Source organism: Burkholderia sp. AU30280 (assembly GCF_020420125.1).
Classification (GTDB): Bacteria; Pseudomonadota; Gammaproteobacteria; order Burkholderiales; family Burkholderiaceae; genus Burkholderia.
In genome coordinates this window covers 114,035-169,525 of the sequence record NZ_JAIZRY010000012.1, presented here as the reverse complement: position 1 = coordinate 169,525, position 55,491 = coordinate 114,035, and the positions used below count along the sequence as shown (strand labels likewise).

The window sequence follows — 55,491 nt, the reverse complement described above, 5'->3', positions numbered from 1 at the left end:
CAGCGCGGCCGTGCCGAACAGCGCGGCAGTCCACAGCAACGGGTCCGGATCGCCGCGTTCGCGAGCCTGGGCATGTTGCGGTGCCTGCGTATCGGGCGTGGGTTGCGGGTTTCGCCCGGCCCGCTGCTCGTGCGAGATCCGGCGCGCGAGCAGCGCGGCCCGCGCGGCAGCCGTCGCGCCGCCCCGCCCGAAGCCGGTCAGCCGCCGCGCGACGATCCGGTACGCGACCGCGAACACCACCATGCAGACGGCGAGCAGCAGCACGGGCCGCCCGCGGCTCAGGCCAACCGCGAGTTTCGCGGCACCGGTGCCCAGCACGAGCAGCACGATTGCACGTGCCGCCGTGCGCGACGCGCGCATCTCGCCGGGCGCCCAGAGCCAGCCCTGCGCGCGCATCCCGTCGACGACTTCCTGCGCATACCCGGCGAGCCGCTCGTGAAACACGTCGTAGCGCACGGTGCCGGAAGGCTGTTCCTTGAGCCACGCGCAGTGGTCGTCATGCCGGCCCGCACGATCCGGATCGGCGATCTGCACGTAGCCGCCCTGTCCCGGAACCGTCCACAGGTCGACCGCGCCCGCATGCGCGAGCGACATCGTCACGACTTGTGCGACCCGTGCCTCACCGCCGGTGAGATAGGCCACTTCGTCGGTGCTCAGGTCGTCCGACGCCTTGCGCGTGTGCGCCCCCCAGCGGCGGCGGCGGAACTCGATCGCCTGCAGCGCGACGATCAGCAACAACGCGACCACGCACGCCGGTACGTAGAACGCGAGAAACTGCGGCCCCGCGTAGTTCAGCACGTTGAAGTCCTGCGCCGACGCGCAGGTCGCGGCGACGCTCGCGGCGGCGGCCGGCCATGCGAGTTTCGGCAGCCGGTCGCGCCAGGTCCTGCCGGCAGGCGGGGTGGCCGGCGACGCCGCGCGCGTTACCCCGTTCACGGCCAACGGTTCCGGCGGCGGCGATCCGGTTGCGTCGCGCAGTCCGGGCGGCGGCGGCCAGATCGACTCGGGCGGCTCGCAGCCGAACCACCGGCGATAGCTGTCCAGGGTCTCGCGATAGCGCTGCGCGTACACGGCAGCTTCATCCGGCGCGCCCGTGCCGGGCATGTGATGCAGCCGCGCACGCAGCACGCCGGCGCAGAAAACGTCCCAGTATTCGAGCGTGTATTGCAGATGGAAATGCCATGCGGCATCGACCGCGACCGATGGCGTGACCGGGTGTCCGGCCGCCTGCGCGAGAAACGCGAAGCGCTTGTATTCGTCGATCACCGCCAGCGCATGCGCATGCGACCAGCCTTCGGCATCGGCCAGGCGCCGGCTGTACGGCAGCCGCGCATTCGGATCGTCGGGGGAATAGGCGTGCAGGCGCGCGAGCAGCGCCTGCTGCGCATCGGTCAGCGCGCGGGCATCGACTGCGATCGAGGTAGACGGAATGGCAGCCATCGGGAGTCGGCGCGATGCGCGGACGGCCGCCGCGATCGTCGCTTGGAGTTGTCGTTGCGGGCGATTCTCGCACAACGGCGACGGCACCGGCACGTCCGGTCCGCGCCGCCACGCGGCAGGGGCCGCTCCGGCTGGGATCGAACCAGCAACCCCTGCCTTCGGAGTTTTACCTACGTTCGCCCCGCCCTTGCCCGGCAAGGCCCGGCACGCGTTGCACAGCGCAAAACCAAGGCTGCACAAGGTCAATCAAGGCTGCCCCGGCTCGCGCCAGCTGCAATCCGGCTGCACGGCTCACGCCGCGCCCGCCCATGACGTGCCCATCGAGCGCCCACCAGGCACCACCACGGACAGCGTAAGGCCCGATGCGCAGCGCGACACGCGCCGCGCTGCGTCTCCACGCAGGCCACGCATGCATGTCGTTGAACGCCGCCCGGCGAAGCTCGACCATGGGAACCAACTTCACTGCCTCACCGCCCGGGACTTCGCCATGGCAAGCAGCACGACCTCGACACGCCTCCACCACGCGCCGGCCGGCGACTGCGGCGCGTTCCCGCATCCGGAGCGCCGGCCATGATCGTGCGCACCTTGCAGGGCGACACCGTCGACGCGCTGTGCTGGCGCCATTACGGCCGCACGGACGGCACCGTCGAAACCGTGCTCGAAGCCAACACCGGGCTCGCCAGCCTCGGTGTCGTGCTGCCGGCAGACACGCCCGTCTATCTGCCGCCGCTCGACACCGCCACGCGCGCACGGCCGTTGCTGCAACTGTTTGACTGACCCTGGAATCGCCTGCATGGCCGAACCGAACCTCACCACCGCCGCGATGCTGTCCGCCGCGATCGGCGTCGCCGGGCTCGCGCCCGGCATCGACGGCAACGCGCTGATCGGCGCGTTCACGGGCGCCGCGCTCGTGGTCGTCACCTCGAAGGAGATCGGCGTCGCACGGCGCGCCGCCTACCTGCTGATCTCGCTCGTGATGGGCTATCTCGCCGCACCGGAAATCGTCGGGGCCACCCCGATCCATTCGACGGGCGTCGCCGCGTTCTTCGCGGCCGCGCTCGTCATCGCCGTCACGCTGCAACTCATCGAACGGGTCAAGACGCTGGACCTGCTCGCGCTGTTCCGCAAGGGGGGATGACATGCCGCTCCCGCTCATGCTGATCGCGCTCTGCGCCCACGTCGCCGTGCTGGTGCGCGTGCTCACCTACCGGCGCAACGGCGCCCGGCACCGGCATCGCGCGTCCTGGTTCGCCTGGATCGTCGTGGCGGTCGCCGGCGGCGCATCGATCGAATTGCTGCTGCATGCCGGCTCGGTCGGCTTCTTCGAGGCGGCTACCGCCGTCCTGCTGGCGATGTCCGTCTGCGGCACGCGCGGCAACGTCGCCCGCCTGCTCAGGAGGGAATGAATCATGAAGACCCGCCGCCTCGGCGACCACGGCGACGACGTCGGCCTGCTGCAACGCCGGCTGATCCGCGCCGGCTATCCGGTGCAGGTCACGCACCTCTATGACGCGGCGACCGAAGCCGCCGTGATCGCGCTGCAACGGAGCACCGGCCTCGTCGACGACGGCATCGCCGGCCCGAAGACCTGCGCCGCGCTGGCCACCGGCCGGCGCGACCCGACACACCTCGCGCTCGCCGATCTCGAACGCGCCGCACGCACGCTCGACGTTCCGCTCGCGTGCATTCGCGCGGTCAACGAAGTCGAGTCGCGCGGCGCCGGTTTCCTGCCCGACGGCCGGCCCGTGATCCTGTTCGAACGCCACGTGTTCTGGAAGCGGCTGCAGGCACGCGGCATCGATCCCGCACCGTTCGCGGCGCGGCAGCCGGACATCGTGTCGCGCACACGCGGCGGCTATCGCGGCGGCGCCGCGGAATACACGCGCCTCGCGACGGCCGAGTCGATCGATGCCGGCGCCGCATGGGAATCCGCGAGCTGGGGCGCGTTCCAGGTCATGGGCTATCACTGGGAACGCCTCGGCTATGCCGGCATCGACGAATTCGTCGCGTGCATGGAAAGCGGCGAAGCCCAGCACCTCGACGCATTCGTCCGCTACATCGCGGCCGACAACACGCTGCGCCGCGCGCTCGGCGACCGCCAGTGGGCCGCATTCGCACGCGCGTACAACGGCGCCGACTATGCGGCGAACCTCTACGACGTGAAGCTCGCACGCGCCTATGACCGCTATGCGTCGCAACCGGCCGCGCCAACGCCGAGCGGATCCGCATCAGCCGGCGCCACGTCCGCCGCATGAACGGGCTCGCCGCGAAATTCGCCGCCTGCGTCGCCGCGCTTGCCGCGTGCGCCGCTGCGGCGCAGTACATGCATGCACTGCGCACCGACCTCGGCGCCGCACGGCAGCAACTCGTCGATGCACGACAGGCGCTTGCCGGACGCGACGACGTCATCTCGCGCATGCGGCAGGACAGTGCCGAGCGCGCACGACAGCAGGCCCGGCTCGACCGCTCGCAGGCCGCGATCGCGTCGAAGCTCGACGCCACTCGACTTGAAAACCGGAGATTGACCGATGAAAACGCCGCGCTTCGCGCCTGGGCTGGCACTCGTCTGCCTGACGACGTTGTCCGCCTGCAAGCCAATCCCGCTCTCACCGGCGCCGACGCTTACGTCGAATACGTGCCAGGTGGTGAGCCCCTGCACGCTGCCGATGCTCGCGCCCCGCACCAACGGTGAGCTCGATGCCGCGCTCACGCTCGCGAAGGCGGCCTGGGCAACCTGCGCGGCGCAAGTCGACATGATCGCGGCGTGCCAGGCCGGCACGCCCGCAACCGGCCACGGAGCGCATCCGCATGATTAAGCCAGACAACCTGCGACGGGCGCTCGTCGCCGCGATCCCGTCGTTCGGGACCGAACCGGGCGCGCTGACCGTCCTCGTCGAGCAAGGGTCGATCGCGACGACCGGCACGCTGACGCCGTCGTTCGAATACCGGTACACGGCCCACGTGCTCGCGACGAATTTCTCCGGCGACACGGATCCCGTGTTCGTCGCACTCGTCGAATGGGTCCGCAAGAACCAGCCGGATCTCGTGACAAACCCTGCCGCGCGCGCGGGCGGCATCACCTTCGAGGTCGGCGTTCGCGACCAGGCGGCAGTCGACCTGTCAATCCGGCTGGCGCTGACGGAAAGCGTCAACGTCGCAACCGGGCCGGACGGCCGGCACGTGATCACCCACGTCGACGACACGCAGGTCGATCCGGCCGACACGCTGACCTGGGTCGCGCTGCCGCAGATCAGGTAGGCCCGGCGGGCGCCGGCCCGCCTTCCCGCATACGGCATCGGCGCCGCATGCGGTCGAACGAACGCCGTGCGCCGCGAGCGCGCGGTTTTCCGCCGCGTTCATTCGCCCCTGCAACGGCTGCGTGTCGCAGCCGGCCATCTCGTTTCGCCTGCCTCGTTTCGCCTGCCTCGTTTCGCCTGCCTCGTTTCGCCTGCCTCGTTTCACCTGCCTCGTTTCACCTGCCTCTTCTCGCGCGGCGGATCTGCAGGTCGCGATCGCAACGCCAATCGCCGGCTTGCGCCTTGCCGTCGAATCAGCCGGCATCGGCGATGCGCGCCGCGTCGACGGCATCCCCGTGGCAACACCTTCATGCGCCGCCATCCCGGCTCCCCGCCGCACGACACCCATCTGCGTTTCACCGCCACGCAACCCGTCGCACCACCACCCTGCCGCCCTCCCTTCCGGCGTCGATCCGCTCACGCCTTCCAGTCCCTCGACCCCATCGCCCAGGCGCACGACGCCATCCTCACGTCGACCGGTCTTGCGATTCTCGACGCGCACCGTCGCGCCGGCATCCGGTGCGCGCTGTCCTCGTTGCGACGACACAGGCGATCGCTCGCGCCCCGGCCGCGTGGCCGTCACCATGGCTGCATGGACGCAAATGAAATTCAACGGCAGGCACGCAACGCGGTGCGCAAGGGAACGATCCTCGCGGTCGACCATGCAGCCGCGTTGTGCCGCGTCTCGGTCGGCGACGCCGACTCCGACGGCAACGGCCTGCAGACCAACTGGATTCCGTGGGTCGCCGGCACGGCCGGCGGCACGCGCGACTGGCTGCCGCCGACGCCGGGCGAACAGGTCGTGCTGCTCTGCCCGATGGGCGATCCGGCGCAGGGCGTCGCGCTGCGCGGCGTCTATTCGAATGCCGCACCGGCGCCGGCGTCGAGCCCGGACACCCACGCACGTGTCTACCCCGACGGCGCGAGCGTCACGTACGACCACGCCGCGCATGCGCTCACGGCCGAGCTGCCCGCCGGCGCGACCGTGCGCGTCGTCGCGCCGGGATCGGTCGTCGTGCAGACCCGCGACGCGACCGTGAAGGCCGAGCGCATCACGTTCGATGCGCCGCAGACGACCTGCACCGGCGCGATGACGGTCAAGGGCCCGTTCGCATTCGAATCCGGCATGACCGGCACCGGCGGCGCCGGCGGCGCCACGATGCAGATCGACGGCGCGGCCACCTTCACCCGCGAAGTGAAATCCCAGGGCATCAGCCTCCCGCATCACACGCATCGCGAACAGGGCGATGGACAACTCGTGAGCGCACCGCAATGAAAGGCATGAACGCGAACACCGGCCGCTCGATCTCGGGCCTGGACCACTTCTACCAGTCGATCGGCAGGATCGTGACGACGCCGCTCGCGTCGTGCGTGAAACGCCGCACGTTCGGCTCCGAGCTGCCCGACCTGATCGACGCGCCCGGCAACGGCACCGTGCGCACCCGGCTGTACGCGGCCGTCGCGACGGCGCTCATGCGCTGGGAGCCGCGCCTGACGCTCACCCGCGTCGTGCTCGCCGCGGACGACGCGAATGCGGCGGCCGGGTCGGTCTATCTCGACATCGAAGGCTGGACCGGCGAGACCGGCACGGCCGTGTCGACCCGCGTACCGATGACGACCGGGAGCCCGGCATGAGCGTGACGCCGATCGACCTCTCGCAGCTGCCGTCACCCGACGTCGTCGAAACGATCGACTACGAAACCCTGCTTGCCGCGCGCAAGGCACGGTTCGTGTCGCTCTACCCGGCGGACGAACAGGCCGAGATCGCCGCGACGCTCGCGCTCGAATCGGAGCCGGTCGTGAAGCTGCTGCAGGAAAACGCGTACCGCGAGATCGTGCTGCGGCAGCGCGTGAACGACGCCGCGCGCGCCGTGATGCTCGCCTACGCGGTCGGCACGGACCTCGATCACCTCGCGGCGCTGTTCGGTATCCGGCGCCTGACGATCACGCCCGCCGATCCGGAGCACAACCTCGCGGCGGTCATGGAAAGCGATACCGACCTGCGTGCCCGCACGCAGCTCGCGCCGCAGAGCCTGTCCGTCGCCGGCCCCGAAGGCGCGTACGTTTCGCATGCACGCAACGCGGACGGCCGCGTGCTCGATGCGTCGGCAGTCAGCCCGGCTCCGTGCGAAGTCCTCGTCTCGGTGCTGGCGCGCGATGGCGACGGTACGGCGGACCCGGCGCTGATCGCCGCGGTGGCGGCCGCGCTGCAGGCCGACGACGTGCGGCCGCTCACCGACAAGGTCACGGTGCGCGGCGCGGAAATCCTGCGCTACCAGGTGCGCGCGCGGCTCGTGTTCTTTGCCGGCCCGGATCGCGCGGTGGCGCTCGCGGAAGCCAACCGCGCGATGAAGAAATACACCGAATCCATGCACCGCCTCGGGATGGAAGTCACGCTCGACGGGATCTACGCGGCCGCCCGCGCGGCCGGGGTGCAGAAGGTGATCCTCGAGAGCCCGCTCGCCGGCCTGCCGGCGACGAAGCAGCAGGCGCCGTACTGCACGGGGATCGAGCTGATCGACGGCGGGGTGTACAGCAATGAATGACGTCCTCCCGCCGAACGCGACGCGGCTCGAACGCCGGCTCGCCGCGACCAACGCGCGCATCGACGACGTGCCGACGCCGCTCGCGACGCTGATGAATCCGGACGCGATCCGCTCCGACCTGCTGCCCTGGCTCGCGTGGCACCTCGGCGTCGATGCATGGAAGGACTACTGGCCCGAGTACGTGAAGCGCGCCAGGGTCGGCCAGGCGATCCCGATCGCCCGCCGCAAGGGCACCGCCGCCGCGGTGCGCGAAGTCGTCGCGGCCTTCGGCGGAAACATCGTCCTGCGTGAATGGTTCGAGCAGCGCCCGCCGGGCCGGCCTGGCACCTTCGACATCGTGATGACGGTCAGCGGCCAGGAGGGAGAACCGCCGACCGCCAATTACGTCGCCGACATCCTCGCGGAAATCGACCGCACCAAGCCCGTCCGGGCGCACTACTCGTTCACGCAGGGCTTCGCGATGCGAGGCCGGCAACGAATCGGCGCCGCCGCGCGCGTGGCGGTCTACCGCCGTCTGAACCTCACCGACAACTGATCGCACATGGCAACCCAGATCCTCATCACCGACGCCGGCCGCGCAGCGCTCGTCGCCCCCGGCAACGGCGGCACCAGCGGCCACCTGGTCACGACAATCGGTCTCGCGAATGCGCCCTTCGTCGCCGACAAGGGCCTCACGAAGCTGCCGAACGAGCTCAAGCGCATCACGACGTTCGGCGGCGCCAACATCGCGCCGGACACGATTCACGCGACGCTGAAAGACGACACCGCGGACCAGTACTCGCTGTACGGGTTCGGCCTCTACCTCGAGAATGGCGTACTGCTGGCGGCCTATGGCCAGGCGACACCGATCATGGAGAAGTCGCCAGCCGCGCTGTTGCTGCTGTCGACCGACCTGCAGTTCGCGACGATCGACGCGACCCAGCTCGTGTTCGGCGACGCATCGTTCCTTAACCCCCCGGCGACCACGGAGCGGCAGGGCGTGGTCGAGCTGGCGACGCAGGCGGAAGTAAACGACGGGGCGGACGATACGCGCGCCGTGACGCCGAAAACCGCCGCGTCGCGATACGCGGCACTGACCGGCGCGAAGTTCACCGGCCCAGTCGTCACCGAATTTGATGCCGGCCCGAATACCGCACACGTCACGGTTCGTCCGCCGACCGGCAAGAACGGCCGGGAAAGCCGGGTACGCCTGCACGGCACGTTCGGCGGCAACAACGCCGATACCGGGACGCGCCTGATCGCGACGGTACGGGCGGGCTTCGACAATGGGGCGTGGGGACGCGAGTACGTCGATCTGTGGCTCAACAAGACCGCCAACGACGCCGAGATCGACGCGTACCAGGCGCGTGCCGTGCGCATCACGTACGGCGGCCGCGTGCTGGTAGGCGATGTGCGCAACGACGACGGAAATTCGCGCCTGCGTGTCGGCGGCGATACCGTTGCCGAGGGTACGAGCTATTCGAAGGCTGCATCGATCGACGGCGGCGCCGGCAACTTCTCGACACTGTACTTCACCGACGGCGGCAAGATCCGCTGGTCGATGTTCAAGCGAGACGGCGCGGCGACCGGGGGCAACGGCGGCAACGACTTCGGACTGAACGCGTTCGCGGACGACGGCATAACGCAATTCCCTGCGTTTCGTGTCGATCGCGGTTCGCAAGTTTTCTCGATTCAGAAGCGCATGCTCGTCGGCGACGTTGCAGACGACGGACGCACCGCCATTCGAGCCAAAGGGGCGGTTACGGCCGACTGCATCACGCTCGACAATCCGACCTCAGCCGGTGTCACAGTCAAAGGGAAAGCCGGGTTTTCTGCCGGGATCATTTTCGAGAACACGACCGGCGCGACTGGCCGGAAGTTCAGCCTGTACGTCGCGCCCGATGGCAAGCTGGTGATCGGCGACGAAACCGCTGGCGCGGGTCGATTCATCATCACGCCAGAAGGCCGCGTCTTGATGGGAACGGCCGACGACAACACCGCACGCTTGCAGGTCATCGACAGCATTTCCGTCAACCGCCTCAATGGCGAAGGAAAGCTACTGCTCGGCCAAAACGACGGCTATTTCTTTGCGAATACCGGGCGGGCAGGATGGTATTCACCAAGTGCCGGATCGTTTCAATATCATTTCGCTGAACGTACGCTCAAGATTAATGATCGGGTTGTATGGCACGAGGGAAACGTAACGCCACTCGACCGCTTGAAGGGCGGAACGATGGCCGCGGATATGTGGTTCGATCCCGGCAAACGCATTTTTCTCTCGGAAGGCAGTGCCGGGTCGCCATCGCTCACGTTCAACAACGACGGTGCGCCGGACACCGGCCTGTACCACATCAACGACGGCTCGTTCGGCGTCACCTGCAACTCAGTTCCGCAGATTTCGTTCACGCCTGGCGGAACCACCTTCCAGACACCCGCGAAAGGGCCGACGCCCGCAGCAGGTGACCGATCGACCGCGCTGGCCACGACCGAATGGGTGCTGGCGGCCCTCTCAACGGCGACGGTCGGCCAGATCGTATTCGAGCCGCGCACGCTGCCGCGCGCAGGTTTTCTGAAAGCGAACGGCGTGCTCGTCAATCGTGCCGACTACCCCGCGCTTTGGGCCTATGCGCAGGCCAGCGGCACACTCGTCTCGGACGATGAATGGCGCAACGAGCGATGGGGTTGTTTCTCGCACGGCGACGGCTCGACGACGTTCCGCCTGCCGGAGTTGCGCGGCGAATTCATCCGGTGCTGGGCTGACGGTCGCGACGACATCGACGCGAAACGCGCCATCGGTTCGTATCAAGGCGACCAGAACCGATCGCACGCGCACGGCGCGAGCGCGGCCGCAGTCGGTGACCACGCGCACTCTGCGTGGACCGATGCGCAGGGCTGGCACGGTCACCACGGCTGGACCGCTGGCGTAGGCGATCACCAGCACGTATCGCCGTGGGGCGAGAACCCGAGCTATCGCCCGCCATGGGGGACATGGGGCGCAGCCAACAACCCCGGCTCATCAAGCACCGATAGCGACAACGTGTGGGGGATGACGAGTCCGGCCGGCGGTCACAGCCACGAATTCAACACCGAAGGCGCCGGCACTCACGGCCACAACGTCGGCATCGGCGGCGCCGGCAATCACAGCCACGCCATCACCGTCAACGCGGACGGCGGGAACGAAACACGGCCGCGCAATATCGCGCTGCTCGCGATGATCCGCGCTTACTAACTCTCGGACTCCAACCTATGTTGATTCACCATTACAGCTCGCAGACCGGCGAATACCTGAGCAGCGGCCAGCCCGACGCCGATCCGCGCAACCCCGAACGCTGGCTCGTGCCGTCATGGGCGACGTTCGACGCGCCGCCGGCGCGCACGCCGACGACCTGGCCGTTCTACCGCGACGGCGCATGGACGCTGTTGCCCGACTTCCGCGGCCGCCTCTGCTATCGCACCGATACAGGCGAAGCCGTCGAAATCGCGACCGCCGGCAAGACGCCCGACGAACTCGGCCTGACGACCGAACCGCGACCGTCGCCGCGCCACGCGTGGATCAACGGCGCGTGGGCGATCCCGGCCGCGCTGCTCGAGCGCGAAAAACACGACGCCGCGATGGCCGAGTTCGAGCGCCGGCTGGAAGCCGCCCGCAAGGCCAACGCCGGCAAGGCCGACGCCTATGCAGCGGGCCTGCTCGACGACGAAGGCATCTACTACTTCAAGGCCTGGTCGGCCTACCAGATGGCACTCGTTTCGGTCGTCCAGTCCGACACGTTCCCCGATTCGGTGACGTGGCCGACTACGCCGGCGCCGTACGTACCGCCTCCGCCTCGGCAGCCGGAGCCAGAGCCGCAGCCGGAACCGGATCCCCAACCCCAGCCCGAAGAGCCAAGCGCACCTGCAGCTCCGGTCGCGGACCCCGCGGCCTGATCCGCACGGGATTTCTCCCGTTCTCTTTCATCTGATCTGCACACACAGGAGCCACACACCATGCCGCAGGATTATCACCACGGCGTACGCGTCATCGAAATCAACGAGGGCTCGCGCCCGATCCGCACCGTGTCGACGGCCGTCGTCGGCATCGTCTGCACCGCGTCCGACGCCGACGCCACCGCCTTCCCGCTCGACACGCCCGTCCTGCTGACCAACGTCGTTGCCGCGCTCGGCAAGGCCGGCACCAAGGGCACGCTGCGCCGCACGCTCGATGCGATCGGCCGGCAGACCAAGCCCGTCACGATCGTCGTGCGCGTCGCCGAAGGCAAGGACGCCGCCGAGACGGCGACCAACGTGATCGGCACCGTCACGGCCGACGGCAAGTACACCGGCATGAAGGCGCTGCTCGGCGCGCAAGCGCGCTTCGGCGTAAAGCCGCGCATCCTCGCGACGCCGGGCCTCGACACGCAACCCGTCGCCGCGGCGCTCGCGTCGATCGCGCAGTCGCTGCGCGCATTCGCGTACGTGTCGGCCAACGGCTGCAAGACGAAAGAAGAGGCCGTCGCCTATCGCAAGCAGTTCAGCCAGCGCGAACTGATGGTCGTCTGGCCGGACTTCCTCGCGTGGGACGACACGACCAACAAGACCGTCGTCGTGCCGGCCACCGCGTATGCAGCCGGCCTGCGCGCGAAGATCGACAACGACACCGGCTGGCACAAGACGCTGTCGAACGTCGGCGTGAACGGTGTCACCGGCATCAGCGCCGACGTGTCGTGGGACCTGCAGGATCCGGCGACGGACGCGGGCTTCCTCAACGAGCAGGACGTGACGACGCTCGTGAACCGCAACGGCTTCCGCTTCTGGGGTTCGCGCACGTGCTCGGACGATCCGCTGTTCGCGTTCGAGAACTACACGCGCACCGCGCAGGTCATCGCCGATTCGATCGCCGAAGCGCAGATGGCCATCATCGACGGCCCGCTCAACCCGTCGCTGCCGCGCGACATCATCGAAACGATCAACGCCAAGTTCCGCGAATGGATCTCGCAGGGCTACCTGATCGGCGGCTCGGCGTGGTACGACCCGGAGCCGAACACGACCGACGTGCTGAAGTCCGGCAAGGCGTATCTCGACTACGAATACACGCCGGTGCCGCCGCTCGAAAACCTGATGCTGCGCCAGCGCATCACCGACCGTTACCTCGCCGATTTCGCCGCGCGCGTCAGCGCGTAACGACCGGCCTCACCAGGAGTCAAACACGATGGGTATGCCTCGCAAACTCAAGGGATTCAACCTGTTCCAGAACGGCGAGAACTTCGTCGGCCAGGTTGTCGAAGTCACGCTGCCGAAGCTCACGCGCAAGATGGAGGACTACCAGGGCGGCGGCATGAGCGGCCCGATCAAGGTCGACTTCGGGCAGGAAGGGATCCAGCTCGAATGGACCTGCGGCGGCTTCATGCGCTCCGTGCTCGGGCAATACGCGATCACGAAGCACGACGGCGTGCTGCTGCGCTTCGCCGGCGGCTACCAGTCCGAGGATTCGACCAACGTCGACGCGATCGAGATCGTCATCCGCGGCCGCCACAGCGAAATCGACCCGGGCACCGCGAAGTCGAAGGAAGACACCGCGTTCAAGGTCACGACCGTCGCCAGCTACTACAAGCTGTCCGTGAACGGCCAGGACGTGATCGAGATCGACTTCGTCAACATGATCGAGAAGGTCAACGGCAACGACCTGTTCGCCGCGCTGCGCAACGCGATCGGCCTGTAATCCGCTGCCCGGCCGGTTACGCCGGCCGGGCCTGCCCTGCGCACTTCCCCCCGATTGATCACCGACAGGACCACCATGAATCCGATGCAACCCGACCTGGCCGCGAACGACTCGCAGGCCGATGCGCCCACCGTCACCGCGATCGCCGCGCCCGACCAGGACGATCCGGCCACCCACACGCTCGACACGCCGCTCGTGCGCGGCAACCAGACGATCACGTCGATCACGCTGCGCAAGCCGAAATCGGGCGAACTGCGTGGCGTATCGCTGTCCGACCTCGTCAGCCTCGACGTCGTCGCGCTGTCGAAAGTGCTGCCGCGCATCAGCACGCCGATGCTGACCGAAGCCGACGTCGCCGGCATCGACCCCGCCGACCTCGTGCAGCTGGGAGGCATCTTCGCCGGTTTTTTGATGCCGAAGGCCGTGAAATCCCGACTGGCCTCCCAGACCGCGTAGAAGACCCGATGGCAGACATCGCGACGGTGTTCGGCTGGACGCCGCCCGTGATGGATGCCTTCAGCTTGGCCGAGCTGATGGACTGGCGCGAACGCGCACGAGTACGCGCCGGCGCCCAATGAGCGAAACGATCGACGATGGACAACACCACGAAACTGCGCGTCATGTTCGACATGGTCGACAACATGACGAAGCCCCTGCAAATGATGCTGACCGGCAACCGAGGGCTCGCCGCAGCGCTGAAGGACACGCGCCGCGAGCTGGCTGAACTCGGGACGACGCAGAAGCGCATCGGCGAGTTTCGCGAGATGCGCGGGGGGCTCGCGAAGACCGAATCGGAGCTCGATGCGGCGCGCGGGCGGGTTGCCGCGATGGGCGTTTCGCTGCGCGGGTTCGGGCCGCCGTCGCGCCAGATGATCAGGGACTTCGACAACGCGAAGCGCGCCGTGTCGAGCCTCGCGACTACGTATGACCAGCAGGCCGCACGCGTCGCGAAACTGCGCACCCAGCTGACCGGCGCGGGTATCGACACGCGCAACCTGTCCCGTGACGAGCGCAAGCTGCGCGCGGACATCGCGTCCCGCACCTCGATGATGAACGCCGGCGTGAGCGGGTTCGATGCGCAGCGGCGCAAGCGCATCGACGCGGTGCGCAACGCCGCGCCCAAACTGGTTGCGCGCGGCCAGGCGCTGAAAAACGCCGGCACGAAGGTGCTCGAGGCAGCACGCGGGCCGGTCGACGAAGCAAAGCATGCCGAGAGCGCGGCCCTGCGGCTCCGCATCGCGGGCGCATCGACCGATACGGTGCAATATGCACGCACGCTGAACGTGCGAGGCCGATCGACCACCGACAACCTGGATCTCATGTATGAGGTAAAGAAGGAGTTGCACGACGAGCAACTCGCGAAAGTCGCACTGCCGACCTTGTCGAAGATCAGCTTCTCGAACGCGGCGCTGTACAGCGAGGAAGACGCTAAAGCGAACGACGAGAAGCTGAGAAACATGCTGAAGGTGATCAACCTGCGCGACGGCATGAAAAGCGAAGCGGCCTTCCTTGATGAAGTGGATGCAATCCAGAAGATGCAGACTGGAACCGACAGCAAGGTCAGCGGCGACGAGTGGAACGACTTCGCCGAAGCGGGCGGCAACGCGGCGAAGCAACTGCGCAAGAACGCCTTCTACTTCCAGATGGAGCCGGTCATTCAGACGCTCGGTGGTAAGGACGCCGGCAAGGGGCTCGCTTCGCTGTACGACAGTGTCCTGCAAGGCAAGCTGAGCAGCGGCACGGTACGGCAAATGAAAGCGCTCGGGCTGATCGATCCGAAGCAGGCCGGCAAAGGAAACGCCCTGCTGGGCAGTGACCTGCTGAAGAGTTCTCCCGTCGATTGGCTCGAAAAAGTGTTGCTGCCGAAGCTCACCGCGAGAGGGATCACGCGTCCCGACGACGTGAAAGCGGTGATTGCCAGGGCCTTCCCCAATCAGGACGCGGGAAAGTTTCTGACGACGATATTCGATCAACGCGAACAGATTCACACTGCCGAACGGAACAGTATCGCCGCCCCCGGCATCGATGCCACCCAGTCGATGGCGTTGCAGACGACGCAGGGGCGCGAACTCGCCGCGCAGGCGCGACTACGTGACCTGAAGCGCGAAATCGGCGAGAAGATCACGCCCACGTACAACACCGCGCTGGATTACACCGCCACCGCGACCGAAAAAGTCGTCGGTCTCTTGCAGGAGCACGGCACGGCCGCCGGCATCGTCGCCGCGGCCTATGTGGGGCTCAAGGGCCTGCTCCCGGTTGCGGGAGCCCTTGCGAACAGCATGGGCACCGCGCTCGAATCGACCATCGTGCCCCGCATCGCGTCGATGGGCGCCGGCGCGCTTGAATCCGTGGGCACCACGCTGTCGCGATTCATCCCGCTCGCACTGTCGAGACTCGCTCCCGTCGTGCTCGGGAATCCGTGGACAGCCGCGGCCCTCGGTGTGGGAACGGTCGTCGCCGGAGCAGGAACGTACCTGTGGAAAAACCCTGACGCGTTCGGCGGTGCTGGCGGCTGGATGAAGGAGAAACTCGGTACGCGCGATCCGGCGCCTTCCGCCACCGGCGCCCCGCCAAGCATGGCCCGCACCGCCGCCGCGCTCACGACCACCGCCGCGCTGGTCGGCCCGCCCGCGTTCGCCGCAAGCCCGGCGATCGCCGCGGCCGCCCCGCTCGAGCGCTACAACATGTCGCTCGACTACCGCGCGCCGCTCACGGCGCCGGCCGCCGCTGCCGCCAGCGCCGCGCCCGCGGCCGGCCCCGTCACCATCAACATCGCACCGCCGCCCGGCGCCGATGCGGCCGAGATCGCGCGCATGGTGCGCGCCGAGCTCGAACGCGCCGAACGCGCGAAGGCGTCGCGCGCCGGCTCGCGCCTGTCCGATTGATCGTTCGCTGAAGGAAACCCGCCCATGATGATGTCGCTCGACCAGTTCGTTTTCAGCCTGGCGACCACGCCCTACCAGGAGCTCCAGCGCCAGCGCAACTGGAAGCACCGCACCAGCTCGCGCATCGGCGTGCGCGATGCGAGCCAGTTCACCGGTGCCGGCGACGACACGATCACCCTGTCCGGCATCGTCGCCCCCGACAACGGCATCGGCGAGATCGCGTCGATCGAGGCGCTCGCCCGGATGGGCGACGCCGGCGACGCCTACGTGCTCGTCGACGGGAACGGCAACGTGTACGGCGCGTACGTCATCGACAGCCTCAACGAGACGGCCACGTATCACACGAAGGAAGGCATCGCACGCAAGATCGCGTTCACGCTGACGCTCAAGCGCGTCGACGACGGCGTGCTTGCCGAGCCGCAGCAGGACGACGAAAGCGGAGCGGACGAGCAATGAGCACGCAGGAACGCAAGCCGGGCGACGCGCCGGCCCGCGCGGGTCGCGTGCAGCCGCAGGCCGACTACCGGATCACGCTCGACGGCCGCGACCTGTCGCGCCTGATCGCGCCCAACCTCATCAGCCTGTCGCTGTCGGAATCGCGCGCGGACGAGGCCGACATGCTCGACCTGGTGCTCGACGACGCGCGCGGCACGTTCGCGATTCCGAAGCGTGGCGCGAGCATCAAGCTGTCGATCGGCTGGGTCGGCGAGCCGCTCGTCGACAAGGGCGCGTTCACGGTCGATGAAGTCGAGCACAGCGGCGCACCGGACGTCATCACGATCCGCGCGCGCTCGGCATCGATGACGAACGACATGCACGAGCGCCGCGAGAAAAGCTGGCACCGGCAAACGATCGGCGCGATCGTGCGCACCATCGCGACCCGCTACGGGCTCACGGCCGCCGTCGACGCCACGCTCGCCGCGACGCGGATCGACCATGTCGACCAGACGCAGGAATCCGACATGTCGTTCCTGACGCGCCTCGCCAGGCGCTACGACGCGGTGATGACCGTGAAGGACAAGCGTCTGCTGTTCATGCCGATCGGCAGCGGCAAGACCGTCAGCGGCAAGCCGCTCGACGTGCTGGCCATCACGCGCGCAAGCGGCGACCAGCATCGCTACCACATCGCTCAACGCGACGACTACACGTCGGTGCGCGCGCACTATCACTCGAACGGCAGCGCGCGGCGGCTGTCGGTGGTCGTCGGCGACGCGCAAGGCAAGAACGTCAAGGTGCTGCCGGAGGATTACGCGACGCAAGCCGAGGCCCGGGCGGCCGCGCAAGCCGACTATGCGCGCACGCAGCGTGGCCAGTCGACACTGAGCTACACGCTCGCACTGGGCCGGCCCGAACTGTTTCCGGAGATGCCCGTCACCGTGACGGGGTTCAAGCCGGAAATCGACGACACGCCGTGGCTCGTGAAAAAGGCGACGCATACGATCGGCGAGGGTGGGTTCACGACCGCGCTCGAGCTCGAGGTACGCGATGCGCCAAAGCAGTCGGGTCGAGCCGGCAAGCGCTGACGGGTGAAGGAGCGGCCCGTGCCGGCGATCGCGGTGGCGAATTCAGGATCTCGGGGGGCGGAGCGAGGCAACGCGCGGGATGCGCGGCTCGGGTTCGGTGCAGCGGCCGGAGCGAATGCCGGCCGGCGGGGATCGGTCGCGGCGGTTCAGCTCGATTGCTGACGCCCGCCGAGCGTCATGCGCGTGTCCCGCGCGTCGCCGCATTGCTGCAACGTGGCGCGCGCATCGCGCAAATTGGCCATCGCCTGCAGCGCGGCCTCGAGCACCTGCCCGACCGACAGCATCGCGCTGTCGATCGCGGCGTGCGCGTCGGCCCGCTCGTCGTCGCTCAGGTCCGGACGATATCGCGGCGGGCCCATCGTCAATCCGCGCGTGTCCGCGCGGTGGTCGGCGTGCGCCGACGCGCCGATCGTCCCGATGTCGTGCTTCCTGTTGGTGTCCATTTTCCGGTCTCCGCAAACTCAGTCATCCACCGGGGGCCGCCCGACACGACGGGTCGCCTCGGAACGCCCCGCCGCCAGCTCACCGGCTTTCAGAATGCTAAACCAATACTGTATGGATATACAGTGATTCGTCCGATTTTATCCGATGACCTTGCGCGGCGCGCTCAGTGCACCGCCGTGGCATCGGGAAACGGGTAGGAGAAGGGCTGCCCGCGCCGCCGCACGCGCTGCGGCCCGGATCGGGCAGCGTGCGACCGCGTGCAGCGCGGCTGCCGGCATGCGCGGCAGAGGGTGTGTCGGGCCGCGCGGCCGCTTATTTCTTCGATTGCTTAGCCGCGCGCTCGGACTTCAGCCGTTCGACCTCGGCCATGGCCCGCTCGACGTTTTCCGCCGTGCGCTGATCGAGCGCCGCCCGGCGATTCTCCGGCAGGCGCTTCGCGCGCCGCGGCGCCGCCGCCTGCACCATCGCGCCCGTGCTGATGCAGCTGGCGAGAAACGCGTGCAGCGACGCCTTGCCGGCGTCGTTGAGCTGCCGGTACATCGCCAGCACGTCGGCTTCGTCCGCGTCGCGGCTGCCGGCCGCAGGCGCCGGTTCGCCTGCGGCGGATCGCTCACCGGTCAGCACGTAGCCGATATCGACACCGATCTCGCGAACGGCCAGCAGATAGGCCGCGTCGGGAGAGCGCTCATCCGACTCGTATGCCGACTGCGAGCGCCTCGCGACACCGCCCACGGTCGCGAACTCGTCCTGGCTGAGCCCGATCCGCAGGCGCTCGTCCCGCAAGCGACTCCCGATTTGTGTCATAAATTACCCATTAACAATTGACGCGCTGTTTTTTGCTCATTACACTGGCCTTACCGTAACGCAAGACTATCTCGACAAAGTATACCGACCATGACTACTCCCAAAGGCCCGCGCCGTTCGCCGCGCGGCACGATGTCGGACAAACCCGTCTACGTGGGGCTGACGCCTGTCGAACGCGGCGAGCTCGAGCAGCTCGCCGCGCAGCGCAACCGCTCGATCTCCAGCATGGCGCGCGAGCTGATCCGCATCGGCGCGAGCCACCTGCGCGCGATCGCGACGCCGCGCTCGCGCACCGTCGGCCGTTGAACCGGGCGCCGTCATGTTCCGCACCTTCGAACGCGCCCGACCGTCCGTGCCCGCAGCGTCGATTGTGAGCCGCGCGCACGCCCGCACCAATCCGCCGATCGGCCAGCGATGCAGCCGGATCGCCCGCGCAGCCCACTGCCCGCCCGGCCATGCGCAGACTCTCGCCCGGAGCACGCCCCCATGCGAATCCTGAACCGTTGCCCGCACTGCCGCACCCGCGCCACCGCACGCAGCAGCCGCGAAATGTCGCTGACGTTCCGCGAAATCACCTTCCAGTGCGCGAATCCGGAGTGCGGCCACACGTACGTCGTCAACATGGAATTCGCCCGCACGCTGTCGCCGTCCGCCGTCCCGAACCTCTCGTTGCAGTTGCCGCTCTCGCCGCACGTGCGCGAACGCCTGGCCGCGCAACTCGAGCTGCCGGTCTGACGCACTGGGGCCTGTTCACGCTAATAACGCACGTTTCCCCTGTTTGGAAAAAATCGTTCGTGGGGCCAGCGCAAGCCCGTTATTAGCGTGAACAGGCCCTAACCCTCGTTCCCGCGTTTCCCTCGCATCGTGCCTGAACGGCGCGAGGGATCGTCTTTGCCATTGAAAAGGACACCTCATGATCCCGATCCAAGCGGGCCGCGCCATCCAATGCCCCGCCAGCCCGGCGATTGCCCGCCGCCCTGCGCACGGCGTGCGGGTCGACGGCCCGGAGGCGCGCACATGAACCGCTACGCCACCGAACCCGCGCCGCACGACGCCGCGCTGCGCGCCGCCATCGCGGCGGCGGCCGACACGCTGAACTTCGACGCCCCGCCGGACAGCCCCGAGCGGCAACGCACGCTCGGCCGTTTCGTGTCGGCGCTCGCCGATCGCCTCGCGCTCGGTTTCCCGCAATCCGCCGCTGCACTGCGCGCGCTCGCCGGCTCACCGGCCACACCGCCCGCACCACCGCAACCCGCACGACAGCAATGACCAAGACATGGCCTCGATCGACGAACTGAAACGACACATCGACCTGCATGACCTTGCCGGCCGTCTCGACCTGAAACGCGGCCGCGGCGGCGACCGCGCACTCTATCACTCGCCGCAGCACGCGGACCGGAGCCCGTCGCTGTCGATCTATGCGAATCACCCGAAGTACGGCACCGGCTGGCGCGATCACAGCGCCGACGCCGGCGGCTCGTGCATCGACCTCGTGATCCACGCACGCGGCGGCACGGTCGCCGACGCCGTCCGCTATCTCCACGACGCGTACGGTCTGCCGTCCGAGCGCCAGCCCCCCGTCGAGCGCCGCGAGAAATCCACCGTCGAATACATCGCCGACCGCTGCACGGCCGAGCGCGACCGCGTGCGCGACTACCTCGGCGGCCGCGGCATTTCCGGCGCGGCGCTCGACGCGGCGTTCGCGGCGCGCACGCTCGGCTTCAATACATGGACGAGCCCGAAGATCGCCGCCGGCGATGTCGGCCACGGCGGCCCCGCCGCCGCGTTCGTGGTGCGCGCGCCGGGCGACGCGCGCGTCGTCGCGGTCGACATGCGCTACGTCGACCCCGCGCTCAACGGCGGCGTCAAGACCCAGACCCAGGGCGACAAGGCCGGCTACGGCTGGACCGCCGACGCGCGCCGGCTCGACCGCGCGAAACGCGTGATCGTCGTCGAAAGCGCGATCAATGCGCTGTCGATCGACACGTGCGCCCTCCCCGGCACGGCCGCGCTTGCGCTGCGCGGCCTCGCGAACGTCGAACGCATCGACTTCGCGTTCCTGCGCGGCAAGCAGGTCACGATCTGCCTGGACAACGACGAGCCATTCGCGGAAGGCCACCCGCGCGCCGGGCAGCGCCCCGGCCCCGAGGCCGCGTGGGTGCTCCACGAACGGCTGACCGCGCTGGATATCAGCGCCATGCTGGTCGACCAGTCGGACTGGCTGGCGGATCTGGCGGACGGCGACGCCGCGCGCACGCCGATCAACGACGTGAACGACTACCTGCAGCTGCGCGGCCCGGCCGAACTGGCACGCGCGCTCGACCAGCTCGAACCGTGGCTCGTCGCCGGCCTGCCCGGCGACGCATCGCGCCGCGGCCGGCCGCGCATCTTCCTGCCGTCGCACGATTTCGCGCAGTACTGGCGCTTCCGCGTCCGGCCGGACTTCACCAGCTACATCACGAAGATGGACCGCAACGAGGAATCCGGCGTCGACACGCCCGTGATGACCGACCTGTGCGGCTTCCGCATCGCCGGCATCAGCCGCGTGGCCGTCGCGAGCGCGACGTCGACGATGACCGGCGACGCCGACCAGGCGCCCACCGTCTACTTTGCCGTGTCGGTGCAGGCGCCGCGGCACGGTGCGCAGCTGATCCGCCGCGTGATGCTCGACGACCAGCTGCACAACGTCGACCAGTGGAGCAAGTTCGGCCCGATCTGGGCGCCGGCGCCGTTCAAGCGGATGGTGAACATCCTCGAGCGCGGCGCCGACCTGGGCGCGCGCCGCGCCGCGAACTTCGTCGGGCTCGCGTGGCGCGACGGGCGGCTGATCGTCAACGAAGGCCCCGACTGCTACTTCACCGAAGCGGACAAGCAGTGCCCGTATCACAACCTGACGTTCCCGGGCGGCCCGGTGAGCGACGCGCGCCGCGTGATCGCGGCCTACCAGACGACGTTCCGGCAGAACGCCGCGACGATCCCGCTCGTGTGGGCGCTCGGCGGCCACCTGAAGGCGCTGCTCGGCTTCTGGCCGCATCTGACGATCCAGGCGAACAAGGGCGCGGGCAAGTCGACGCTCATCAAGCGGCTCGAACGCTCGCTCGCGTTCACGATGTTCTCGGGGCAATCGCTGCAGACCGAATTCCGCCTGCTGACCAGCATCAGCCACACGAGCCACCCGGTTGGCTGGGAAGAACTGTCGGCACGGCGGCAGGACGTGATCGACAAGGCGGTCGGGCTGCTGCAGGAGAACTACCAGTACACGGTGACGCGGCGCGGCACCGACATGACCGAATACCTGCTGTGCGCGCCGGTGATGCTCGCCGGCGAAGACGTGCCGGTGCGCAGCCTGCTCGGCAAGCTCGTGCGCACGACGCTGACCGGCAAGCGCGGGCCGCTGCTGCCCGACGACCTGCCGCGCTTCCCGGTCCGGCAATGGCTCGAGTTCCTGACCGGGCTGGACCGCCGCACCGCGCTCGAGCAGTACGCGACGCTGCGCGACAAGGCGCTCGCCGGCTGCCGCGCGAGCGGCGAGGACGACGGCGCGCGGCGCATGGCCGGCAACTACGCGGCCATCGGGCTCGCCTGGCGCTACCTGTGCGAATTCGCCGGCATGGACCCGAGCGAAGGCGATTTCCCGCGCGACCTGATCGCCGAGATGAACGGGCACGTCGCCGAAACCAGCGCCGACCGCGAGCCGTGGGTCTGGATCATGGAAACGGTGCTGTCGGAAATCGACGGCGGCAACTACAAGCATCCGTACACCTTCGACACCGTCGACGGCGAATTCTGCCTGCTGCTGCGCACCGGGCACGTGATGGATCACCTCGCGCACACGAGCGCGCTGCGCGACAAGTGGAACGGCCTGCCGGTGAAGTCCGATCGCGTGTTCAAGGCGCAGCTCAAGCACGCCGGCGTCGTGGTCGGCGAGAAGGAGGTCGAGCGCCGCATCTACATGCGCCGCGTGCCGTACCTGACGCCCGTGTCGCTCGAACGCCTGGCCGCATTCGGCCTGCACGTGTCGGTGCGCGAGGACCTGGCGACCGACGCGCTGCACGGAGGCCGCCCATGAGCCGCGCCCAGTCCGGCCCGCCACCGCACGGCGGATACCGCCGGGAGCGGACAGGCAGCGCGCGCGAGTCGTGGCTGTCGCGGGTGCCGGCTCGCAAGTCCTTGATTCCTGAAGGAACTGCCGCCTTGCATCGCGCCGGTTTCGCCATGTGTGTCGCCGCTTTTGCCATGAGTCCGGTTGGCGCGGCGACTGCGGCCCCTTCTTCTTTCTCTCTCTTCAACTCATTGAAGAAAAAGAAGAAAGAGACCCGGGAAGCCATAGCGACCCGCCGCCATCGCGCACCACGAGTCAGGGGCGCACCGCCATCGGTCGCCGGCGATGCCGCCGTTTCGCGCCACGGGTCCTGCACGGGCGCCACGCATGAATGATGGCAACCGATGGCCAACAAAACGCTTGAACATCAACGTGTTATGCACTCTTCACACGCGATCCACCATTCCACGAGTTGCGCTGCGTGCCCGCCTGGCGCGCGGCCTGCCGACAGCGCGCATCCGGCCACCGTCGACCTGGCCGGCGCCGCGGCCCTGCTCGGCGCCCATCCCGAAACGGTGCGCCTGAAGGCCCGGGCCGGCGCGCTGCCCGGCCGCAAGGTCGGCAAGCGCTGGATCTTTTCGATCGCCGCCCTGCAGCGCTACCTCGCCGGCGAATGGCTCCCGCCAGCCGCCCAAAACGATCAGCAAGAGGAAACCCGCCCATGTCGCTCTACAAACGCAAAACCAGCCCGAACTGGCAATACAAGCTGTACCCCCCTGGCGGCGGAACGCCGATACAGGGAAGCACTGGCACCCGCGACAAAGCGCAGGCCCAGGAATTCCACGACCGGCTGAAGGTCGACCTGTGGAACCAGGCGCGGCTCGGCACGAAGCCGCGCCATTCGTGGAACGACGCGGTCGTGCGCTACGTCGGCGAACGCGCGGGCCTCGCCAGCCTGGAAACGTCGAAGATTCACCTGCGCTGGCTCGACCGGCACCTGTCCGGCGTCGCGCTCGCCGATATCGACCGGAACCGCGTCGACGCGATCGCGCTCGCCAAGCGCCAGGAGCCGCGCACGGTGCGCACCCGGCACGGCATCGTCGAGACCGACCGGGCCGTCAGCGACGGCACCGTGCGTCGCGTGATCGGCGTGCTGAAGTCGGTGTTGAATGCGGCGGTCGAATGGGAATGGCTGGAGCGCGCGCCGGTCACGAAACGCGCGAAGATCGTCTCGAAACGCATCCGCTGGCTGACCCCGGAGGAAGCGGAGCGGCTGCTCGCCGAACTGCCCGCGCATCTCGCCGATATGGCGCGCTTCAGCCTCGAGACGGGCCTGCGCCGCGCCAACGTGACGGGGCTGCGGTGGTCGCAAGTCGACCTTGCGCGGCGCGTCGCGTGGATCCACCCGGACCAGGCGAAGGCGCGCAAGGCCATCACGGTGCCGCTCTCGGATACCGCGATCGCCGTGCTGCGCCGCCAGCACGCGAACCCGCGGGCGCCGGAATGCGCGGACAGCGTGTTCACCTATCGCGGCAGGCCGGTCTACCAGACGGCAACGGCCGCATGGGCCAAGGCGCTGCAGCGTGCCGGCCTGAGCGATTTCCGCTGGCACGACCTGCGTCACACCTGGGCGAGCTGGCACGTGCAGCGCGGCACGCCGCTGCAGGTGCTCAAGGAACTGGGCGGATGGGAGACGATGGAAATGGTGCAGCGGTACGCGCACCTGTCGGCCGACCACCTCGCGCAGTGGGTCACGCCGCTGACGGCCGAGCCCGTGCCCGTGCCAGCTGCAATTCAGCTGCAACGAGACAGTGCGACGAACGGGGAAAACCGCTGAGAGCCTGACTAGGCTTGGCGCGCCCGGCTGGGATCGAACCAGCAACCCCTGCCTTCGGAGGGCAGTACTCTATCCATTGAGCTACGGGCGCGTGAGACAGTGAAGCGACCCCATATACAGGCCGCCCACGATTGGCAAGACGGCAAGGATACCCGGTTTCCCATGACGCGTCCACCGTGCCCGACGAATCCCTGCCGGGCCGCGCTGCGTGCGGGTAAACACGCGCCATCGCACCGCTCGCCGTGATGTAAACGTTCCGTCTATAATCGACCGGGCTTCATTGGACTGCCATTTGCCGTTGCACCGCGCTCACAATTCCTATTCACGGAGACGAGGCAAGCATGAGCGAAGCACCCCACGAATCTCCCGTCAAAACCCCCGGGCAACTGATTGCCGTCATCATCGCGTCGTTCGCGATCCCGATCATCCTGATCGTCCTGTTCGCCAACTATGCGAACCATGCGTTCCGTTACGGCGCCGGCACGGACGCGCTGTCCGACGAGCAGGTCGCCGCGCGCATCGCCCCGCTTGCGCAGGTCGACGTGAAGGACGCCAGCGCGCCCCGCACGTACAAGACCGGCGAGGAAGTCTACAAGGCCGTCTGCGTGACCTGCCACGGCACGGGCGCCGCCGGCGCACCGAAGTTCGGCAACAAGGACGACTGGGCGCCGCGCATCTCGCAAGGCTTCGACACGCTGCTGAAGACGGCCCTCGCCGGCAAGGGCGCGATGCCGCCGCGCGGCGGCACGAGCCCCGACGACGTCAGCGACTATGAAATCGCCCGCGCGATCGTCTACATGGCGAACAACGACGGCGCGAACTTCCCCGAACCGGCCGCACCGGCCGCCAATGCGGCACCGGCTGCCAGCGGTGCCGCAGGCGTCGCGGCGGGCGCCGCAGGCGCATCGGACGCGGCCGACGCCGCGAGCGCGCAGATCGCCGCCGCGCAGGCCGCGATCGCCGCAATCCCGAAGGCCGGCGCAGCACCGGCGGCCGCGCCGACCAGCGCCGACGCCGCATCCGCCGGCAAGGCGCTGTATACGCAGGTCTGCCAGGCCTGCCACGCCGCCGGCGTGCTCGGCGCGCCGAAGTTCGGCAGCAAGGAAGACTGGGCGCCGCGCCTGAAAGACTCGATGGATACGGTCTACAACTACGCGCTGCACGGCAAGGGCGCGATGCCGCCGAAGGGCGGGTCGAACGCGTCGGATGCCGACGTGAAGGCCGCCGTCGACTACATGGTCAACGCGTCGAAGTAAGCCCACCCGGCAGTCAGTAAAAAACCCCCGCGACGCATACGCATCGCGGGGGTTCTGTTTTTTCGGCAGGCCACTTGAGCGCCGGAACGCCCGGGCCCACGCGTCACTTCTGCAGCAACGCCTTCAGGCTCGCGAGCCGGTCCTTCGGCGACATCGGCGCCTCTTCCGGCGTCGGCGGCGGCGCCTCGTCGAGCCCCATCTCCGGGATGAAGCGCGACGGTTCGCACACGACCGTCTCGCGCGCCCGCTTGCGCTTCTTGCACCAGTTCAGGTGCAGGCTGCGCTGCGCGCGCGTGATCGCGACGTACATCAGCCGGCGCTCCTCCTCGATCCGCTCGTTGTCGATCGGGCCGTCGTCCTCGGAGCCGCCGCGGTGCGGCATGATGCCCTCCTCGACGCCGACCAGGAACACGTGCGGATACTCGAGCCCCTTCGACGCATGGACGGTCGACAGGCGCACGGCGTCCGGATCCTCTTCCTTGCCCTCGAGCATCGACATCAGCGCGACGGTCTGGATCAGGCCGAGCAGGTTCTTGCCCGTATCGGCGAGCCCGTCCGCGTTGTGGAAACCTTCCGCCTCGCCGTCGACGGCCTCCGCCTCGGGTTTGGTGCCCTTGCGCTTCAGCCATTCGAGGAATTCGAGCACGTTCTGCCACTTCGACTGCGCCTGCCGCTCGTCGAACGCGTCGTACAGGTACGCCTCGTAGTGGATCGCCTCCATCATGTCGTCGAGCACGACGGTGGCAGGATCCTTGTCCGCGCGCTCGGTCAGGCGCTGGATGAAGTCGCAGAACATCCGCAGCGGCTCGACCTGCCGCGCGGACAGCCGCGCCTCGATCCCGCCCATGTACACGGCCTCGAACAGCGACACTTTCGCCTGACCCGCGAACGAGCCGAGCGCTTCGAGCGTCGTGTTGCCGATCCCGCGGCGCGGCGTGGTGACCGCGCGGATGAACGCGGGATCGTCGTCGGCGTTCGCGATCAGCCGCAGGTACGCGCACAGATCCTTGATCTCGGCCTTGTCGAAGAACGACTGGCCGCCCGACAGCACGTACGGGATCCGCTCGCGCCGCAGCACCTGCTCGAAGATCCGCGCCTGGAAGTTGCCGCGATACAGGATCGCGTAGTCGCGGAACTGCGCGCGCCGCTCGAACTTGTGCGCGGACAGCCGGAACACGACCGATTCGGCTTCATGCTCTTCGTCGTTGCATGGCGTGACGGTGATCGAATCGCCCATCCCGTGCTCGGACCACAGCTTCTTCTCGAACAGTTTCGGGTTGTTCGCGATCACGTTGTTCGCGGCAGTGAGGATGCGCACCGTCGACCGGTAGTTCTGCTCGAGCTTGATCACATGCAGCTTCGGGAAATCCTTGCCGAGCTGCGCGAGGTTCTCGAGCGTCGCGCCGCGCCAGCCGTAGATCGCCTGGTCGTCGTCACCCACCGCCGTGAATGCGGCGCGCGGGCCGGCGAGCAGCTTCAGCAGCTCGTACTGGCACGCGTTGGTGTCCTGGTACTCGTCGATCAGCAGGTAGCGCAGCTTGTTCTGCCAGCGGTCGCGCACCTGCTCGTTCTTCGCGAACAGCTCGGCGGGCAGGCGGATCAGGTCGTCGAAGTCGACCGCCTGGTACGCGTGCAGCGTCGCGACGTAGTTGCGGTAGACCAGCGCGGCCTGGTGCTCGTCCTCGTTGGCCGCGATCGCCATCGCCTCGTCGGGCATGATCAGGCCGTTCTTCCACAGCGAGATGATGCTCTGGATCTTGCGGATCAGGCCCTTGTCGGTCGTGCCGAGCTGCTCCTGGATCATCCCGAAGCAGTCGTCGGAATCCATGATCGAGAACTGCGGCTTCAGGCCGACGTGCTCGGCCTCCTGGCGCAGGATCTGCACGCCGAGCGAGTGGAACGTGCAGACGGTGAGCTGGTTGACGGGCACCTTGCGGCCTTCCTTGCCGGGCGTGGTGAGCGTCTTGCCCTCGAGCAGCTTCCCCACGCGCTCGCGCATTTCGGCGGCCGCCTTGTTCGTGAACGTGACGGCGGCGATGTGGCGCGGCTCGAAGCCTTTCGCTTCGATCAGGTGCGCGATCTTCTGCGTGATCACGCGGGTCTTGCCGCTGCCCGCGCCGGCGAGCACGAGACAGGGACCGTCGAGGTAGCGCACCGCTTCGTTCTGGGCGGGATTGAGGCCTGCGGACATGATGGCGGATGGTGTTGCGGTTGACGGCGGAACGCCGGGAGGATGCCTTGCGCGGCAGGCTGGCGAAGCAGGCGGACGCGCGGGCAGGACGCGCATGTTAACACGGCGGCGGCGTGCTTTTCGGGAGCACCGCCGGGCGGGGCTGTGCAGGCCGACCGGCCGGCCGCCCCCTGTCCGTCCGGCCAATCCGGCCCCGTTCTCGCACCGATCGGCCACAATATGTCCACCCGGCGCAGCCGCCTGCGCCGCGTGGGCTGGGCAGGTCGCCGCGCACGTGCGGCCTGCGCGTTCGCGCAAGCAAAATGCCGGCTTTCCTTGCGCAGGCGCCGGATCGCACCGCGCATTCCGCCCAACGCGCCAGTGCAAGCGGCGGCGCCATGCCAAAATAGCCGGTCGTCTTCGCGCCGTCTCGGCGCACCATCCTTTAGTTTCCTTCGCAGCCAGGGATTGCCATGTCGTCATTGCTCAGGATTGGTTTGATGGGTTTCGGTTTCGCCGGCGCGACGTTCCACGCGCCCGTGATCGCCACGAGCGGCCGCACTGAAGTCGCCGCGATCGCGACGGGTCAGCCCGACCGCGCGCAGGCCGCGTATCCGGGCGCGCGTGTCGTCCCCGATCTCGACACGCTGCTCGGCCTCGACGACATCGAGTGCGTGGTGATCGCCACGCCGAATGACACGCACTTCGCGCTCGCGCGCCAGGTGCTCGAAGCCGGCCGTCACGTGGTCGTCGACAAGCCCGTCACGCTCACCGCCGACGAGGCGCTCGCGCTCGCACGGCTCGCGAACGCGCGCAGCCGGCTGTTCGCGCCGTTCCACAACCGCCGCTGGGACGGCGACTTCCTCACCGTGCGCCGTGTCGTCGAATCGGGCGAGCTCGGCCGGCTGACCTGTTTCGAATCGCACTTCGACCGCTTCCGCCCAACGCCGCGCACGCGCTGGCGCGAGGAGCCCGCCCGCGGCGGCGGCCTGCTGCTCGACCTCGGCCCGCACCTGATCGACCAGGCGCTTGCGCTGTTCGGCGTGCCGGAAACCGTGAGCGCGACCGTCAAGACGCGCCGCGACAACGGCACGGCGCCCGATTTCGTGCACCTGCAGCTCGGCTATCCGGACAAGGACGTCGTGCTGCACGCGAGCGCGCTGTCGGCGATCGAACCCGCGCGCTTCACGCTGCACGGCACACGCGGCAGCTACCAGAAGTTCGGGCTCGACACGCAGGAAGACCAGCTCAAGGCCGGCCTCACCGCGGACGACGTCGAATTCGGCGGCGGCAACCCGCCCGGCCTGCTGCGCGTGCTCGACGGCGACGTCGAGGTCGAGGTCGAGCGCCCGGTGCCGACGCTCGATGGCCAGTACGCGGAGTTCTACCGCGCACTCGCCGCGTCGATCCGCGACGGCGCGCCGTTCCCCGTCACCGCGCAGGACGCCGTCGACGTGATGACGATCATCGAGCTCGCCGCGCAAAGCGAGCACGATGGCCGCCGGCTGCCGTTCGTGCGCCGCACGATCTGACACCGCGCGCCGGCCGGTCATGGCCGGCCAGCGCACGCGCACTTGGATCAGCAGGAACATTCGGTTACAAATGCCGGGGGAACGAAAGTCAGCGCCCGACCGGTCTGACGCGTTTCTCAAAAAAGTCGATCCGACACCAATCCGTCAGGAGAATGTTGATGCAACGGTTGATTCGCGCAGCTGCGTGCTGCGTCCTGGTTTCCTCGCTTGCGGCCTGTATCGTGCAGCCGCAGCAGCCGGTCCGCCCGGCACCCCCGCCGCGGCCGAATCCGCAGGTCGTCGCGAACGAGCGGATGCAGCAGATCCAGGGCCGGATCGACAACCTGCATCGCCGCATCGATGCGCGCGTGAACGGCGGCTACTATCCGCCGCCGTACGGCGCGCAGCTTCATCACCGCCTCGACGTGATCCGCCAGGAAGCGAACGACATGTCCGCGCAGCACAGCGGCGGCCTGTCCGGCGACGAGCAGCGTGTGCTGAACCAGGAACTCGACACGGCCGCACGCGCGATCGGCGAGTAACGCTCCGGCACCCGCCGGAGCGGAAAAAGCGGCGGCACCGGGTGCCGCCGCTTGTCGCGAAGCGACATTCTTTTGCTCAAATTGACAAGGCCCACCCGCTCGCGTACAGTCGCCCGCACGCGTCGGGAGAGCGTGTAACCGGGCTGCTTCAGCACCGGTTGCGCCGCCGAAGGGGCACACCCGCAAACTCTCAGGCAAAAGGACCGACCGCGTCGGGGAATCCCGTCCGCGCATTGCGCGGGCCACACTCTCCCCGCACTCTGGAGAGCGGCAGTAGCCCGCAGCGCATCGGTTGCGCGGGCAGGCTGCCCACCGAAGGGGCGCGCGTTCGCCAGGCCTGGCCGGCAGCGCAATCTCTCAGGTATCGAGGACAGAGGGGCATGTACCGGATCGCTCGCAGGCCATCGGCCGCGGCGGTCGGCACATGGCCGTTCTGATCCGCGCGCAAGCGCCTTGCCTGAGGCCTCGATGACTGCACTGAATCACACCCCGCTCAACGCCGCGCACCGCGCGCTCAATGCCCGCATGGTCGACTTCGGCGGCTGGGACATGCCCGTCAACTACGGCTCGCAGATCGAAGAACACGAAGCCGTGCGCACCGACGCCGGCATGTTCGACGTGTCGCACATGTGCGTCGTCGATTTCACCGGCAGCCGCGTGCGCGCGTTCTTCGAGCATGCGATCGCGAACAACGTCGGCAAGCTCAAGACGCCCGGCAAGGCACTCTACTCGTGCCTGCTCAATCCGCAGGGCGGCGTCATCGACGACCTGATCGTCTACTACTTCACCGAAGAATTCTTCCGCGTCGTCGTCAACGCCGGCACGGCCGAGAAAGACATCGCGTGGTTCAACCAGCTGAACGAGCAAGGCGGCTTCGGCGTGACGATCGCGCCGCGCCGCGATTTCGCGATCGTCGCCGTCCAGGGCCCGAACGCCCGCGAAAAAACCTGGACGACCGTGCCCGCCGCGCGTGCCGCGACGAGCGAACTGAAGCCGTTCAACGCCGCGCAGGTCGCCGGCACGCCGTTCGGCGATCTCACTGTCGCGCGCACCGGCTATACCGGTGAAGACGGTTTCGAAGTGATCGTCCCGGCCGTGCACGTCGAAGCGCTGTGGAACGCGCTGCAGCAAAACGGCGTGCGCCCGTGCGGGCTCGGCGCGCGCGACACGCTGCGCCTCGAGGCCGGCATGAACCTGTACGGCCAGGACATGGACGACACCGTCTCGCCGCTCGACGCGGGCCTCGCGTGGACGGTCGACCTCTCCGCGCCGCGCGACTTCGTCGGCCGCGCCGCACTGGAAGCCAACGGCACCCGCGCCGCGTTCGTCGGCCTGATCCTGCAGAAGGAAAACGGCAAGGCGGGCGGCGTGCTGCGCGCGCACCAGAAGGTCGTCACGCCGCACGGCGAAGGCGAGATCACGAGCGGCACGTTCTCGCCGTCGATGCAGGAATCGATCGCGTTCGCGCGCGTGCCGGCGGCCGTCCAGATCGGCGACCTGGTCCAGGTGCAAATTCGCGACAAGAATCTTCCCGCGCGCGTGGTAAAACTGCCGTTCGTGCGCAACGGCAAGGTCCTCGCTGCGTAACGGCCGGGAGGCCCGCCTCCCGGGAAGCCGGGAGATGGCGCCCGGCGCAACACCACACCCGGCGCGCCCCGGCGGCGCGCCAGCAAAAACGAATCACACCCTTTTATCCAGGAGCATCCGATGAGCAACGTCCCGGCCGATCTGAAATACACCGACGAACACGAGTGGATCCGCACCGAGGCAGACGGCACGCTGACGGTCGGCATCACCGATCACGCGCAGAGCACGCTCGGCGACATCGTCTTCCTCGAACTGCCGGCAGTCGGCAAGCAGGTGAAGGAAGGCGACGCCGTCGGCGTCGTCGAATCGGTGAAGGCTGCATCCGACATCTACTCGCCGGTGTCCGGCGAGGTCGTCGCCGTCAATACGGAAGCCGCCGACGCACCGGAAGAAGTGAACAGCGACGCGTACGGCGTGTGGCTCTTCAAGATCAAGCTCGCGGCCGGCGCATCGACCGACAAGCTGATCGACGCTGCCGCCTACACCAAGCTGATCGACTAATTTCCTCACCCGAACCGCGCGGGGCCGGCCAGCCGCCCCGTCCCGCGCGGGACCAGAGTCACGCCATGAAGCTCGAACACCCGGACCGCCTGATGAACCGCACGCCCCTCTCGCTCGCCGCGCTCGAAACGCACGACGCGTTCGCCGAACGCCATATCGGCCCCGACGCCGCCAGCCAGCAGGCCATGCTCGACACGCTGGGCTTCGCGTCGCGCGCCGCCCTGATCGACGCCGTGATCCCGGCCTCGATCCGTCGCGCCGAAACGCTGCCGCTCGGCCCGTTCGCGCAGCCGAAGAGCGAGGCCGAAGCCCTCGCCGCACTGCGGGTTCTCGCGGACAAGAACCAGGTGTTCCGCTCGTATATCGGTCAGGGTTACCACGACACGCACACGCCGGCCGTCATCCTGCGCAACGTGCTCGAAAACCCGGCGTGGTACACGGCCTACACGCCGTACCAGCCCGAAATTTCCCAGGGCCGCCTCGAGGCGCTCCTGAACTTCCAGCAGATGGTGGCCGACCTCACGGGCCTCGCGATCTCGAACGCGTCGCTGCTCGATGAAGCCACCGCCGCCGCCGAAGCCATGACGCTGCTGCAGCGCACCGGCAAGCCGGCGTCGAACGTGTTCTACGTCGCCGACGACGTGCTGCCGCAAACGCTCGAAGTGATCCGCACACGCGCGCTGCCGGTCGGCATCGAGGTCAAGACGGGCCCGGCCGCCGACGCGGCACAGTCGAATGCATTCGGCGTGCTGCTGCAGTACCCGGGCGTGAACGGCGACGTGCGCGACTACCGCGCGCTCACCGAAGCGATCCACGCGGCCGGCGGCCACGTGGTCGTCGCGGCCGACCTGCTGGCCCTCACCGTGCTGACGCCGCCTGGCGACTGGGGCGCGGACGTCGCGATCGGCAACACGCAGCGCTTCGGCGTGCCGATGGGCTTCGGCGGCCCGCACGCCGCGTATCTCGCGGTGCGCGACGAATTCAAGCGCCAGATGCCGGGCCGCCTCGTCGGCGTGACGGTCGACGCGCAGGGCAAGCCCGCGCTGCGCCTCGCGCTGCAAACCCGCGAACAGCACATCCGCCGCGAGAAGGCCACGTCGAACGTGTGTACCGCGCAGGCGCTGCTCGCGATCATGGCCAGCATGTACGCGGTCTACCACGGCCCGCACGGCCTGAAGACGATCGCGCTGCGCGTGAACCGCATCGCGGCGCTGCTCGCCGCCGGCGTGAAGCAGCTCGGCTTCGCGACCGTCAACGACACGTTCTTCGACACGCTGACGATCGACACCGGCGCGCGCACCGCGCAGGTTCACGAATTCGCGAAGGCAAAGCGCATCAACCTGCGCCGCGTAAGCGCCACGCAAGTCGGCGTGTCGGTCGACGAAACGACGACGCGTGACGATCTCGCCGATCTCCTCGCCGTGTTCGCGCAAGCCGCGGGCGGCACCGCGCCGGCCGTCGACGCGCTGGACGCGGGCCTCGCCGGCGTCGCCGCGCTGCCGGCCGGCCTCGAGCGCACGAGCGCGTACCTGACGCACCACGTGTTCAACCGCCACCATTCCGAAACCGAAATGCTGCGCTACCTGCGCAGCCTGTCGGACAAGGACCTCGCGCTCGACCGCTCGATGATCCCGCTCGGCTCGTGCACGATGAAGCTGAACGCGACGTCGGAAATGCTGCCGGTCACGTGGCCCGAATTCGGCCGGATCCATCCGTTCGCACCGGCCGAGCAGACCGTCGGCTACCGCGAGATGATCGACCAGCTCGAGCAGATGCTCGTCGCGGCCACCGGCTACGCGGCCGTGTCGCTGCAGCCGAACGCGGGCTCGCAGGGCGAGTACGCGGGCCTGCTGATCATCCACGCCTACCACGCATCGCGCGGCGAAGCGCACCGCGACGTATGCCTGATCCCGGCGTCCGCGCACGGCACGAACCCGGCGTCCGCACACATGGCCGGCATGAACGTCGTGGTCGTTGCATGCGACGCGCAAGGCAACGTCGACATCGCCGACCTGAAGGCGAAGGCCGACGAGCATTCGAAGGATCTCGCGGCGATCATGATCACGTATCCGTCGACGCACGGCGTGTTCGAGCAGAACGTGCGCGAGATCTGCGAGATCGTCCATGCGCACGGCGGCCAGGTGTACGTCGACGGCGCGAACATGAACGCGATGGTCGGCCTGACCGCGCCGGGCCAGTTCGGCGGCGACGTGTCGCACCTGAACCTGCACAAGACTTTCTGCATCCCGCACGGCGGCGGCGGCCCGGGTGTCGGCCCGGTCGCGGTCGGCGCGCACCTTGCGAAATTCCTGCCGAACCAGCGTTCGACCGGCTACACGCGCGGCGAAGACGGCATCGGCGCGGTATCGGCCGCGCCGTACGGCTCGGCGTCGATCCTGCCGATCTCGTGGATGTACATCGCGATGATGGGCGCGAAGAACCTGACCGCCGCGACGGAAACCGCGATCCTCAACGCGAACTACATCGCGAAGCGCCTCGCGCCGCACTACCCGGTGCTGTATTCGGGCCCGGGCGGACTGGTTGCGCACGAGTGCATTCTCGACCTGCGTCCGATCAAGGAATCGAGCGGCATCACCGTCGACGACGTCGCGAAGCGCCTGATGGACTACGGCTTCCACGCGCCGACGATGAGCTTCCCGGTGCCGGGCACGCTGATGGTCGAGCCGACCGAATCGGAATCGCAGGAAGAACTCGACCGCTTCATCGCCGCGATGATCGCGATCCGCGACGAAATCCGCGCGGTCGAGGAAGGCCGCGCCGACCGCGAGGACAACCCGCTGCGTCACGCACCGCACACGGCAGCCGTCGTCACCGCGAACGAATGGCCGCACGCGTACTCGCGCGAGCAGGCTGCGTACCCGGTCGCGTCGCTCGGCACGAACAAGTACTGGCCGCCGGTCGGCCGCGCGGACAACGTCTACGGCGACCGCAACCTGTTCTGCTCGTGCGTGCCGATGTCGGAATACGCATAACGCGCGTCAGGCCAGGAGCCGCCAGATGGTGACCGCACCGCACGCAACCGGGGTTGCGTGCGGTTTTTGCATTCGCCGCCCGAACCGGTGCGCGTTCGCCCGCCAATCCGGCTAACATCACACGCGATCCAGCCAATGAAGGAGTTCCGCATGGTGCGTCCGATGTTTCCGGGCCAGGGTGCAATGCAGAGCCGGCCGCGCACGCGCGCACGCCGGTTCGCGCCGCTGCTCGTCGCGTCGCTGTCGTTTGCCGCCGCCGGCCTTGGCGCGTCCGGCAGCGCGCGCGCGGCGATGAATTTCTGCGCGGCGCCGGCACTGCAGGCGAGCGAGACGACCCAGGCCGAGCCGGGCGTCCAGGCGCTGATCCGCAGCGTCGACGCGCGCATCGGCGAGCAGCCGAAGGCCATGCCGCGCGTGCACACCGAGGGCACGCTGCCGCACGAAGGCATCTACGACCAGAGCGTCGACGCGCTGAAGGATCTCGACCTGATGCGCGACGCCGCGCTCGCGTGGCGCGTGACGAACGCGCCGCGCTACCTGCAGCTCGTCGACCGCTTTCTTTCCGCCTGGGTCGCGACCTACCAGCCGAGCTTCAACCCGATCGACGAGACGCGCTTCGACAGCCTGATCGTCGCGTACGACATGACCGCGAGCGCGCTGCCGGTGAAGACCCGCAACGCGACGGCCGCGTTCATCGCGAAGCTCGGCGCCGGCTATGTCGCACAGATCGACGCGCAGAAGCGCCCGCTCACCGGCACCTGGCGCAACAATTGGCAAAGCCACCGGATCAAGCTGATCGCGCTGTCCGCGTTCACGCTCGGCGACCGCAAGATGATGAACGCCGCGCAGCGGCTGTTCGTCGAGCATCTTGCCGACAACATCGGCCCGGACGGCAAGACGTGGGACTTCGAGGAACGCGATGCGCTGCACTATGCGGTGTACGACCTGCAGCCGCTGGTGACCGCCGCGCTCGCCGCGCGCCGCTTCAACCGCAACTGGCTGCGCGAGCGCGGCGCGAACGGCGCGACGCTCGCGGCCGCGCTCGACTGGCTCGTGCCGTACGCGCTCGGCGAGAAGACGCACGAGGAATTCGTGAATTCGCCGGTGCCGTTCGACGCGAAGCGCCGCGAAGCCGGCCTGCCGGGCTACACGGGGCAGTGGGACCCGAAAAACGCCACCGAACTCTTTCATCTGGCCGCGCGGCTCGACGGGCGCTATGCCCGCGTCGCGCAGCAGCTTTCCCCAACGCCGCCCGCATGGCTCGCCGCGTGCCTGCCATTGCAGGCGCGCTAGCACTACTCTTAAAGCAAGGCAGAAATCAACATGGCAGTCAGCGTCTTTGACCTCTTCAAGATCGGTATCGGTCCATCCAGTTCGCATACGGTCGGGCCGATGCGCGCGGCGCTGATGTTCGTCCAGGGCCTCGAGCGCGACGGGCTGCTCGACGCAACGGCCCACGTGAAGGTCGAGCTGTACGGCTCGCTCGGCGCGACCGGCAAGGGCCACGGCACCGATCGCGGCGTGATGCTCGGCCTGCTCGGCGACGCGCCCGACACCGTCGATCCCGACACGATCGACGCGCGGCTGGAAGACGTCCGTAAATCGAAGCAGCTCGCGCTGCTCGGCACGCATCCGGTGCCGTTCGTGCTGAAGGAGAACATCGCGTTCTACCGCCAGGCGCTACCCGAGCACCCGAACGGGATGAAACTGCGCGCGTCCGACGCGAGCGGCGCGGTGCTGGTCGAGCGCACCTACCTGTCGGTCGGCGGCGGCTTCGTCGTGACGGCCGGCGCACCGAACACGAAGGTGCTGAGCGCGGCCGAGCAGATGACGCACCCGTTCCGCACCGGCGCCGAGCTGCTCGCGCTGACCGAGTCGACCGGCAAGTCGATCGCGCAGCTGATGTGGGAAAACGAGCGCGCGTGGCACACCGAGGAAGAGACGCGCGACGGCCTGCTGAAGATCTGGGCCGTGATGCAGTCGTGCGTGTCGCGCGGCTGCGGGATCGGTAACCCGGAAGCCGACGGCAACCTGCCCGGCCCGTTCCAGGTCAAGCGCCGCGCGCCGCAGCTGTACCGCACGTTGACGGGCAGCCCGGAACGCGCGCTGCAGGATCCGCTGTCGATGATCGACTGGATCAACCTGTACGCGATCGCGGTCAACGAGGAAAACGCGGCCGGCGGCCGCGTCGTCACCGCGCCGACCAACGGCGCGGCCGGCATCATCCCGGCCGTGCTGCACTACTACACGCGCTTCACGCCCGGTGCGAACGAACAGGGCGTGATCGACTTCCTGCTGACGGCCGCCGCGATCGGCATTCTTTACAAGCTGAACGCGTCGATCTCCGGTGCGGAAGTGGGCTGCCAGGGCGAGGTGGGCGTCGCGTGCTCGATGGCGGCCGGCGCACTCGCGGCCGTGCTCGGCGGCACGCCGCAGCAGGTCGAGAACGCGGCCGAGATCGGGATGGAACACAACCTCGGCCTCACCTGCGACCCGGTGGGCGGGATGGTGCAGATCCCGTGCATCGAGCGCAACGCGATGGCGTCGGTGAAGGCCGTCAACGCGGCGCGCATGGCGCTGCGCGGCGACGGCTCGCACTACGTGTCGCTCGACTCCGTGATCAAGACGATGCGCGAGACGGGCGCCGACATGAAGACGAAGTACAAGGAAACGTCGCGCGGCGGGCTCGCGGTGAATATCGTCGAGTGCTGATGCCGGCGCCGGCGGCCATGCGGGGCGGATCGATATCCCGCAAGGCCGCCGGGCACGGTCCCGGACACTACTCGTTCAGCCAGTTCTCCAGTCGCAACCCCGGATAGCTGACGAAATCCCGCTCGTTGTTGGTGACGAGGGCGACATCGAGCGACACCGCATGCGCGGCGATCAGCTTGTCGAGGTGGTCCTTCTTCCGCTCGCGCGTTGCGTCGCGGACCGGACCATACGCGTGCGCAGCCGCGACGTCGAAAGGCGCGACGGGAATATCCTCGATCAATGCGGCGAGGTTGCGACGCTCCCGCGCGGGATTCGCACATGCGGTCACGCCGTACTCGAGTTCGGCATAAGTGATCGCCGACATGACGACGTCGCCGGTGTAGCACTGCGCAAAACGTTTCGCCACCTGCTCCGGCTGATTTTTCATCAGATAGATGCACATGTTGGTGTCGAGCATGTAGCGCGGCATCACAAACCCTCGCGTTCGGCCTGCTCATGCTCGCCACGCCCTTCGGTCATGAAGTCCGGCCCGAATTTCGCGAATTTCTCGAGTACCCGAGTCAGGGGTCGCCGCATCGGCCGAATGCGGATTTCGTCACCGACGCGCTCGATTTCCAGCTCGATATCGCTGCGTTCATAGGCAAGGTCCGCAGGAATGCGCACGGCCTGCGAGTTGCCGTTCCGAAATACCCTCGTGGTGTGCATGTCGATCTCCGCCCGGATGTACAGTGTATGTACATTACATGAGGCGGGCCGAGATGTAAATCCATGTGTGTACATAAGCCTCCCGATGGCGGTCTGCCCGACGCGTCGACATCAACCCGCCGCTGAAGGTCGACATGCCGACTCAGCGTCCGGCTCAATATCCGTATAGCGCGTACTTTTCATCGTCGCGCCAACGAGCACAAGCTGGCCGTTCGGCCAACCGAAGCCGGCGCGCACGCGCCGAACCGCCCCGCGTTCCGACACTTTTCACCGCCCCACCGACAGGCGTAAGCTGTACGTCCCGCTACCCAGGGAGACGGCAGCCCATGTCGCATTCCAAGGATCTCGAGCAGCCCGCCACCACCGGCGCGCGACTGCTCGTCGATGCGTTGCTCGCCAATCACGTCGAACGCGTGTTCTGCGTGCCGGGCGAGAGTTTCCTCGCCGTACTCGATGCGCTGGCGGACGACACCGCCCGCATCCAGACGATCGTCTGCCGCCACGAGGCGGCCGCCGCGAACATGGCCGAGGCCGTCGGCAAGCTGACCGGCCGCCCCGGCATCGCGTTCGTCACGCGCGGGCCCGGCGCGACGCATGCGTCGATCGGCGTGCACACCGCGTTCCAGGATTCGACGCCGATGATCCTGTTCGTCGGCCAGTGCGCACGCGAGCACCTCGACCGCGAAGCCTTCCAGGAAATCGACTACCGCCGGATGTTCGGCCAGATGGCGAAATGGGTCGCGCAGATCGACGATCCGCGCCGCATTCCCGAATACCTGAGCCATGCGTTCCACGTCGCGATGTCCGGCCGTCCCGGCCCGGTCGTGCTCGCATTGCCCGAAGACGTGCTGTCCGAAGCGTGCGCGCCGCAGCCCGTCGTGCCGGCCGCGAAACGCGTCGCGGCCGCACCGTCGGCCGCGCAACTCGACGAACTGCGCGAGCGGCTCGCGCGCGCGGAACGGCCGCTTGCGATCGTCGGCGGCAGCGGCTGGACACCCGACGCGTGCGCGAACCTGCGCACCTTCGTCGAGCGCTGGCAATTGCCGGTCGCGTGCGCGTTCCGCTACCAGGACACGATCGACAACGCGCACCCGAACTATGCGGGCGACGTCGGGCTCGGGATCAACCCCGCGCTCGCGAAGCGCATCCGCGACGCCGACCTGCTGCTCGTGATCGGGCCGCGCCTCGGCGAAGCGACGACGGGCGGCTACACGCTGCTCGACATCCCGAAGACGCGCCAGACGCTGATCCACGTGCACCAGGGCGCGGACGAGCTTGGCCGCGTGTATGCGGCCGACCTGCCGATCGTGTCGGGCATGCCCGAAATCGCCGCGCCGCTCGCCGCGCTCGAGGCGCCCGAGCACCCCGCCTGGGCAGGCACCGCCGCCGACGCGCACCGCGCGTATCGCGAATGGCATGCGCCGCTGCCGATGCCCGGCGACGTCCAGCTCGGCGACGTGATGGTGCAGTTGCGCGAGCGCCTGCCGCACGACGCGATCCTCACCAACGGCGCCGGCAACTATGCGATCTGGCTGCATCGCCACTTCGCGTACCGGCACTTCCGCTCGCAGCTCGCGCCGACGAGCGGCGCGATGGGCTACGGCGTGCCGGCTGCGCTTGCCGCGAAGTCGCTGTACCCGTCGCGCGCCGTCGTCGCGCTCGCGGGCGACGGCTGCTTCATGATGGCCGGCAACGAGCTCGCGACCGCGATGCAGTACGGGCTGAACATCGTCGTGATCGTCGTCAACAACGGGCATTTCGGCACGATCCGCATGCATCAGGAGCGCAACTACCCGGGACGCGTGCATGGCACGGGGCTCACGAATCCCGATTTCGCCGCGTATGCGCGCGCGTTCGGCGCGCATGGCGAGACCGTCGAGCGCACCGCCGATTTTGCGCCCGCGCTCGAACGGGCGATGACCTGCGGGCTGCCCGCACTGATCGAAATCCGCATCCCTCAGGACGCCAGCACGCCGGCCGCAACACTCGAGCAGATCCGCGAACAGGGCCGCCGCGCGCGCGGCGGATGAAGGTGGACACGCACGCGCCGCCCGACGTCGCGCTGTCGCACGACGACGCACTCGCGCTCCCCGGCACGCTGCTCGCACCGGACGGCACGTTCGTCGCGCCTTACGACCTCGAGCACGGCGGCGCGCGCGCCGTCGGCCACGTGCCGGCCACGGCCGCACGCGGGCTGCTGCACGCCGCGCACCGGCCGTTCCGGCTCGACTACGACAGCGCACGGCACGTGCACGTGATCAACGGGATGGGCGTCACGCTCGGCGACTCGGTGATCGGGCTCACCGCCCTCGCCGCGCTGCGCGCCGTGCACCCCGGCCTGCGCTTCACGCTGTACCGGCCAGCCCGCGCGCCGCGCTATGTCGACGCGCTGTATGCACTCGCGGCCGACATCGTCGCGCCGTCGCGCACCCTGCCGCACCCCGCCGACGCGCTGCTGGCGGACGCGCCGTGCATCGACGTCGGCAATCACCTGTACTGGCCCGCGTTCGCGCGGCTGCCGATGATCGATTTCTTCCTCGACGCGCTCGGCGTCGAGCCCGCGTCGGTGCCGGCAGCGGCCAAGCGCAACCGCTGGCTCGCGCGGCTGCCGCTGCCTGCGTTGCCTGCGCCATGGCAGCGCCCGTACGTGCTGTTCTGTCCGACCGCGAGCACCGCATTGCGTAGCGTGCCGCCCGCACTGCGGGCAACGTTCGTCGAGCAGCTCGCGCAACGCTACGGATTGCCGGTGGCCGGGTTCGGGCCCGTCGCGCATCCCGCCTATGTCGACGTGAGCGCCGATGCGGCCGACGATACGGCCCGGTTCATCGCATGGGTCAAGGGTGCCAGCCTGCTGTTCACGCCCGACACGGCCGCGCTGCATCTCGCCGACGGCTTCGACGTGCCGACGCTCGCATGCTTCACGACGATCGGGCCGGCGCTGCGCGTGCGCGACTATCCGCATTGCGTGCCGGTCGCGCTCGACGTGCCCGCCGAATTGCGCGGGCTGCATCGCAGCGAGCGCCCGGCCGATCTCGCGACGGTCGAGGCGGCCTATCGCGCGATCGATTGGGATGCTGTGGCGTGGCCCGCGCCGCGCGAGGCGGCGGCTACGGCCGATTAGGGAAGCAGGGTGCGGCGGCCAGCGGCGACGCCGAAAACGCGCTGTGCGTCCGCGCCGCCTGAGCCTGAGCCTGAGCCTGAGCCTGAGCCTGAGCCTGAGCCTGAGCCAGAGCCTGAGCCTGAGCCTGAGCCTGAGCCTGAGCCTGAGCCAGAGCCAGAGCCTGAGCCTGAGCCTGAGCCAGAGCCAGTGCCAGTGCCAGTGCCAGTGCCAAAGTCTGCGTCGAAACCGGAGCCGCTTCGACTACCGCCCCACCCTCACCCCACCGTCACCATCGCTGCGCGATCGCGCAGCGTCTCCGACGGCCGCTTGCCGAACAGCCGCCGGTAATCGGTCGCGAACTGGCTGAGGTGCCAGAAGCCCCATGCCTCCGCCACGTCCTGCACCGAACCGGCCGCTCGGCCGCACAGGTCACGCCGCGCACCGTTCAGCCGCAGCGTGCGCAGGTAGGTGGCTGGCGCCATGCCGAGCACGTCCTGGAAACAGTACTGCAGCGTGCGCCGGCTCACGTGCAACTGCTCGCACAGCTCGGGCACGCCAACCGGGCGCGTACGGTGCGCGAGCACGTACTCGCGTGCCTGGTCGACGATCCAGCGCCGCATCGATGGCGCGCGGCCGGCGTCGTCGTCGGCCGGTTGCGCACACGCATCGAACAGCGCGGCCAGCACCTCGGCCTGCAGGTCGTCGCGCTGCGCATCGGCCAGCGGGCCGGCCATCGCCACCGCACCATCGAGCCGGCGGCCGAGCAGCGCGCACAGGCGCGCGAGCCGCGCATCGCCGACCTGCATCACGCGCTGCGTGAACAGCCGCTCGTCGAGCGCGCGGCGCTCGACCTCCTCCGCATAGCGGCGCAGCACGTCGCCGCGCACGACGACACCGTAGATCGAGAACTGCGCGGGCGTCACCAGTTCGAACTCGACGTTGCCGGGCCGGAACGCAAGCGCACCCGGCCCGATGCGGCACGCATCGACGCGCGCGGTGCCGTCGCACACGAGCGGGATGCCGAACCAGTACGCATCGCCGCGCACCTCGCACGCCTGGCGCAGCAGGTGGCTCGTCGATTCGCGAAACAGCTTCATCGTGTCGAGCGGCAGCTCGGTCAGCGTGCCGACGAAGCGGCCAGCCGCGAGCTGGTCGTAGGTCTGCCGCCAGCCGACCAGGTTGCGCGCCTGCTCGTCGGCGTCGTGCGCCACGCTGACGACCGCCTGCCCGGCCAGCGCATCGTCGCCCTGCGCGTTGCGCCGCGTGTCTTCGGCCGTCGGTTCTTCGCTGCACGCCACGTGTTGATCCATCGTGTCCTCCCTCACCTGCCCGGAACCCCGCCTGTCACGCAAGTCCCGTGCCGAACGATGCACGGCCTGTGCAAAGCCCGTCATTCGAAGCTGCGCGGCCTGCGCGCGCCATGCAGGCGTACCCAAACGCCCTGCCGTACGCACCCCGCCAGTGCGGCACGCGCCACGCCGGCGCACCCGGTGCGCTCCGCCCCGCCGGCGATACGCGACGGCCGGCTAGCCACCGTTCGCGGGCCGCAGCCGCACGACCCGCGTGCCGCAATTGCCGTACGCCTGCGCGACCGCCAACTCGACGATCGCGCTGCCGGCCGGCCACGGCGCCGCGTCCGCATCGGACAGATCCGTACGCAGCGTCGCGCGCCCGTTGATCCGGTAACGGATACCGCGCATGAAGTCGACGAACAGCAACCCGACCCCGTTGCCATCGCACCGCGCAATGTCGCCCCGGCCGTCGTCGCCCTCACCGTACACCGGCAGCACGAAGCGCAGCGTCTTCGTATCGATCACGCGCACGACCGGCAGCAGGTCGCCGTTCGCGTCGCGCCGGCTCTGCACGATATCGCAGGTCACGCCCGCCGGCCCGCCGCAGGCCGTGCCGACGAACATGAACGGCTGCGTCTCGATGAACTGCCGCACACCGATGGTCAGCCGCGTCGTCACGACGTCGCTCATCCGCTCGGCTTCGTCGGCGACGCCGAAGCGGTGGTGCGCGTCGAGTTCACCCGCGTGGAACACGGGATGGCGCGGACGGGATCGGAGCGGTTCTGACATGGGGTTTGACGTCCGGCGCCGGCTCAACGTGCCGCCGCGAGCAAACGGCCATCGGGTTCGTTTCCGTCGAAGGCCGCGGCAATGCTCGGCCGGTGTCGGGTTGCGACTGCGAATGGGCGGAAACGGCAAATCTCCCGATCGCCGGTCGGCCGTGCGGCACACATCCGCGCACCGGTCGTCAGCCAGCCACCGTCGCCCGTCGCGACACGCGTTCGACGACCATCCGGCATCCGACGCTTCGCCGCTGACGCCGAAACTCGGCACCCCGACCGGCCGGCAACCCGCTGCCGGCCGGCCAGGACGCCCGTGCGCGGATCAGAAGAACCCGAGCGCCTCGGCCTGGTAGCTCACCAGCAGGCACTTCGTCTGCTGATAGTTCGACAGCGCCATCTTGTGCGTCTCGCGGCCGATCCCCGACTGCTTGTAGCCGCCGAACGCCGCGTGCGCGGGGTACAGGTGGTAGCAGTTGGTCCACACGCGGCCGGCCTCGACCTCGCGGCCCATCCGGTACGCACGCGTGCCGTTACGCGTCCACACGCCCGCGCCGAGCCCGTAGAACGTGTCGTTCGCGAGCTCGATCGCGTCCTGCTCGTCCTTGAACGTCATCACCGACGCGACCGGCCCGAAGATCTCTTCCTGGAACACGCGCATCTTGTTGTTGCCGAACAGCATCGTCGGCTTCACGTAGTAGCCCGTGCCGAGTTCCGCCGCCGGCGCCGTGCGCTCGCCGCCCGTCAGGCATTGCGCACCTTCGCCGCGGCCGATGTCGATGTACGACAGGATCTTGTCGAGCTGCTGCTGCGATGCCTGCGCGCCGATCATCGTCTGCAGGTCGAGCGGGTGGCCGGCCTTGATGCGCTCGACGCGCGCGACGGCCTTCTCGATGAACTTCTCGTAGATCGATTCCTGGATCAGGATCCGCGACGGGCACGTGCACACTTCGCCCTGGTTCAGCGCGAACATCGCGAGCCCTTCGAGCGCCTTGTCGAGGAACGCGTCGTCCTGGTCGAGCACGTCGGCGAAGAAGATGTTCGGGCTCTTGCCGCCCAGTTCGACCGTCGACGGGATCAGGCTGTCGGCCGCCGCGCGCAGGATGTGCTTGCCGACCGGCGTCGAGCCCGTGAACGCGATCTTCGCGATGCGCTTGCTGGTCGCGAGCGCTTCGCCCGCTTCCTTGCCGAAGCCGTTCACGATGTTGATCGTGCCGGCCGGGAACAGGTCGCCGATCAGCTCCATCAGCACCAGCACCGACGCGGGCGTCTGCTCGGCCGGCTTCATCACCACGCAGCAGCCGGCCGCGAGCGCCGGCGCGAGCTTCCACGCGGCCATCAGCAGCGGGAAGTTCCACGGAATGATCTGGCCGACCACGCCGAGCGGCTCGTGGAAGTGATATGCGACGGTGTTGTCGTCGATTTCGGAGATGCCGCCTTCCTGTGCGCGGATGCAGCCTGCAAAGTAGCGGAAGTGGTCGATCGCGAGCGGCAGGTCGGCCGCCATCGTCTCGCGCAGCGGCTTGCCGTTGTCGATCGTCTCGGCCACGGCCAGCAGCTTCAGGTTCTTTTCCATCCGGTCGGCGGCGGCGAGCAGCAGGTTCGCGCGCTCGGCCACGGACGTCTTGCCCCACTTGCGGCGCGCGGCATGCGCGGCGTCCAGCGCCAGCTCGATGTCGTCGGCACCCGAGCGCGGGATGCGGCAGAACGGCTGGCCGTTGATCGGCGACACGTTCTCGAAGTACTCGCCTTTCACCGGCGGAACCCACTTGCCGCCGATGTAGTTGTCGTATTGCTGACGGTACGGGTATTCGACGTCGAGGCCCAGTTGCTTCAGGTCAAACGGGTTCATACATGTCTCCTGTTCATCGTGCTTGTTTGAGTACAGCGCCGGTTGGAATTGCGCTGCCCTCGTTTACGCAACATGCGTGCCAAACCGGACGGAAACATGGCGCCCCCAGCCGGCCCGCGGGCGCACCGTGCCGTGTTCATCGATGCCGCACGGCGGGTGTGCCGATTCTGAACAGCGCGACTGCGCCGCGCGCCGGCGTGGTGTTCGAAATTTCCACACTGCGCAGGCGCGCCTGCGCGCGGAGGCAGGCCACGCGGCGTGGCATGTCGCTTGCGTGCGCGATGCGCATTCCCACGCAACGGCGTGCGCGCCGGACCCCACCATGAACGACCGCGGCCCCCTGACCGACGACGCCATCGCGTTCATCCGCGAGCAGGCGTTCCTGATCGTCGCGACCGCCGACGCGGACGGCAACAGCGACTGCTCGTACCGCGGCCGCCAGCCGCGCGCGGACGGCTCGTTCGAGCCGCTCGTCGACATGCCCGACCGCCGCACGCTCGTACTGCCCGACTTCGCGGGCAACAACCTGTTCAACACGATCGGCAACCTGCTCGTGAATCCGGCCATCGCGCTGCTGTTCGTCGACTTCGTGCGGCAGACGACCTGGCTCGTGCAGGGCCGCGCGACGATCGACGAGGCGGCGGAAAAACGCGCGCACGTGTGGCCCGCCGCGCGGCGCTATGTGGTGGTCGAAGTGGAACGGGCGCAGGCACGAGCGGATGCGACGCTGCCGCCGCTGGTGCCGGCGTGATGCGCGTGACGGATCGTCAGCGTGCGAATGCGGCGATGACGAAACAAGACGGCACGCCGGCCGCCGTGGCCGGAGTACCCGTGCGCGGCGACGCGCGGCTCAACGCCCGTGCGTCTGCGCACACGCCGCTTCGATCCGGCTGCGCACCGGCACGTCGGCATGCGCGTGCTCGTCGGTATCGTCACCCGTTTCAGCCGCCGCCTGCCGCCCGCCGAGAAACGCAAACACCACCCCCGCGCACAGCACCGTAACGACCGCCAGCCCGATCAGCAACCGATCGAACGCATGCGCGTAACTCGCGAGCAGCGCCGCATGCCCGACACCCGGCAGCGCCGCCGCCGCACCCGCGAGATCGCCGGTCGCGAGCCGCGCAGCCGCACGCAGCGTCGCGTCGGGCGTGCCGGCAGCACCCGCCGCCTGCGCCAACCCCGCCCGCGCGAGCGCGGCCAGCACCGCACCCACGATCGCGAGCGCGATCCCCTCGCCGGCCACGCGCGTCGTGCTGAAGATCCCCGTCGCCATCCCCGCGCGCTCCTTCGGCACGACGCTCACCGACAGCCCGTCCATCAGCCCCCACGGCATCCCGGCGCCGACGCCGATCGCCACCATCGGCGCGATCGCCGCAGGCCCCGCGCCGCCGCGCAGCGCAATGCCCAGCCACACGAGCCCGGCTGCCGCGATCAGGAGCCCAAGCCCCGAGATCACGCCGGCCGACAGCCAGCGCGTGAGCGTCGCGGCGACGAACGGCACGACCAGCATCGGCGCGGAAATCGCGAGCATCAGCCAGCCGGCGTCGATCTCGCTGAAACCGTCGATGCCGATGAAGCGCAGCGGCAACACGACGAGCAGCACGATATAGCAGCAGCAGGTCGACACCGGCAGCACCTGCACGCCGACGAAGCGCGCGATCCGGAACAGCGACAGGTCGAGCATCGGCCGCGCGACCCGCGTCTCGATCACGACGAACGCGCAGGCGCCGAGCGCCGCGCCGGCCAGCAGCGCGATCACCAGCGGGCTCGACCAGCCGCGCGCCGGCGCCTCGATCACGCCGAACGTGAACAGCGTCAGCGTGGTGGTGAACGCGGCCGTGCCGGGCCAGTCGAGCCCCGTCGCATGCGGGTCGCGCGACTCGTGCATGCGCGGCAGCCCGAATACGAGCGACAGCCCGCCGGCCACCGCGCTCGTGACGAAGATCGCGCGCCAGCCGACATGCCCGATCAGCGCGCCGGCGAGCACCGGCCCGAACGCGAGCCCGATGCCGAAGGTCGTGCCGAGCAGGCTGAATGCGCGCGTGCGCGCCGCGCCGTCGAACTCCTGCGCGAGCGCGGCCGTGCCGCCCGCGAGCGCCGCGGCTGCCGCGAGCCCCTGCGCGGCGCGCAGCAGGTCGACCGCGAGCATCGACGGCGCGAACGCGAGCGCGACCGACATCAGCGTGAAACCGCCGACGCCGATCGCGAACAGCCGCTTGCGGCCGAACTGGTCGGCCAGCGCGCCGGCCGCCATCAGGAAGCTGCCGAACGCGAGCATGAACGCGTTGGTGATCCAGTTCATCGCGACCGTGCCGCCGTGCAGGTCGCGGCCGATCGCCGGCGTCGCGACCGCGCCGCCCGAAAACGACAGCGGCAGCGCGACGGCGGCCATGCAGACGGCGGCCAGCACCCACGCGCGCCGGCGTGCCGACGGGTCTGAAGCGGCTGAAAAAGGGTGATCCATCATCGCTCCTCGAAAAGCCGGCGCGGATGCGCCGCCAGAGCGACAGAAGATAAATCCGATTCAATCCGCGAAAAACCACGCGAAGTTCCGCATATAACGGACTAAAATTCCGCAATTCATTCGACTACGCGCGTCGGCGCACGCCCTTCGATTCGATGGACAACCTGACCGGCATCGTCGCCTTCGTCCGCACCGCGGAAGCGCTGAGCTTCGTCGCCGCCGGCCGCGCGCTCGGCATCTCGGCGTCGGCGGTCGGCAAGACGATCGCGAAACTCGAGCAGTCGCTCGGCGTGCGGCTGTTCAACCGCACGACGCGGCGCGTCACGCTCACCGAAGAAGGGCGGCACTTCTACGAACGCTGCCAGCGGATCCTCGAGGATTTCCGCGATGCGGAGGCGACTGTCACGGCGTCGGCGCAGCGCCCGCGCGGCAAGCTGCGCGTGAGCCTGCCGGTGATCGGCTACCGGTTCCTGCTGCCGGTGCTGCCCGAATTCCGTCAGCGCTACCCGGACGTCGAACTCGATCTCGATTTCAACGACCGGATGGTGGATGTCGTCGAAGGCGGCTTCGACGCGGTGATCCGCAGCGGCCCGCTGTCCGATTCAAGCCTGATGTCGCGGCGGCTCGGCCCGTTCGCGTTCGTGCTGTGCGCGACGCCCGCGTATCTCGCCCAGGCCGGCACGCCGCGCACGCCGCGCGATCTCGAAACGCACGAGTGCGTGCGTTACTGCTTCCCGACCACCGGCAAGCTGCAGGACTGGGCGCTCGCGGCCGACGACGGCACGCCGCTGAAACTGCGCACCGCGCTGACCTGCAACAACATGGAAGCGCTGCGCGGGACAGTACTCGCGGGGCTCGGCATCGGCTACATGCCCGACTTCCTCGCGCACGACGCGCTCGAACGCGGCGCACTCGTCACCGTGCTCGACGACTACCGGATCGCGCCGGGGCAATTCTCGATCGTGTGGCCGTCGAGCCGGCAGTTGTCGCCGAAGCTGCGCGTGTTCGTCGATTTTCTGTGCGAGCGGCTGTTCAGGTAGCCCCCCGCAAACCGCTCGAACTGCGCGAATTCCGCCGCGCACCAGCGGCCCGCACGGCCCTTTTCAGTCCGCCCCGATCCGCTCCGCCTGCGCCTGCGGCAGCAACGCATCGCTGTCGTCCTTCAGCCCGACGCCCGTCAGCTGGAGCCTGCGCGCATGCGTCATCAGGTAATGCAGCTTGTGCGCGGCCGCCGCGTAAGGCAGCCCTTCGGGCCGCACGTTCGAGATGCAGTTGCGCAGCGCGTCGTGGCAACCGACCTTCGGCGCCCACGTCAGGTACACGCCGAGGCTGTCCGGCGAGCTGAGCCCCGGCCGTTCGCCGATCAGCATCGCGACGACCTTCGCGCGCAGCAGCTCGCCGATCTCGTCGCCGAGCGCGACGCGCGCCTGGGTCGCGACCACCACCGGGCCGATCCGCCAGCCGTCCGCCTCGAGCCGCGGCCGCACCGCCTGCAGCAACGGCAACGCCTGCTTCGCGGCCGCGAACGCCGACAGCCCGTCACCGACCACGAACACGACGTCGGGTGCGTCGTCGAGCGCCGCGCCGCAGCCGGCCAGCAGCCCGCGACTGTCATCCGACAGCTTGCGCCCGAGGTCGGGCCGGCGCAGGTAGTGGTCGCGGTCCGGCGCGGCGCTCTGCACGCCGAGCGTCGGTAACCCGCATGTCTCGATCTCGCGCCGCAGCGCGTCCGCATCGAGCGGCTGGTGCACCGCGTCGCGCGCCTGCGCATGCGACAGGTTGAACGCGAGCAGCGGCGCGGTCGGCAGGCTGTTGCCCGCGCGACCGAGCGCGATCCGTGCGTTCGTGAACGACTTCAACTGCGCCCACGGGTTCTTTTCGACGGCGTCGCTCATCCCGAAATCCCCATCCAGTCGTTCGCGCCCGCGAGCAGCGGCACACGCGACGTCGCGGCGCGCAATGCACCGTGTGCGTCGGCGATCTCCATCGTTTCCAGCCACTCCTCGAATTCCGGCGCGCGGCGCAGGCCGAGCACTTCGCGCACGTACAGCTGGTCGTGGAACGACGTGCTCTGGTAGTTCAGCATCACGTCGTCCGCGCCCGGAATGCCCATGATGAAGTTGATGCCGGCCGCGCCGAGCAGCGTCAGCAAGGTATCCATGTCGTCCTGGTCGGCTTCCGCGTGGTTCGTGTAGCAGATGTCGCAGCCCATCGGCACGCCGAGCAGCTTCCCGCAGAAGTGATCCTCGAGGCCCGCGCGGATGATCTGCTTGCCGTCGTACAGGTATTCAGGGCCGATGAAGCCGACCACCGTGTTCACGAGGAACGGCTCGAACTTGCGCGCCACCGCATACGCGCGCACTTCGCAGGTCTGCTGGTCGACGCCGAAGTGCGCGTTCGCCGAGAGCGCACTGCCCTGCCCGGTCTCGAAGTACATCAGGTTGTTGCCGACCGTGCCGCGCTTGAGCGACAGCGCGGCCTCGCGCGCCTCGCCGAGCAGCGCGAGCGAGATGCCGAAGCTCGCGTTCGCCTTCTCGGTACCCGCGATCGACTGGAACACGAGATCGACCGGCGCGCCCTTCTCGATCGCCGCGATCGTGTTGGTCACGTGCGTGAGCACGCACGACTGCGTCGGCACGCCGTAGCGCTCGCGGAACCCGTCGATCATCGCGAGCAGCTTCACGATCGCCGCGAGGCTGTCGGTGGCCGGGTTGATGCCGATCATCGCGTCGCCGCAGCCGTACATCAGCCCGTCGAGCATCGAGGCGGCGATGCCCTTCACGTCGTCGGTCGGGTGGTTCGGCTGCAGCCGCACCGACATCCGGCCCGGCAACCCTACCGTGTTGCGAAAGCGCGTGACGACGCGGCGCTTCCTCGCCGCCGCGATCAGGTCCTGGTTGCGCATCAGCTTCGACACGGCCGCGACCATCTCGGGCGTCAGGCCCGGTGCGATCCGTTCGAGCGCCGCGCCGTCGGCCGCCGGCGACAGCAGCCAGTTGCGGAAATCGCCGACGGTCAGATGCGAGATTTCCGCGAACGCGGCAGCGTCGTGATCGTCGACGATCAGGCGCGTGACCTCGTCGTCTTCATACGGGATCACCGCTTCGTTCAGGAACGCCTTCAGCGGCACGCCCGCGAGCGCGATTTTCGCGGCGACGCGCTCCTCCTCGCTCGCCGCCGCGACACCGGCGAGCTGGTCGCCGGAACGCAGCGGGCTCGCCTTCGCGAGCAGCGTCTTCAGGTCCGCGAAGCGGTACGTGCGCGGGCCGATCGTCTCCGTATAGGACATCTGCGAGTCTCCTTGCCAAAAGCCGACGGCGCGCCCGTTCGACGGGGCGCGCCGGATGCCGTCAGGAACGGCCGTTCACCGTCACCGGCTCACTCCTCCAGCAGCACGTCGCCCGGCGCACTCGCACGCTGCGAACGCGTCGCGAGGAAGTACGCGTAGCCCACCGCGAGGAAGCCGACGAACACCAGCGCGACCAGCCCGTTGAAGACCACCATCGTACCGAGACAGACGAGCGCCGCCAGAATCGCGAATGCCGGGAAGATCGGGTACAGCGGTGCACGGAACGGCCGCGCCATGTTCGGCTGCGAGCGGCGCAGCTTGAACAGCGACGCCATGCTCACGATATACATCACGATCGCACCGAACACCGACATCGTCACGATATTCGCGGTCAGCGTCTGGCCGCCGAACTGGATCAGCTCGTCGCTGTAGATCGCCGCGATGCCGACCACGCCGCCCGCGAGGATCGCGCGATGCGGGGTCTTGAAGCGCGGATGCACCTTCCCGAGCCACTCCGGCAGGTAGCCTTCGCGGGCCAGCGCGAAGATCTGGCGCGAATAGCCGAGGATGATCCCGTGGAACGACGCGACCAGCCCGAACAGCCCGAGCCACACGAGCATGTGCATCCAGCCGCTGTTCGCGCCGACGATGTACTTCATCGCCTGCGGCAACGGGTCGTTGATGTTCGCGAGCTTGGTCCAGTCGCCCGCGCCGCCGGCGAACACCATCACGCCGATCGCGAGTGCAACGAGGGTCAGGATCCCGGCGACATACGCGATCGGGATCGAGCGCTTCGGGTTCTTCGCCTCCTCGGCCGCCATCGCGACGCCCTCGATCGCGAGGAAGAACCAGATCGCGAACGGGATCGCCGCGAACATCCCGTGGAACGCGCCCACGCTGAAATGATCGGCGCCCGACCAGCCGCCCTTCATGAAGTTGCTCCACGCGAAGCCCGGCGACACGACGCCCATGAACACCAGCAACTCGAAAATGGCGAGCAGCGTGACGACCAGCTCGAAGGTCGCGGCGATCTGCACGCCGACGATGTTCAACGCCATGAACACGAGATACGCGCCCATTGCCGCATGTTTCGGCTCGAGCCCCGGGAACTGCACGTGCAGGTACGCGCCGATCGCCAGCGCGATCGCGGGCGGCGCGAACACGAACTCGACGAGCGTCGCGGCGCCGGCAAGATAACCGCCGGTCGGGCCGAATGCGCGGCGCGCATACGCGAACGGGCCGCCCGCGTGCGGGATCGAGGTCGTCAGCTCGGTGAAGCTGAAGATGAAGGTCGTGTACATCGCCGCGACGAACAGCGCGGTGACGACGAAGCCCAGCGTGCCGGCGCTCGCCCAGCCGTAGCTCCAGCCGAAGTATTCGCCGGAAATCACGAGGCCGACCGCGATGCCCCACAGTTGCCAGGTCCCGAGCGTCTGCTGCAGCGCGGGCTGGCCGGACGACTTGGCGCCGGCGGCGGGCCGGCCATTCGACTCTGCTTTCATCGGACTCTCTCCTCAAAGACGCCGGGCCTGGCGGCCTGCGCGACTGAGAATCGATGCTAGAGAGTCATTAAACGACGTGTTATCGAAATTCGGCAAAGATCGCGGCTGACATTTCGCTGACGGGAATGCCGGCCCGGCCGGTCATGCGACGCGCGCCGATGTGCCGGGCGCGCACGCCCGGCCGCCCCCTGCGGGCCGGCGCCGCCGGCCGCGCGAAGCGGCCGGACGGGCACGCGGCAGGCTTACTGCCCGCCGCCGCGCTGGTTGAACCAGCGATCGAGCAGCTTGCCGGCCGCTTCGCGCCCGCCAAGACCGAACGACAGCGCCACCGCCACCGCGATCGCGCCGAGCACGAGGCCGAACGCGAGCTGGACGATCTCGTTCGCGATGCCCATCGCGCGCAGCCCCATCGCGAACACGAGGCCGAGGATCGCGAATTGCGCGATGCGCGCGAACAGCACGCTGTGCTCGCGGTCGGCCTGCTCGATCACGCGGCGCGCGAGGCCCGCGAGCCACACGCCGATCACGAGGATCACGCCGCCCATCAGCACGTGGCCGCCGAATTCGATGAACAGCGTGACGACGTCGCGCACCTGCGAGAACCCGAGCCGGTTCGCCGCTTCGACCGACGCGAACAGCATCGCGAAGAACACGATCAGCCGCGCCACCAGCACCGACGGCTGCAGGATCCCCGAGAACACGCGCTCGACGCCGAGCACGGCCGGCAGCCCGTCGGCGCCCGCGGCTTCCAGCAGCTTCTGCGCGAGCGACGCGACGAAGCGCGCGAAGTAGAACGTCACGAGCACGATCACGATCGCCGCGACGATGTCCGGCACCGCGCCGAGGAACTGGTTCAGCATGTTGGTGGCCGGCACCGAGATCGCGTCGATCTTCAGCGCGTCGAGCGCGGAGATCAGCGTCGGTACGAACACGAACACGTAGACGATCGTGCCGATCAGGCTCGACACGCGCACCGGCGTCGGGCTGTCGAGACCCTGCGTGAGGCGGTCGGCGCCCGCGGCGACGAGCAGGTTCGTCACGAGGCCGCGCAGCACACGCGCGACGATCCAGCCGACCAGGCCGATCACCGCGGCCGCGAACAGGTTCGGCACGATCGCGAGCAGCTTGTCGACCATCCCCTGCACCGGCGACAACAGCCCCGACAGCGCGAACGACGCGAGGATCGCCGGCAGGAACATCAGGATCACGAGCCAGAACAGCACGTCGCCGAGATAGCCGCTCATCGGCCGCATGCCGGCGCCTTCGGACAGCTTGTCGTCGATCTTGCTCGCCTTCAGCGCGCGGTTCGCGAGGCTGCGCAGCAGCGACGCGATGAGCCACGCGATCAACGTCAGCGCCGCGCCGCCGATCAGGTTCGGCAGGTAGTTGACGATGTGCGTGACGAGCAGCGAGAACGGGTTGGAGACCGCGTACAGGTTGAGCACGTTGAAGATGCCCACCGCGGTGACGAGCAGCACGAGCCAGAACAGGCCGCCTGCGATGATGCGCTCGACGCAGGCGCCCTGGCCGGTGCTTTCGTTGATCCGCTGATCGACCTTCAGCGCGCCGAGCAGGCGCATCGCGCCGGCCCGCACCACGACGGCGATCAGCCAGCCGATCACCAGGATGCCAATCGCGCCGGCGATCTTTGGCAGATATCCCCCTAGCGTGGCCTGCAGCGACGTGATGAAGCTGGAAGCATCCATTTCTTCTTCTCCCGAAAACGTGGTGTTGCGATTGAACATCGACGAACTACCTGCGTACTTTCGAAAACGCGCTGCCCCGATGGAGCAACTTACCCGAGAAAAATGACGCGATCACCCGATTTCACCGTCTTTAACTTTAGTCATAGATCGCAGGGGGGCAAGACCCCATTTCGTCGCAATAAATAGGGGCCCGATTCGCCGGCTTCTACGCATTTCCGCAAGATTTATCAATCTGGCCCGTGCTACCGTGACGTCGGTTCCCGCCCGGACACGCCGATGACCGTCGAAACGAAACCCGACCAGCCCGCCTGGCTCCGTTACGCGGCCAGCGTGGCGCGCGTCCACGAGTACATTCGCGCGCACCTCGACGGCCCGCTCGACCTGAACCGGCTTGCCGAAGTCGCGTGCCTGTCGCCGTATCACTGGCAGCGCGTCTATCGCGCGCTGTACGGCGAGTCGATCGTGCTGACGGTGCGGCGGATGCGGATCGTGCGCGCGTCCGAGGATCTCGTCTGCACGACGCGGCCGATCGACGAAATCGCGCGGCGCGCGGGCTACGGTTCGACGCCCGCGTTCACGCGGGCGTTTCGCGACGCATACGGCGTGCCGCCCGTGCAGCACCGGCGCACGGGCAGCCACCGGCCCATCTATCCGTTACAGCGAGGAGAAGAAGATATGTTCAAGCATGAAGTCGACATCCGGCAGCTACCCGAATTACACGGCTACGCGGTAGCGCACACCGGTTCGTACTTGAAGGTCAGCGAAGCGTTCATGCGGATCGGCGCGTGGGTCGGGCAGCACGGGTTGATCGGCCCCGGCGCGAAGATGATCGGCATTTATTACGACGATCCGGACACGACGCCCGAAGCGCAGTTGCGCGCGAAGGCCTGCTTCATGCCGACCGACAGCGCGCCGGACATCGAACCCGCGCCGCCGGTGGAGCGCGTGACCGTGGCGGGCGGCGAATATGCGGTGCTGTTGCATACGGGGCCGTATGCGGACCTGAAGACGGCCTACCAGTGGCTCTACGGCGACT

General features: G+C 68.6%; 54 protein-coding genes, 1 tRNA gene and 2 riboswitches (2 of these 57 only partly in view). Of the genes, 39 read left to right on the top strand and 16 right to left on the bottom strand.

Annotated features, from left to right (window positions below; genetic code table 11):
- A protein-coding gene (locus LGN17_RS26055; protein WP_226199325.1) for a TIGR04222 domain-containing membrane protein crosses the window boundary here: on the bottom strand, window positions 1–1,440 show its 5' portion. 204 nt of this gene lie to the left of the window's left edge; the window shows 1,440 of its 1,644 coding nt (coding positions 1–1,440); its start codon is at window positions 1,438–1,440; its stop codon lies beyond the left edge, outside the window.
- 570 nt (window positions 1,441–2,010) lie between these two features.
- Here LGN17_RS26055 and LGN17_RS26050 point away from each other — a divergent pair.
- From LGN17_RS26050 to LGN17_RS25955, 20 genes are all read left to right on the top strand, one after another.
- Window positions 2,011–2,217, top strand: coding sequence for a tail protein X (locus LGN17_RS26050; RefSeq protein WP_107311243.1), 207 nt, complete (start codon window positions 2,011–2,013; stop codon window positions 2,215–2,217).
- Between the two features lie 16 nt (window positions 2,218–2,233).
- Window positions 2,234–2,578, top strand: coding sequence for a putative holin (locus LGN17_RS26045; protein WP_069246837.1), 345 nt, complete (start codon window positions 2,234–2,236; stop codon window positions 2,576–2,578).
- Between the two features lies 1 nt (window position 2,579).
- The gene (locus LGN17_RS26040; RefSeq protein ID WP_107311242.1) at window positions 2,580–2,846 is read left to right on the top strand and encodes a phage holin family protein; all 267 of its coding nucleotides are present in this window, start codon (window positions 2,580–2,582) and stop codon (window positions 2,844–2,846) included.
- Between the two features lie 3 nt (window positions 2,847–2,849).
- Window positions 2,850–3,695, top strand: a complete 846-nt coding sequence (locus tag LGN17_RS26035) for an N-acetylmuramidase domain-containing protein (RefSeq protein ID WP_226199323.1) — start codon at window positions 2,850–2,852, stop codon at window positions 3,693–3,695.
- Window positions 3,692–4,132: an Rz-like lysis system protein LysB gene (gene lysB / locus LGN17_RS26030; RefSeq protein ID WP_226199321.1), complete on the top strand. Its 441-nt coding sequence runs from the start codon at window positions 3,692–3,694 to the stop codon at window positions 4,130–4,132. The genes LGN17_RS26035 and lysB overlap by 4 nt, the downstream gene beginning before the upstream one ends.
- Window positions 4,020–4,256, top strand: a complete 237-nt coding sequence (gene lysC, locus LGN17_RS26025) for an Rz1-like lysis system protein LysC (RefSeq protein ID WP_226199319.1) — start codon at window positions 4,020–4,022, stop codon at window positions 4,254–4,256. Before lysB ends, lysC begins: the two co-directional genes overlap by 113 nt.
- Window positions 4,249–4,698, top strand: a complete 450-nt coding sequence (locus tag LGN17_RS26020) for a phage tail protein (protein ID WP_226199315.1) — start codon at window positions 4,249–4,251, stop codon at window positions 4,696–4,698. The genes lysC and LGN17_RS26020 overlap by 8 nt, the downstream gene beginning before the upstream one ends.
- A gap of 630 nt (window positions 4,699–5,328) precedes the next feature.
- Window positions 5,329–6,012, top strand: a complete 684-nt coding sequence (locus tag LGN17_RS26015) for a phage baseplate assembly protein V (protein ID WP_226199313.1) — start codon at window positions 5,329–5,331, stop codon at window positions 6,010–6,012.
- Window positions 6,009–6,371: a GPW/gp25 family protein gene (locus tag LGN17_RS26010; RefSeq protein WP_226199311.1), complete on the top strand. Its 363-nt coding sequence runs from the start codon at window positions 6,009–6,011 to the stop codon at window positions 6,369–6,371. The genes LGN17_RS26015 and LGN17_RS26010 overlap by 4 nt, the downstream gene beginning before the upstream one ends.
- Window positions 6,368–7,282 (top strand): baseplate J/gp47 family protein, encoded by a 915-nt coding sequence (locus LGN17_RS26005; protein WP_226199306.1) that lies wholly within the window; start codon window positions 6,368–6,370, stop codon window positions 7,280–7,282. The genes LGN17_RS26010 and LGN17_RS26005 overlap by 4 nt, the downstream gene beginning before the upstream one ends.
- Window positions 7,275–7,817: a phage tail protein I gene (locus LGN17_RS26000; protein WP_226199301.1), complete on the top strand. Its 543-nt coding sequence runs from the start codon at window positions 7,275–7,277 to the stop codon at window positions 7,815–7,817. The genes LGN17_RS26005 and LGN17_RS26000 overlap by 8 nt, the downstream gene beginning before the upstream one ends.
- Window positions 7,818–7,823: 6 nt before the next feature.
- Window positions 7,824–10,490, top strand: coding sequence for a phage tail protein (locus LGN17_RS25995; protein WP_226199285.1), 2,667 nt, complete (start codon window positions 7,824–7,826; stop codon window positions 10,488–10,490).
- A gap of 17 nt (window positions 10,491–10,507) precedes the next feature.
- Complete coding sequence (locus tag LGN17_RS25990; protein WP_226199283.1) at window positions 10,508–11,188, top strand: tail fiber assembly protein; 681 nt, start codon at window positions 10,508–10,510, stop codon at window positions 11,186–11,188.
- Window positions 11,189–11,248: 60 nt separating this feature from the next.
- A complete protein-coding gene (locus LGN17_RS25985; protein WP_174916733.1) occupies window positions 11,249–12,421 on the top strand; it encodes a phage tail sheath protein in 1,173 nt (390 codons plus the stop codon).
- 28 nt (window positions 12,422–12,449) lie between these two features.
- A complete protein-coding gene (locus tag LGN17_RS25980; protein WP_048251463.1) occupies window positions 12,450–12,959 on the top strand; it encodes a phage major tail tube protein in 510 nt (169 codons plus the stop codon).
- 75 nt (window positions 12,960–13,034) lie between these two features.
- Window positions 13,035–13,415: a phage tail assembly protein gene (locus tag LGN17_RS25975; protein WP_413227052.1), complete on the top strand. Its 381-nt coding sequence runs from the start codon at window positions 13,035–13,037 to the stop codon at window positions 13,413–13,415.
- Between the two features lie 8 nt (window positions 13,416–13,423).
- The gene (locus LGN17_RS25970; RefSeq protein ID WP_006484104.1) at window positions 13,424–13,537 is read left to right on the top strand and encodes a GpE family phage tail protein; all 114 of its coding nucleotides are present in this window, start codon (window positions 13,424–13,426) and stop codon (window positions 13,535–13,537) included.
- Between the two features lie 249 nt (window positions 13,538–13,786).
- Complete coding sequence (locus tag LGN17_RS25965; RefSeq protein WP_226199281.1) at window positions 13,787–15,844, top strand: hypothetical protein; 2,058 nt, start codon at window positions 13,787–13,789, stop codon at window positions 15,842–15,844.
- 24 nt (window positions 15,845–15,868) lie between these two features.
- Window positions 15,869–16,300, top strand: a complete 432-nt coding sequence (locus tag LGN17_RS25960) for a phage tail protein (protein WP_069246823.1) — start codon at window positions 15,869–15,871, stop codon at window positions 16,298–16,300.
- The gene (locus tag LGN17_RS25955) at window positions 16,297–17,367 is read left to right on the top strand and encodes a phage late control D family protein (protein ID WP_226199279.1); all 1,071 of its coding nucleotides are present in this window, start codon (window positions 16,297–16,299) and stop codon (window positions 17,365–17,367) included. Before LGN17_RS25960 ends, LGN17_RS25955 begins: the two co-directional genes overlap by 4 nt.
- 146 nt (window positions 17,368–17,513) lie before the next feature.
- On the opposite strand, the gene LGN17_RS25950 is transcribed toward LGN17_RS25955, so the two are convergent.
- Together LGN17_RS25950 and LGN17_RS25945 are read right to left on the bottom strand one after the other, a co-directional pair.
- Complete coding sequence (locus LGN17_RS25950) at window positions 17,514–17,810, bottom strand: hypothetical protein (protein WP_226199277.1); 297 nt, start codon at window positions 17,808–17,810, stop codon at window positions 17,514–17,516.
- A gap of 313 nt (window positions 17,811–18,123) precedes the next feature.
- Window positions 18,124–18,615: a helix-turn-helix domain-containing protein gene (locus LGN17_RS25945; RefSeq protein WP_226199263.1), complete on the bottom strand. Its 492-nt coding sequence runs from the start codon at window positions 18,613–18,615 to the stop codon at window positions 18,124–18,126.
- Window positions 18,616–18,705: 90 nt separating this feature from the next.
- On the opposite strand from LGN17_RS25945, the gene LGN17_RS25940 reads away from it, so the two are divergent.
- From LGN17_RS25940 to LGN17_RS25925, 4 genes are all read left to right on the top strand, one after another.
- Window positions 18,706–18,921: a hypothetical protein gene (locus tag LGN17_RS25940; protein WP_107312543.1), complete on the top strand. Its 216-nt coding sequence runs from the start codon at window positions 18,706–18,708 to the stop codon at window positions 18,919–18,921.
- A gap of 180 nt (window positions 18,922–19,101) precedes the next feature.
- Window positions 19,102–19,350, top strand: coding sequence for an ogr/Delta-like zinc finger family protein (locus LGN17_RS25935; protein WP_174916740.1), 249 nt, complete (start codon window positions 19,102–19,104; stop codon window positions 19,348–19,350).
- 282 nt (window positions 19,351–19,632) lie between these two features.
- Window positions 19,633–19,884: a hypothetical protein gene (locus LGN17_RS25930; protein ID WP_226199262.1), complete on the top strand. Its 252-nt coding sequence runs from the start codon at window positions 19,633–19,635 to the stop codon at window positions 19,882–19,884.
- A gap of 7 nt (window positions 19,885–19,891) precedes the next feature.
- Window positions 19,892–22,684 carry a toprim domain-containing protein gene (locus LGN17_RS25925; protein ID WP_226199260.1) on the top strand — a complete coding sequence of 931 codons (2,793 nt, stop codon included), beginning with the start codon at window positions 19,892–19,894 and terminating at the stop codon, window positions 22,682–22,684.
- A 419-nt stretch (window positions 22,685–23,103) separates the two neighbouring features.
- Here the strand turns inward: LGN17_RS25925 and LGN17_RS36570 are convergent, their stop codons facing one another.
- Window positions 23,104–23,364, bottom strand: a complete 261-nt coding sequence (locus LGN17_RS36570; RefSeq protein WP_264166070.1) for a hypothetical protein — start codon at window positions 23,362–23,364, stop codon at window positions 23,104–23,106.
- Here LGN17_RS36570 and LGN17_RS25920 point away from each other — a divergent pair.
- Window positions 23,260–23,511, top strand: a complete 252-nt coding sequence (locus LGN17_RS25920) for a DNA-binding protein (protein ID WP_264166065.1) — start codon at window positions 23,260–23,262, stop codon at window positions 23,509–23,511. The two genes, LGN17_RS36570 and LGN17_RS25920, sit on opposite strands and share 105 nt — an antisense overlap.
- Window positions 23,424–24,494: a tyrosine-type recombinase/integrase gene (locus tag LGN17_RS25915; protein WP_226199523.1), complete on the top strand. Its 1,071-nt coding sequence runs from the start codon at window positions 23,424–23,426 to the stop codon at window positions 24,492–24,494. The genes LGN17_RS25920 and LGN17_RS25915 overlap by 88 nt, the downstream gene beginning before the upstream one ends.
- Before the next feature lie 15 nt (window positions 24,495–24,509).
- On the opposite strand, the gene LGN17_RS25910 is transcribed toward LGN17_RS25915, so the two are convergent.
- Window positions 24,510–24,585, bottom strand: a tRNA-Arg gene (locus LGN17_RS25910).
- A 250-nt stretch (window positions 24,586–24,835) separates the two neighbouring features.
- Here LGN17_RS25910 and LGN17_RS25905 point away from each other — a divergent pair.
- Window positions 24,836–25,750: a c-type cytochrome gene (locus tag LGN17_RS25905; RefSeq protein WP_226199258.1), complete on the top strand. Its 915-nt coding sequence runs from the start codon at window positions 24,836–24,838 to the stop codon at window positions 25,748–25,750.
- 103 nt (window positions 25,751–25,853) lie between these two features.
- Here LGN17_RS25905 and LGN17_RS25900 read toward each other — a convergent pair whose 3' ends face one another.
- Window positions 25,854–27,941 carry a UvrD-helicase domain-containing protein gene (locus tag LGN17_RS25900; protein WP_175956730.1) on the bottom strand — a complete coding sequence of 696 codons (2,088 nt, stop codon included), beginning with the start codon at window positions 27,939–27,941 and terminating at the stop codon, window positions 25,854–25,856.
- A gap of 452 nt (window positions 27,942–28,393) precedes the next feature.
- Here LGN17_RS25900 and LGN17_RS25895 point away from each other — a divergent pair, with 452 nt between their 5' ends.
- The 7 genes from LGN17_RS25895 to LGN17_RS25865 all read left to right on the top strand — a co-directional run bounded on the left by LGN17_RS25895 (window position 28,394) and on the right by LGN17_RS25865 (window position 37,766).
- Complete coding sequence (locus LGN17_RS25895) at window positions 28,394–29,452, top strand: oxidoreductase (protein ID WP_226199256.1); 1,059 nt, start codon at window positions 28,394–28,396, stop codon at window positions 29,450–29,452.
- A gap of 158 nt (window positions 29,453–29,610) precedes the next feature.
- On the top strand, window positions 29,611–29,973 hold the full coding sequence (locus LGN17_RS25890; RefSeq protein WP_027788671.1) for a hypothetical protein: 363 nt from the start codon (window positions 29,611–29,613) through the stop codon (window positions 29,971–29,973).
- A gap of 113 nt (window positions 29,974–30,086) precedes the next feature.
- Window positions 30,087–30,190: riboswitch (glycine riboswitch) on the top strand.
- A 33-nt stretch (window positions 30,191–30,223) separates the two neighbouring features.
- Window positions 30,224–30,357, top strand: a riboswitch (glycine riboswitch).
- Window positions 30,358–30,441: 84 nt separating this feature from the next.
- The gene (gene gcvT / locus LGN17_RS25885) at window positions 30,442–31,560 is read left to right on the top strand and encodes a glycine cleavage system aminomethyltransferase GcvT (protein ID WP_175969859.1); all 1,119 of its coding nucleotides are present in this window, start codon (window positions 30,442–30,444) and stop codon (window positions 31,558–31,560) included.
- Window positions 31,561–31,680: 120 nt separating this feature from the next.
- Window positions 31,681–32,061 (top strand): glycine cleavage system protein GcvH, encoded by a 381-nt coding sequence (gene gcvH / locus LGN17_RS25880; protein WP_047899491.1) that lies wholly within the window; start codon window positions 31,681–31,683, stop codon window positions 32,059–32,061.
- Window positions 32,062–32,126: 65 nt separating this feature from the next.
- Entirely contained in the window at window positions 32,127–35,054 is a 2,928-nt protein-coding gene (gcvP, locus tag LGN17_RS25875) for an aminomethyl-transferring glycine dehydrogenase (protein WP_226199254.1), read from the top strand.
- Window positions 35,055–35,204: 150 nt separating this feature from the next.
- A complete protein-coding gene (locus tag LGN17_RS25870; RefSeq protein WP_226199252.1) occupies window positions 35,205–36,347 on the top strand; it encodes an alginate lyase family protein in 1,143 nt (380 codons plus the stop codon).
- Window positions 36,348–36,377: 30 nt separating this feature from the next.
- A complete protein-coding gene (locus tag LGN17_RS25865; RefSeq protein ID WP_175956720.1) occupies window positions 36,378–37,766 on the top strand; it encodes an L-serine ammonia-lyase in 1,389 nt (462 codons plus the stop codon).
- Between the two features lie 67 nt (window positions 37,767–37,833).
- On the opposite strand, the gene LGN17_RS25860 is transcribed toward LGN17_RS25865, so the two are convergent.
- Both LGN17_RS25860 and vapB read right to left on the bottom strand, forming a co-directional pair.
- The gene (locus LGN17_RS25860) at window positions 37,834–38,235 is read right to left on the bottom strand and encodes a type II toxin-antitoxin system VapC family toxin (RefSeq protein ID WP_226199250.1); all 402 of its coding nucleotides are present in this window, start codon (window positions 38,233–38,235) and stop codon (window positions 37,834–37,836) included.
- Window positions 38,235–38,471 carry a type II toxin-antitoxin system VapB family antitoxin gene (gene vapB / locus LGN17_RS25855; protein WP_175956716.1) on the bottom strand — a complete coding sequence of 79 codons (237 nt, stop codon included), beginning with the start codon at window positions 38,469–38,471 and terminating at the stop codon, window positions 38,235–38,237. Before vapB ends, LGN17_RS25860 begins: the two co-directional genes overlap by 1 nt.
- A gap of 326 nt (window positions 38,472–38,797) precedes the next feature.
- Between vapB and LGN17_RS25850 the strand changes: the two genes are divergently transcribed.
- A complete protein-coding gene (locus LGN17_RS25850; RefSeq protein WP_226199248.1) occupies window positions 38,798–40,501 on the top strand; it encodes a thiamine pyrophosphate-binding protein in 1,704 nt (567 codons plus the stop codon).
- Window positions 40,498–41,592: a glycosyltransferase family 9 protein gene (locus LGN17_RS25845; protein WP_226199246.1), complete on the top strand. Its 1,095-nt coding sequence runs from the start codon at window positions 40,498–40,500 to the stop codon at window positions 41,590–41,592. Before LGN17_RS25850 ends, LGN17_RS25845 begins: the two co-directional genes overlap by 4 nt.
- 254 nt (window positions 41,593–41,846) lie before the next feature.
- Here LGN17_RS25845 and LGN17_RS25840 read toward each other — a convergent pair whose 3' ends face one another.
- The 3 genes from LGN17_RS25840 to LGN17_RS25830 all read right to left on the bottom strand — a co-directional run bounded on the left by LGN17_RS25840 (window position 41,847) and on the right by LGN17_RS25830 (window position 45,494).
- Window positions 41,847–42,881, bottom strand: a complete 1,035-nt coding sequence (locus tag LGN17_RS25840; RefSeq protein WP_226199244.1) for a helix-turn-helix domain-containing protein — start codon at window positions 42,879–42,881, stop codon at window positions 41,847–41,849.
- A gap of 216 nt (window positions 42,882–43,097) precedes the next feature.
- Complete coding sequence (locus LGN17_RS25835; protein ID WP_226199243.1) at window positions 43,098–43,652, bottom strand: hypothetical protein; 555 nt, start codon at window positions 43,650–43,652, stop codon at window positions 43,098–43,100.
- A 315-nt stretch (window positions 43,653–43,967) separates the two neighbouring features.
- A complete protein-coding gene (locus LGN17_RS25830; RefSeq protein ID WP_175956696.1) occupies window positions 43,968–45,494 on the bottom strand; it encodes an aldehyde dehydrogenase family protein in 1,527 nt (508 codons plus the stop codon).
- 322 nt (window positions 45,495–45,816) lie between these two features.
- Between LGN17_RS25830 and LGN17_RS25825 the strand changes: the two genes are divergently transcribed.
- Window positions 45,817–46,245 (top strand): pyridoxamine 5'-phosphate oxidase family protein, encoded by a 429-nt coding sequence (locus tag LGN17_RS25825; RefSeq protein WP_226199241.1) that lies wholly within the window; start codon window positions 45,817–45,819, stop codon window positions 46,243–46,245.
- A 99-nt stretch (window positions 46,246–46,344) separates the two neighbouring features.
- Here LGN17_RS25825 and LGN17_RS25820 read toward each other — a convergent pair whose 3' ends face one another.
- Window positions 46,345–47,958 (bottom strand): MFS transporter, encoded by a 1,614-nt coding sequence (locus LGN17_RS25820; RefSeq protein ID WP_226199239.1) that lies wholly within the window; start codon window positions 47,956–47,958, stop codon window positions 46,345–46,347.
- A gap of 155 nt (window positions 47,959–48,113) precedes the next feature.
- Between LGN17_RS25820 and LGN17_RS25815 the strand changes: the two genes are divergently transcribed.
- The gene (locus LGN17_RS25815) at window positions 48,114–48,998 is read left to right on the top strand and encodes a LysR family transcriptional regulator (protein WP_175969848.1); all 885 of its coding nucleotides are present in this window, start codon (window positions 48,114–48,116) and stop codon (window positions 48,996–48,998) included.
- Window positions 48,999–49,061: 63 nt separating this feature from the next.
- Here the strand turns inward: LGN17_RS25815 and eutC are convergent, their stop codons facing one another.
- From eutC to LGN17_RS25795, 4 genes are all read right to left on the bottom strand, one after another.
- Window positions 49,062–49,853 carry an ethanolamine ammonia-lyase subunit EutC gene (eutC, locus tag LGN17_RS25810; protein ID WP_226199237.1) on the bottom strand — a complete coding sequence of 264 codons (792 nt, stop codon included), beginning with the start codon at window positions 49,851–49,853 and terminating at the stop codon, window positions 49,062–49,064.
- Window positions 49,850–51,247: an ethanolamine ammonia-lyase subunit EutB gene (locus tag LGN17_RS25805; protein ID WP_226199236.1), complete on the bottom strand. Its 1,398-nt coding sequence runs from the start codon at window positions 51,245–51,247 to the stop codon at window positions 49,850–49,852. The genes eutC and LGN17_RS25805 overlap by 4 nt, the downstream gene beginning before the upstream one ends.
- Window positions 51,248–51,336: 89 nt before the next feature.
- Entirely contained in the window at window positions 51,337–52,749 is a 1,413-nt protein-coding gene (gene eat, locus LGN17_RS25800; protein WP_175969845.1) for an ethanolamine permease, read from the bottom strand.
- 242 nt (window positions 52,750–52,991) lie between these two features.
- Complete coding sequence (locus LGN17_RS25795) at window positions 52,992–54,455, bottom strand: mechanosensitive ion channel (protein WP_226199235.1); 1,464 nt, start codon at window positions 54,453–54,455, stop codon at window positions 52,992–52,994.
- Between the two features lie 276 nt (window positions 54,456–54,731).
- Between LGN17_RS25795 and LGN17_RS25790 the strand changes: the two genes are divergently transcribed.
- A protein-coding gene (locus tag LGN17_RS25790; protein WP_226199234.1) for an AraC family transcriptional regulator crosses the window boundary here: on the top strand, window positions 54,732–55,491 show its 5' portion. The gene runs 119 nt beyond the window's last position; 760 of the gene's 879 nt are visible here — the first part of the coding sequence; its start codon is at window positions 54,732–54,734; its stop codon lies off the right edge, out of view.

What these genes read in the sequence shown, in the direction of transcription:
- LGN17_RS26050 (WP_107311243.1), top strand. Translation starts at nt 2,011, where the DNA reads ATGATCGTGCGCACCTTGCAGGGCGACACCGTCGACGCGCTGTGCTGG.
- LGN17_RS26045 (WP_069246837.1), top strand. Translation starts at nt 2,234, where the DNA reads ATGGCCGAACCGAACCTCACCACCGCCGCGATGCTGTCCGCCGCGATC.
- LGN17_RS26040 (WP_107311242.1), top strand. Translation starts at nt 2,580, where the DNA reads ATGCCGCTCCCGCTCATGCTGATCGCGCTCTGCGCCCACGTCGCCGTG.
- LGN17_RS26035 (WP_226199323.1), top strand. Translation starts at nt 2,850, where the DNA reads ATGAAGACCCGCCGCCTCGGCGACCACGGCGACGACGTCGGCCTGCTG.
- lysB (WP_226199321.1), top strand. Translation starts at nt 3,692, where the DNA reads ATGAACGGGCTCGCCGCGAAATTCGCCGCCTGCGTCGCCGCGCTTGCC.
- LGN17_RS26020 (WP_226199315.1), top strand. Translation starts at nt 4,249, where the DNA reads ATGATTAAGCCAGACAACCTGCGACGGGCGCTCGTCGCCGCGATCCCG.
- LGN17_RS26015 (WP_226199313.1), top strand. Translation starts at nt 5,329, where the DNA reads ATGGACGCAAATGAAATTCAACGGCAGGCACGCAACGCGGTGCGCAAG.
- LGN17_RS26010 (WP_226199311.1), top strand. Translation starts at nt 6,009, where the DNA reads ATGAAAGGCATGAACGCGAACACCGGCCGCTCGATCTCGGGCCTGGAC.
- LGN17_RS26005 (WP_226199306.1), top strand. Translation starts at nt 6,368, where the DNA reads ATGAGCGTGACGCCGATCGACCTCTCGCAGCTGCCGTCACCCGACGTC.
- LGN17_RS26000 (WP_226199301.1), top strand. Translation starts at nt 7,275, where the DNA reads ATGAATGACGTCCTCCCGCCGAACGCGACGCGGCTCGAACGCCGGCTC.
- LGN17_RS25995 (WP_226199285.1), top strand. Translation starts at nt 7,824, where the DNA reads ATGGCAACCCAGATCCTCATCACCGACGCCGGCCGCGCAGCGCTCGTC.
- LGN17_RS25990 (WP_226199283.1), top strand. Translation starts at nt 10,508, where the DNA reads ATGTTGATTCACCATTACAGCTCGCAGACCGGCGAATACCTGAGCAGC.
- LGN17_RS25985 (WP_174916733.1), top strand. Translation starts at nt 11,249, where the DNA reads ATGCCGCAGGATTATCACCACGGCGTACGCGTCATCGAAATCAACGAG.
- LGN17_RS25980 (WP_048251463.1), top strand. Translation starts at nt 12,450, where the DNA reads ATGGGTATGCCTCGCAAACTCAAGGGATTCAACCTGTTCCAGAACGGC.
- LGN17_RS25975 (WP_413227052.1), top strand. Translation starts at nt 13,035, where the DNA reads ATGAATCCGATGCAACCCGACCTGGCCGCGAACGACTCGCAGGCCGAT.
- LGN17_RS25970 (WP_006484104.1), top strand. Translation starts at nt 13,424, where the DNA reads ATGGCAGACATCGCGACGGTGTTCGGCTGGACGCCGCCCGTGATGGAT.
- LGN17_RS25965 (WP_226199281.1), top strand. Translation starts at nt 13,787, where the DNA reads ATGGGCGTTTCGCTGCGCGGGTTCGGGCCGCCGTCGCGCCAGATGATC.
- LGN17_RS25960 (WP_069246823.1), top strand. Translation starts at nt 15,869, where the DNA reads ATGATGATGTCGCTCGACCAGTTCGTTTTCAGCCTGGCGACCACGCCC.
- LGN17_RS25955 (WP_226199279.1), top strand. Translation starts at nt 16,297, where the DNA reads ATGAGCACGCAGGAACGCAAGCCGGGCGACGCGCCGGCCCGCGCGGGT.
- LGN17_RS25950 (WP_226199277.1), bottom strand. Translation starts at nt 17,810, where the DNA reads ATGGACACCAACAGGAAGCACGACATCGGGACGATCGGCGCGTCGGCG.
- LGN17_RS25945 (WP_226199263.1), bottom strand. Translation starts at nt 18,615, where the DNA reads ATGACACAAATCGGGAGTCGCTTGCGGGACGAGCGCCTGCGGATCGGG.
- LGN17_RS25940 (WP_107312543.1), top strand. Translation starts at nt 18,706, where the DNA reads ATGACTACTCCCAAAGGCCCGCGCCGTTCGCCGCGCGGCACGATGTCG.
- LGN17_RS25935 (WP_174916740.1), top strand. Translation starts at nt 19,102, where the DNA reads ATGCGAATCCTGAACCGTTGCCCGCACTGCCGCACCCGCGCCACCGCA.
- LGN17_RS25930 (WP_226199262.1), top strand. Translation starts at nt 19,633, where the DNA reads ATGAACCGCTACGCCACCGAACCCGCGCCGCACGACGCCGCGCTGCGC.
- LGN17_RS25925 (WP_226199260.1), top strand. Translation starts at nt 19,892, where the DNA reads ATGGCCTCGATCGACGAACTGAAACGACACATCGACCTGCATGACCTT.
- LGN17_RS25905 (WP_226199258.1), top strand. Translation starts at nt 24,836, where the DNA reads ATGAGCGAAGCACCCCACGAATCTCCCGTCAAAACCCCCGGGCAACTG.
- LGN17_RS25900 (WP_175956730.1), bottom strand. Translation starts at nt 27,941, where the DNA reads ATGTCCGCAGGCCTCAATCCCGCCCAGAACGAAGCGGTGCGCTACCTC.
- LGN17_RS25895 (WP_226199256.1), top strand. Translation starts at nt 28,394, where the DNA reads ATGTCGTCATTGCTCAGGATTGGTTTGATGGGTTTCGGTTTCGCCGGC.
- LGN17_RS25890 (WP_027788671.1), top strand. Translation starts at nt 29,611, where the DNA reads ATGCAACGGTTGATTCGCGCAGCTGCGTGCTGCGTCCTGGTTTCCTCG.
- gcvT (WP_175969859.1), top strand. Translation starts at nt 30,442, where the DNA reads ATGACTGCACTGAATCACACCCCGCTCAACGCCGCGCACCGCGCGCTC.
- gcvH (WP_047899491.1), top strand. Translation starts at nt 31,681, where the DNA reads ATGAGCAACGTCCCGGCCGATCTGAAATACACCGACGAACACGAGTGG.
- gcvP (WP_226199254.1), top strand. Translation starts at nt 32,127, where the DNA reads ATGAAGCTCGAACACCCGGACCGCCTGATGAACCGCACGCCCCTCTCG.
- LGN17_RS25870 (WP_226199252.1), top strand. Translation starts at nt 35,205, where the DNA reads ATGGTGCGTCCGATGTTTCCGGGCCAGGGTGCAATGCAGAGCCGGCCG.
- LGN17_RS25865 (WP_175956720.1), top strand. Translation starts at nt 36,378, where the DNA reads ATGGCAGTCAGCGTCTTTGACCTCTTCAAGATCGGTATCGGTCCATCC.
- LGN17_RS25860 (WP_226199250.1), bottom strand. Translation starts at nt 38,235, where the DNA reads ATGCCGCGCTACATGCTCGACACCAACATGTGCATCTATCTGATGAAA.
- vapB (WP_175956716.1), bottom strand. Translation starts at nt 38,471, where the DNA reads ATGCACACCACGAGGGTATTTCGGAACGGCAACTCGCAGGCCGTGCGC.
- LGN17_RS25850 (WP_226199248.1), top strand. Translation starts at nt 38,798, where the DNA reads ATGTCGCATTCCAAGGATCTCGAGCAGCCCGCCACCACCGGCGCGCGA.
- LGN17_RS25845 (WP_226199246.1), top strand. Translation starts at nt 40,498, where the DNA reads ATGAAGGTGGACACGCACGCGCCGCCCGACGTCGCGCTGTCGCACGAC.
- LGN17_RS25840 (WP_226199244.1), bottom strand. Translation starts at nt 42,881, where the DNA reads ATGGATCAACACGTGGCGTGCAGCGAAGAACCGACGGCCGAAGACACG.
- LGN17_RS25835 (WP_226199243.1), bottom strand. Translation starts at nt 43,652, where the DNA reads ATGTCAGAACCGCTCCGATCCCGTCCGCGCCATCCCGTGTTCCACGCG.
- LGN17_RS25830 (WP_175956696.1), bottom strand. Translation starts at nt 45,494, where the DNA reads ATGAACCCGTTTGACCTGAAGCAACTGGGCCTCGACGTCGAATACCCG.
- LGN17_RS25825 (WP_226199241.1), top strand. Translation starts at nt 45,817, where the DNA reads ATGAACGACCGCGGCCCCCTGACCGACGACGCCATCGCGTTCATCCGC.
- LGN17_RS25820 (WP_226199239.1), bottom strand. Translation starts at nt 47,958, where the DNA reads ATGGATCACCCTTTTTCAGCCGCTTCAGACCCGTCGGCACGCCGGCGC.
- LGN17_RS25815 (WP_175969848.1), top strand. Translation starts at nt 48,114, where the DNA reads ATGGACAACCTGACCGGCATCGTCGCCTTCGTCCGCACCGCGGAAGCG.
- eutC (WP_226199237.1), bottom strand. Translation starts at nt 49,853, where the DNA reads ATGAGCGACGCCGTCGAAAAGAACCCGTGGGCGCAGTTGAAGTCGTTC.
- LGN17_RS25805 (WP_226199236.1), bottom strand. Translation starts at nt 51,247, where the DNA reads ATGTCCTATACGGAGACGATCGGCCCGCGCACGTACCGCTTCGCGGAC.
- eat (WP_175969845.1), bottom strand. Translation starts at nt 52,749, where the DNA reads ATGAAAGCAGAGTCGAATGGCCGGCCCGCCGCCGGCGCCAAGTCGTCC.
- LGN17_RS25795 (WP_226199235.1), bottom strand. Translation starts at nt 54,455, where the DNA reads ATGGATGCTTCCAGCTTCATCACGTCGCTGCAGGCCACGCTAGGGGGA.